At 65.3% G+C, this 57,496-nt stretch carries 48 protein-coding genes (2 of these 48 cut by a window edge); 28 read left to right on the top strand and 20 right to left on the bottom strand.

Going from position 1 to position 57,496, the window contains the following annotated elements:
* The 3 genes from secD to HMP09_RS10235 form a co-directional block, all read left to right on the top strand.
* Nucleotides 1–1,253 carry the 3' portion of a protein translocase subunit SecD gene (gene secD / locus HMP09_RS10225; protein ID WP_176500283.1) on the top strand. It extends 352 nt beyond the left edge of the window, so only the last 1,253 of its 1,605 coding nucleotides appear in the window; the start codon falls outside the window, past its left edge; it ends in the stop codon at nt 1,251–1,253.
* A gap of 133 nt (nt 1,254–1,386) precedes the next feature.
* On the top strand, nt 1,387–2,352 hold the full coding sequence (gene secF / locus HMP09_RS10230; RefSeq protein WP_176500284.1) for a protein translocase subunit SecF: 966 nt from the start codon (nt 1,387–1,389) through the stop codon (nt 2,350–2,352).
* On the top strand, nt 2,353–2,727 hold the full coding sequence (locus HMP09_RS10235) for an MTH938/NDUFAF3 family protein (protein ID WP_443026413.1): 375 nt from the start codon (nt 2,353–2,355) through the stop codon (nt 2,725–2,727).
* Between the two features lie 150 nt (nt 2,728–2,877).
* Here HMP09_RS10235 and HMP09_RS10240 read toward each other — a convergent pair whose 3' ends face one another.
* Both HMP09_RS10240 and HMP09_RS10245 read right to left on the bottom strand, forming a co-directional pair.
* The gene (locus HMP09_RS10240; protein WP_176500286.1) at nt 2,878–4,050 is read right to left on the bottom strand and encodes a glycosyltransferase; all 1,173 of its coding nucleotides are present in this window, start codon (nt 4,048–4,050) and stop codon (nt 2,878–2,880) included.
* A gap of 334 nt (nt 4,051–4,384) precedes the next feature.
* Nucleotides 4,385–5,209 carry a class I mannose-6-phosphate isomerase gene (locus HMP09_RS10245; protein WP_176500287.1) on the bottom strand — a complete coding sequence of 275 codons (825 nt, stop codon included), beginning with the start codon at nt 5,207–5,209 and terminating at the stop codon, nt 4,385–4,387.
* A 146-nt stretch (nt 5,210–5,355) separates the two neighbouring features.
* Between HMP09_RS10245 and HMP09_RS10250 the strand changes: the two genes are divergently transcribed.
* Both HMP09_RS10250 and recN read left to right on the top strand, forming a co-directional pair.
* Complete coding sequence (locus HMP09_RS10250) at nt 5,356–6,318, top strand: outer membrane protein assembly factor BamD (RefSeq protein WP_176500288.1); 963 nt, start codon at nt 5,356–5,358, stop codon at nt 6,316–6,318.
* A gap of 62 nt (nt 6,319–6,380) precedes the next feature.
* A complete protein-coding gene (recN, locus tag HMP09_RS10255) occupies nt 6,381–8,045 on the top strand; it encodes a DNA repair protein RecN (RefSeq protein ID WP_176500289.1) in 1,665 nt (554 codons plus the stop codon).
* A gap of 130 nt (nt 8,046–8,175) precedes the next feature.
* Here recN and HMP09_RS10260 read toward each other — a convergent pair whose 3' ends face one another.
* Nucleotides 8,176–8,526, bottom strand: coding sequence for a hypothetical protein (locus tag HMP09_RS10260; protein WP_176500290.1), 351 nt, complete (start codon nt 8,524–8,526; stop codon nt 8,176–8,178).
* 137 nt (nt 8,527–8,663) lie between these two features.
* Nucleotides 8,664–9,635 carry an SDR family oxidoreductase gene (locus HMP09_RS10265; protein WP_176500291.1) on the bottom strand — a complete coding sequence of 324 codons (972 nt, stop codon included), beginning with the start codon at nt 9,633–9,635 and terminating at the stop codon, nt 8,664–8,666.
* Between the two features lie 116 nt (nt 9,636–9,751).
* Here HMP09_RS10265 and ligA point away from each other — a divergent pair, with 116 nt between their 5' ends.
* From ligA to HMP09_RS10295, 6 genes are all read left to right on the top strand, one after another.
* Nucleotides 9,752–11,932 (top strand): NAD-dependent DNA ligase LigA, encoded by a 2,181-nt coding sequence (ligA, locus tag HMP09_RS10270; RefSeq protein WP_176500292.1) that lies wholly within the window; start codon nt 9,752–9,754, stop codon nt 11,930–11,932.
* 211 nt (nt 11,933–12,143) lie between these two features.
* Nucleotides 12,144–14,693, top strand: coding sequence for a TonB-dependent receptor (locus HMP09_RS10275; RefSeq protein ID WP_176500293.1), 2,550 nt, complete (start codon nt 12,144–12,146; stop codon nt 14,691–14,693).
* Nucleotides 14,694–14,887: 194 nt separating this feature from the next.
* Nucleotides 14,888–16,033, top strand: a complete 1,146-nt coding sequence (locus HMP09_RS10280) for a sensor histidine kinase (protein WP_176500294.1) — start codon at nt 14,888–14,890, stop codon at nt 16,031–16,033.
* Nucleotides 16,030–16,827, top strand: coding sequence for a LytR/AlgR family response regulator transcription factor (locus HMP09_RS10285; RefSeq protein ID WP_031393111.1), 798 nt, complete (start codon nt 16,030–16,032; stop codon nt 16,825–16,827). The genes HMP09_RS10280 and HMP09_RS10285 overlap by 4 nt, the downstream gene beginning before the upstream one ends.
* A gap of 283 nt (nt 16,828–17,110) precedes the next feature.
* Nucleotides 17,111–18,139, top strand: coding sequence for a cell wall hydrolase (locus HMP09_RS10290; protein WP_176500295.1), 1,029 nt, complete (start codon nt 17,111–17,113; stop codon nt 18,137–18,139).
* Nucleotides 18,140–18,605: 466 nt separating this feature from the next.
* Nucleotides 18,606–20,474 (top strand): ABC-F family ATP-binding cassette domain-containing protein, encoded by a 1,869-nt coding sequence (locus HMP09_RS10295; protein WP_176500296.1) that lies wholly within the window; start codon nt 18,606–18,608, stop codon nt 20,472–20,474.
* 319 nt (nt 20,475–20,793) lie between these two features.
* Here the strand turns inward: HMP09_RS10295 and HMP09_RS10300 are convergent, their stop codons facing one another.
* Together HMP09_RS10300 and HMP09_RS10305 are read right to left on the bottom strand one after the other, a co-directional pair.
* Nucleotides 20,794–21,111: a DUF3297 family protein gene (locus HMP09_RS10300; RefSeq protein WP_176500297.1), complete on the bottom strand. Its 318-nt coding sequence runs from the start codon at nt 21,109–21,111 to the stop codon at nt 20,794–20,796.
* Nucleotides 21,112–21,236: 125 nt separating this feature from the next.
* A complete protein-coding gene (locus tag HMP09_RS10305) occupies nt 21,237–21,641 on the bottom strand; it encodes a hypothetical protein (protein WP_176500298.1) in 405 nt (134 codons plus the stop codon).
* Nucleotides 21,642–21,853: 212 nt separating this feature from the next.
* On the opposite strand from HMP09_RS10305, the gene HMP09_RS10310 reads away from it, so the two are divergent.
* Complete coding sequence (locus tag HMP09_RS10310) at nt 21,854–22,519, top strand: L,D-transpeptidase family protein (protein WP_176500299.1); 666 nt, start codon at nt 21,854–21,856, stop codon at nt 22,517–22,519.
* A 449-nt stretch (nt 22,520–22,968) separates the two neighbouring features.
* Here the strand turns inward: HMP09_RS10310 and typA are convergent, their stop codons facing one another.
* The 3 genes from typA to HMP09_RS10325 all read right to left on the bottom strand — a co-directional run bounded on the left by typA (nt 22,969) and on the right by HMP09_RS10325 (nt 27,308).
* Entirely contained in the window at nt 22,969–24,813 is a 1,845-nt protein-coding gene (gene typA / locus HMP09_RS10315; RefSeq protein WP_176500300.1) for a translational GTPase TypA, read from the bottom strand.
* A gap of 195 nt (nt 24,814–25,008) precedes the next feature.
* Entirely contained in the window at nt 25,009–26,016 is a 1,008-nt protein-coding gene (locus HMP09_RS10320) for a hypothetical protein (protein ID WP_176500301.1), read from the bottom strand.
* 278 nt (nt 26,017–26,294) lie between these two features.
* The gene (locus tag HMP09_RS10325; RefSeq protein WP_176500302.1) at nt 26,295–27,308 is read right to left on the bottom strand and encodes a zinc-binding alcohol dehydrogenase family protein; all 1,014 of its coding nucleotides are present in this window, start codon (nt 27,306–27,308) and stop codon (nt 26,295–26,297) included.
* A 160-nt stretch (nt 27,309–27,468) separates the two neighbouring features.
* Here HMP09_RS10325 and HMP09_RS10330 point away from each other — a divergent pair, with 160 nt between their 5' ends.
* The 5 genes from HMP09_RS10330 (at nt 27,469) to HMP09_RS10350 (ending at nt 31,957) form a co-directional block, all read left to right on the top strand.
* The gene (locus HMP09_RS10330) at nt 27,469–28,692 is read left to right on the top strand and encodes a toxic anion resistance protein (RefSeq protein WP_176500303.1); all 1,224 of its coding nucleotides are present in this window, start codon (nt 27,469–27,471) and stop codon (nt 28,690–28,692) included.
* A gap of 5 nt (nt 28,693–28,697) precedes the next feature.
* Nucleotides 28,698–29,405, top strand: a complete 708-nt coding sequence (locus HMP09_RS10335; protein ID WP_176500304.1) for a hypothetical protein — start codon at nt 28,698–28,700, stop codon at nt 29,403–29,405.
* A 397-nt stretch (nt 29,406–29,802) separates the two neighbouring features.
* A complete protein-coding gene (locus HMP09_RS10340; RefSeq protein WP_176500305.1) occupies nt 29,803–30,174 on the top strand; it encodes a VOC family protein in 372 nt (123 codons plus the stop codon).
* The gene (locus tag HMP09_RS10345; RefSeq protein ID WP_197942428.1) at nt 30,174–30,581 is read left to right on the top strand and encodes a helix-turn-helix transcriptional regulator; all 408 of its coding nucleotides are present in this window, start codon (nt 30,174–30,176) and stop codon (nt 30,579–30,581) included. The genes HMP09_RS10340 and HMP09_RS10345 overlap by 1 nt, the downstream gene beginning before the upstream one ends.
* Nucleotides 30,582–30,613: 32 nt before the next feature.
* Nucleotides 30,614–31,957: a transposase gene (locus HMP09_RS10350; RefSeq protein WP_176500306.1), complete on the top strand. Its 1,344-nt coding sequence runs from the start codon at nt 30,614–30,616 to the stop codon at nt 31,955–31,957.
* Between the two features lie 154 nt (nt 31,958–32,111).
* On the opposite strand, the gene istB is transcribed toward HMP09_RS10350, so the two are convergent.
* Nucleotides 32,112–32,852: an IS21-like element helper ATPase IstB gene (istB, locus tag HMP09_RS10355; protein WP_176495471.1), complete on the bottom strand. Its 741-nt coding sequence runs from the start codon at nt 32,850–32,852 to the stop codon at nt 32,112–32,114.
* 13 nt (nt 32,853–32,865) lie between these two features.
* Entirely contained in the window at nt 32,866–34,392 is a 1,527-nt protein-coding gene (gene istA, locus HMP09_RS10360; RefSeq protein WP_176495470.1) for an IS21 family transposase, read from the bottom strand.
* 276 nt (nt 34,393–34,668) lie between these two features.
* On the opposite strand from istA, the gene HMP09_RS10365 reads away from it, so the two are divergent.
* On the top strand, nt 34,669–34,980 hold the full coding sequence (locus HMP09_RS10365) for a helix-turn-helix transcriptional regulator (RefSeq protein ID WP_232090173.1): 312 nt from the start codon (nt 34,669–34,671) through the stop codon (nt 34,978–34,980).
* Nucleotides 34,981–35,096: 116 nt separating this feature from the next.
* Here the strand turns inward: HMP09_RS10365 and HMP09_RS10370 are convergent, their stop codons facing one another.
* Genes HMP09_RS10370 through ubiA form a run of 3 tightly spaced genes read right to left on the bottom strand, consistent with a single transcriptional unit; the run spans nt 35,097 to nt 38,202 of the window.
* Nucleotides 35,097–35,861 (bottom strand): 3'(2'),5'-bisphosphate nucleotidase CysQ, encoded by a 765-nt coding sequence (locus HMP09_RS10370; RefSeq protein ID WP_176501706.1) that lies wholly within the window; start codon nt 35,859–35,861, stop codon nt 35,097–35,099.
* A gap of 43 nt (nt 35,862–35,904) precedes the next feature.
* Entirely contained in the window at nt 35,905–37,251 is a 1,347-nt protein-coding gene (locus HMP09_RS10375) for a TldD/PmbA family protein (RefSeq protein ID WP_176500307.1), read from the bottom strand.
* A 9-nt stretch (nt 37,252–37,260) separates the two neighbouring features.
* Nucleotides 37,261–38,202: a 4-hydroxybenzoate octaprenyltransferase gene (gene ubiA, locus HMP09_RS10380; RefSeq protein WP_176500308.1), complete on the bottom strand. Its 942-nt coding sequence runs from the start codon at nt 38,200–38,202 to the stop codon at nt 37,261–37,263.
* 83 nt (nt 38,203–38,285) lie between these two features.
* Here ubiA and HMP09_RS10385 point away from each other — a divergent pair, with 83 nt between their 5' ends.
* The 3 genes from HMP09_RS10385 (at nt 38,286) to HMP09_RS10395 (ending at nt 41,193) form a co-directional block, all read left to right on the top strand.
* Complete coding sequence (locus HMP09_RS10385; RefSeq protein WP_176500309.1) at nt 38,286–38,447, top strand: hypothetical protein; 162 nt, start codon at nt 38,286–38,288, stop codon at nt 38,445–38,447.
* 531 nt (nt 38,448–38,978) lie between these two features.
* Entirely contained in the window at nt 38,979–39,722 is a 744-nt protein-coding gene (locus HMP09_RS10390) for a 16S rRNA (uracil(1498)-N(3))-methyltransferase (protein ID WP_176500310.1), read from the top strand.
* Nucleotides 39,723–39,804: 82 nt separating this feature from the next.
* A complete protein-coding gene (locus tag HMP09_RS10395) occupies nt 39,805–41,193 on the top strand; it encodes a glutamate--cysteine ligase (RefSeq protein WP_176500311.1) in 1,389 nt (462 codons plus the stop codon).
* Nucleotides 41,194–41,290: 97 nt separating this feature from the next.
* On the opposite strand, the gene HMP09_RS10400 is transcribed toward HMP09_RS10395, so the two are convergent.
* A complete protein-coding gene (locus tag HMP09_RS10400; RefSeq protein ID WP_176500312.1) occupies nt 41,291–42,601 on the bottom strand; it encodes a methyltransferase family protein in 1,311 nt (436 codons plus the stop codon).
* 1,338 nt (nt 42,602–43,939) lie between these two features.
* On the opposite strand from HMP09_RS10400, the gene HMP09_RS10405 reads away from it, so the two are divergent.
* Entirely contained in the window at nt 43,940–45,376 is a 1,437-nt protein-coding gene (locus HMP09_RS10405) for an ATP-binding protein (RefSeq protein WP_176500313.1), read from the top strand.
* Entirely contained in the window at nt 45,369–46,019 is a 651-nt protein-coding gene (locus HMP09_RS10410; RefSeq protein ID WP_176500314.1) for a response regulator transcription factor, read from the top strand. The genes HMP09_RS10405 and HMP09_RS10410 overlap by 8 nt, the downstream gene beginning before the upstream one ends.
* Here the strand turns inward: HMP09_RS10410 and HMP09_RS10415 are convergent.
* The gene (locus HMP09_RS10415; protein WP_176500315.1) at nt 45,957–46,781 is read right to left on the bottom strand and encodes a sensor histidine kinase; all 825 of its coding nucleotides are present in this window, start codon (nt 46,779–46,781) and stop codon (nt 45,957–45,959) included. The two genes, HMP09_RS10410 and HMP09_RS10415, sit on opposite strands and share 63 nt — an antisense overlap.
* 608 nt (nt 46,782–47,389) lie before the next feature.
* Here HMP09_RS10415 and HMP09_RS10420 point away from each other — a divergent pair.
* The gene (locus HMP09_RS10420; protein ID WP_176500316.1) at nt 47,390–47,965 is read left to right on the top strand and encodes a hypothetical protein; all 576 of its coding nucleotides are present in this window, start codon (nt 47,390–47,392) and stop codon (nt 47,963–47,965) included.
* A 60-nt stretch (nt 47,966–48,025) separates the two neighbouring features.
* Nucleotides 48,026–48,703, top strand: coding sequence for a hypothetical protein (locus HMP09_RS10425; RefSeq protein WP_232090174.1), 678 nt, complete (start codon nt 48,026–48,028; stop codon nt 48,701–48,703).
* A 120-nt stretch (nt 48,704–48,823) separates the two neighbouring features.
* Here the strand turns inward: HMP09_RS10425 and HMP09_RS10430 are convergent, their stop codons facing one another.
* From HMP09_RS10430 to HMP09_RS10440, 3 genes are all read right to left on the bottom strand, one after another.
* Nucleotides 48,824–50,203, bottom strand: a complete 1,380-nt coding sequence (locus HMP09_RS10430; RefSeq protein WP_232090175.1) for a GGDEF domain-containing protein — start codon at nt 50,201–50,203, stop codon at nt 48,824–48,826.
* Between the two features lie 617 nt (nt 50,204–50,820).
* Nucleotides 50,821–52,251, bottom strand: coding sequence for a sigma-54-dependent transcriptional regulator (locus HMP09_RS10435; protein WP_176500318.1), 1,431 nt, complete (start codon nt 52,249–52,251; stop codon nt 50,821–50,823).
* Nucleotides 52,248–52,856 (bottom strand): heme NO-binding domain-containing protein, encoded by a 609-nt coding sequence (locus HMP09_RS10440; RefSeq protein WP_176500319.1) that lies wholly within the window; start codon nt 52,854–52,856, stop codon nt 52,248–52,250. The genes HMP09_RS10435 and HMP09_RS10440 overlap by 4 nt, the downstream gene beginning before the upstream one ends.
* Before the next feature lie 117 nt (nt 52,857–52,973).
* Between HMP09_RS10440 and HMP09_RS10445 the strand changes: the two genes are divergently transcribed.
* Genes HMP09_RS10445 through HMP09_RS10455 form a run of 3 tightly spaced genes read left to right on the top strand, consistent with a single transcriptional unit; the run spans nt 52,974 to nt 56,802 of the window.
* Entirely contained in the window at nt 52,974–54,158 is a 1,185-nt protein-coding gene (locus HMP09_RS10445; protein WP_232090176.1) for a polysaccharide biosynthesis/export family protein, read from the top strand.
* Entirely contained in the window at nt 54,155–55,567 is a 1,413-nt protein-coding gene (locus HMP09_RS10450) for a GumC family protein (protein ID WP_176500321.1), read from the top strand. The genes HMP09_RS10445 and HMP09_RS10450 overlap by 4 nt, the downstream gene beginning before the upstream one ends.
* Complete coding sequence (locus HMP09_RS10455; protein ID WP_176500322.1) at nt 55,522–56,802, top strand: O-antigen ligase domain-containing protein; 1,281 nt, start codon at nt 55,522–55,524, stop codon at nt 56,800–56,802. Before HMP09_RS10450 ends, HMP09_RS10455 begins: the two co-directional genes overlap by 46 nt.
* Here HMP09_RS10455 and HMP09_RS10460 read toward each other — a convergent pair.
* On the bottom strand, nt 56,727–57,496 hold the 3' portion of the coding sequence (locus tag HMP09_RS10460) for a glycosyltransferase (protein WP_176500323.1). 289 nt of this gene lie beyond the right edge of the window; 770 of the gene's 1,059 nt are visible here — the last part of the coding sequence; its start codon lies beyond the right edge, outside the window; its stop codon occupies nt 56,727–56,729. The genes HMP09_RS10455 and HMP09_RS10460 overlap by 76 nt on opposite strands.

Below are 57,496 nucleotides of genomic sequence, written 5' to 3' on the forward strand. Positions count from 1 at the left end.
TGGCGATCACGGGTGGTGGCGCGGGCATGAGCGGCCAGCGCGAGTGGGACATCACCGTCGTCGACACGAGCCGATTCGTGCTCAAGCCCACCCAGGCTGGCCTGACCCAGGCGATCGACACGGCGATGAAGGACGCGACCGAAGTCGTCCGCCGCCGCATCGATGCGCTCGGCACCAAGGAGCCGACGATCGTCCGCCAGGGCGCGACGCGGATCGTGGTGCAGGTGCCGGGCCTCAAGAACCCGCAGGCGCTGAAGGAACTGATCGGCAAGACCGCCAAGCTCGAGTTCAAGCTGGTCGACGAGACCGCGAACCTTGCCGATCTGGTCAAGGGGATCGCGCCGATCGGTAGCCAGGTGCTGCCGTATCCGGGCAATCCGCGCGGCGTACCGTTCATCGCGGTCAAGCGCTCGGTGATCATCTCGGGCGACCAGCTCGCCGATGCGCGCCAGGAGTACGAACAGCAGTCCAACGCGCCACAGGTTGCGATCACCTTCGACGCGGTCGGCGGGCGTCGCTTCGCCAAGGTCACGACCGAGAACACCAACAAGCCGTTCGCGATCATCCTCGACAATTCGGTGATCTCCGCGCCGAACATCAACGAGCCGATCCTTGGCGGTCGCGCGTCGATCTCGGGCAACTTCACCGTGGAGTCGGCGAACGCGCTGGCGATCTCGTTGCGGTCGGGCAAGCTGCCGGTCAATTTGAAGACGATCGCCGAGAGCACCGTCAGCCCCGATCTCGGCAAGGATTCGATCCGCGCCGGCGTGCTGGCGTCGATCGTCGCCGCCCTACTCGTGATCGTGTTCATGTTCGTGACCTATGGCCGGTTCGGCCTGTATGCGAACCTCGCAGTGGTCATCAACATCCTGGTCATCGTCGCCGTCATGGCGATGCTGAACGCGACGCTGACGTTGCCGGGTATCGCCGGCTTCGTGTTGACGATCGGTACCGCGGTGGATGCCAACGTGCTGATCAACGAGCGTATTCGCGAAGAGCGGCGACGCGGGCGCAGCGTCGTCCAGTCGGTCGAGCTGGGCTACAAGGAAGCTAGCCGCACGATCTTCGAGGCGAACGTGACGCACGCCATCACCGGCGTGATCATGCTGCTGCTCGGCTCGGGTCCGGTGAAGGGCTTCGCGGTCGTGCTGCTGATCGGGATCTGCACGTCGGTGTTCACCGCCGTCACGTTCACGCGGATGATGGTCGCGCTGTGGTTGCGGAAGAACCGCCCCACCACGATCAATATTTGATGCCTCGCCGCACCGCGCCTTCCCTCCGTCATCCTGACGAACGTCAGGATCCAGGATTACGGCCGGTGCGCTTGGGGCTCTGGATCCTGACGTTCGTCAGGATGACGACTATGCACAAGATGGCTGAACCGACATGCGCCTGCTGAAACTCGTTCCCGACAACACGAACCTGAAGTTCGTTTCGCTCCGTAAATGGGCGTTCGGGCTGACCCTGCTGCTGTCGTTGCTGGCGATCGGACTCGTCTTCACCAGGGGCTTGAACATGGGTGTCGACTTTGTCGGCGGCGTCCTGATCGAAGAGAAGTTCGCGACCCCGCCGTCGATCGACGCGGTCCGGACCGAAGTCGACCGGCTCGGCGTCGGCGAAGCGTCGATCCAGTCGTTCAGCGATCCCAAGACGCTGTCGATCCGCCTTCCCGTCCCGGCAGGTGATGAGGGTGCGACCAACCGCCTCGTCAAGAAGGTGTCGGACGACCTCGCGGTGAAGTTCCCCGGCGCGACCTTCTCGAAATACGACACGATCTCGGGCAAGGTTTCGGACGAGCTGATCAGCAAGGGGCTGCTCGCGGTCGGCCTCGCGATCCTCGGCATCGCGTTGTTCGCGGTGGTGCGGTTCGAGTGGCAGTTCGGCGTGTCGACCGTCGTCGCGATCGTCCACGACCTGTTGATGACGCTCGGCTTCTTTGCGCTGACTCAGTTCGAGTTCGACCTGAACATCGTCGCGGCGGTGCTGACGATCATCTCCTATTCGATCAACGACAAGATCGTGATCGACGACCGTATCCGCGAGAATATGCGCCGGTACCGCAAGATGGACATGCGCGAGATCATCGACCTGTCGGTGAACGAGACGCTGCCTCGGACTGTGATGACGTCGGTGACGATCCTGCTGGCGCTGGTCGCGATGCTGCTGCTCGGCGGCCATGTGCTGCGCGGGTTCACCGCCGCAATGATCCTGGGTATCGTCGTGGGGACGTATTCGTCGATCTACGTGTCGTCGTCGCTGCTGATCACGCTGGGGCTTCGTGCCGATCCTGCGCCGCGCAAGGGCGGCGTGCAGGACGGCGCCGAGCGAGTGGGCCCGAAGGTCGAGCGTTAAGTGAGGATGGACCGCGAGAAGACCGATGGGCCGATGATCTCGGCGATCGGTCGGGCTGGGTTCAAGGTCGACGACGGCTATTATACCGCCCTGTCGATCAGTCCCGAACGCGCGGATGGCTGGGAGCCGCCGGCGTTCGAGTCGCTCGGCGAAGCGGATGTTGCGGCATTGCTGGTGCTGGATCCGGCGCCGGAGTTCCTGTTGCTCGGCACCGGTTCCGCGCTGCGCCAGCCGCCGCTTGCGTTCAAGCGCGCGGTCGAGGCGCGGGGGTTCGGGATCGAGGCGATGGACAGCCGGGCTGCCGCGCGGGCGTGGGCGGTGTTGCGTGGCGAGGGTCGCTGGATCGTGGCGGCGCTCTACCCGCTCGAGGGCTAGTCGGCAGTTGCCTCAATCTCTTATCCTCCCCCGCAAGGGGGAGGTGTCAGGCGCTTGCCTGACGGAGGGGGAGGTTGGCAGTCACCTCCGCTCCGTGTCCTCCCCCTCCGTCACCTTCGGTGCCACCTCCCCCTGGCGGGGGAGGATTCGTCAGCGGTGATCTGCGGCTAGCGTCGCGAGGTGCTCGTAGAGCGCGGCGGTGTTGGCTTCCCAGGTGAAACTGGCCACCGTGGCGCGTGTCGCCCGGGGCGATGGCGGGTCGGCCAGGAGCGCGCCGATCGCCGCGGCGAATGCCAGCGGGTCGGCGATCGTGATGCGCCCCGCCGCGGGGCTGGTGACCACGTCGTGCGCGCCGCCCGCGTCGGTGATGACGACCGGCGTGCCGCAGGCGAGCGATTCGACCCAGGCATTGGCGAGCCCTTCCGAACGCGACGCGAGCGCGGTGACGTCAGCGGTTGCGATCAGGCTCGGGATGTCGGCGTGCGGCACGGCGCCGAGCAGGCGGACGCGATCGGCGATGCCCAGTTGTGCGATCCGTGCTTCCAGTTTCGACCGCGCGGGGCCCTCCCCTGCGATGAGCAGCGTGACGCCGGGAAGCGCCGCAACCGCGTCGATGACGATATCGTGGCCCTTGCGGGGAATCAGTGCACCGACCGAGACGACCAGCGGGCCTGCGACGCCAAGGGCTGCCTTGGCGGCGGCGCGGTCGACGGGGTGGAAGCGATCCTGGTCGACGCCGGTGTGATGGACGCGGATGCGCTCGGCGGGCAAGCCCATCGCGACCATGTCCGCCTTCATAGCGGCGCTGACCGCGAGCATACCCGCGGCGTTGCGGCCTGCGTTGCGGACCTGACCTGCGGTGCCGGGCGCGTTGCCCCAATGGTGGATGTCGGAGCCGCGCGCCTTGATCGCGACGGGGACGTCGTAGCGTTTGCCGAGCGCGACCGCGGCTGGGCCGTCGGGGAAGAAGAACGATGCGTCGATCACATCGAACGCGAAGCTCTCGCGGATCGTGTCGAGCAGCGGGACGAGTGCGCGCTCCAAGGCGGCGGCGTGGTGGCGGCCCTGGAGGAACGGTCGGACGGTGAAGCGCGGGCGGTGGACTTCGATGCCCTTCCACCGTTCATGCGTCGGGAGCTTGGCGAGGGTTGCGTAATGGCCGAGCCGGCGGAGCGGCCCTGGGGGGAGGCCGATCGGGGCTACCGCTTGCAAGGCTATTTTCGGGTGTCCGGCGAGGCCGAGCGTCTGCCGCTCGACGAAGACGCCGAAATTCGGGCGGGTCGCATCCGGGAACAGCGTGGAGAGGGTTAAGATGCGGAGCATGATGGTTGGGTTACAGGGGGCGGGTTAATTCGGGGTGAGTGGGGGGGTATGCATCATCCTCAATGACCACCCCGGCAGAGGCCGGGGCCCAGTTGGAAAGGTCGCAGTAACGAAGCGCTGCACTCAGTTAGCGACGTCCCCCAACTGGACCCCGGCCTTCGCCGGGGTGGTGGTCGTGTGAGGGAGCGCTTGCCCTCGGTCATGATGTTTCTCCGCGAAGGCGGGGACCCAGACTGGGCTCCCGCCTTCGCGGAGAACAAAGCTTTAGCGGGAGAACGAAGCTTCCGCGGGAGGACAAGGAGGTGTGGGAGACGGACGGTGAAGCGTCGTCCGCTCAGATCCGCTTTGCCAGGGGATAGGCGAACAGCACGTCCGCGTCAGGGCTTGTCGAGACCGTCTCGCTGCCCGTCATCGTCGCGCACTCGCCGGCCTTGAACGCGACGCCGGCGACGTCACCCGAGCCGGTGATCGGGATCACCCAGCCCGTCGTGCCTTCGGGCAGGTTGACGACGTGGTCGCCGCCCTTCCAGCGTTCGAGCACGAATTTAGGGCCCTCGACCATGATCGTGCGGCCAGTCTCGATTTCGATCGGCGGCGCGACGGGGACGTAGGGCGTCGGATCGGCGACGTCGATGCCGTCCTTCAGGTGAAGCTCGCGGTCGCTGCCATAGTCGTAGAGGCGGTAGGTGGTTTCCGAGTTCTGCTGGACCTCGATCACCGTCACGCCGCCGCCGATCGCGTGGATCGTGTCCGACGCGCAATACATGAAGTCGCCTGCCTTGACCGGCTTCCAGTCGAGCTTGTCCTCGATCGTGCCATCGGTCGCCGATGCGCGCAGGTCGTCCTTCGAGATCGGCTGCTTCGTGCCCACGGCGATCGTCGAGGTCGGCTCGGCAGCGAGGATCGTCCAGCACTCGTCCTTGCCGCGCGGCAGGCCGCGGGCATGCGCCTGCTCATCGTTCGGGTGGACCTGGACCGAGAGCTTCTCGTTGGTGAACAGATATTTGATCAGCAGGTCGGGCGTGGTGTTGCCGGGCTCCTGGAACCAGACTTCGCCGATCGGTGGCGTGCCGGCGGCGGGATCCTCGAAACCGGGCCAGAGCGTGTCGCGACCCCAGGGCTTTTCGACGCGGTGGGTGTGCAGCAGGGTGGCGGGCATGACATTATCCTCGACGTGACGGGTATTGCGACTGGCTGGTACCAACGCGCGACTATTGCCCTGCGATCCGGCCGACGGGAAGGGGCTAGACCCGGTCGGCGAAAAGGATTGTTCGCGGCTATCCGCTTACGCTAAGGATCGCGCCAATGCGTATCACCCAGTCTCGTGCCCTCGCGGTCACGCTCATCGCCGCGCTTGCGCTCCCCATGGCCGGTTGTGCGGGTGGCCGCGCCGCCAAGGGCGACCTCCCCTATGTCGCGCGCGACGTGGGGACGCTGTACTCGACCGCCAAGCAGCGGCTCGACCAGGGACGGTACAAGGAAGCAGCCCAGCTGTTCGACGAGGTCGAGCGCCAGCATCCCTATTCGATCTGGGCGCGTCGTGCGCAGATCATGTCGGCCTTCAGCTATTACCTCGCCAAGGATTACACCGCGTCGATCAGCTCGGCGCAGCGCTTCCTGGCGGTGCATCCGGGCAACCGTGACGCGCCGTATGCCTATTACCTGATCGCGCTCGGCTATTACGAGCAGATCACCGACGTGACGCGCGACCAGAAGATCACCAAGCAGGCGCTCGATTCGCTCGGCGAACTGATGCGGCGCTATCCGAACACGCGCTATGCGTCGGACGCGCGGCTGAAGATCGATCTGGTCAACGACCATCTCGCGGGCAAGGAAATGGAGATCGGCCGCTTCTACGAGACGCGCGGCCAGTGGCTCGCGGCGAACGGCCGGTTCCGCACCGTGATCGACAAGTTCCAGCAGACCACGCACACGCCCGAGGCGCTGATGCGGCTGACCGAGACGTATCTGCAGCTCGGCGTGCCGATCGAGGCCGAAAAGGCCGCGGCGGTGCTGGGGCGCAACTATCCCGGCACCGACTGGTACGACCATGCCTACAAGCTGATGCAGGAGCATCCGGTGAAGCCGCTTGCGCCGCTGGCACCGGGCGAGGTTCCGGTACCGACCGGCACCGCAGGAGCGCCGGCGACCGGCCCGATCGAAATTCCCAAGGTCAAGGGCGACTCCGGCGGCACGGGCTCGGGTAGCGTCGCGACGCCAGCGCCGGTCGGTCCGGGCAGCGCGACGCGGACGACGCCTGGGACCTGAGTCCACGAATACGAGAACAATTGGGGATCAACATCGCATGCGAATGGTTTAGGACGCGCGTGATGTTGACAGACCTTTCCATTCGCGACGTGGTGCTGATCGAGGCGCTGGATCTGGGATTCGGCGAGGGATTGGGCGTGCTGACCGGCGAGACCGGGGCGGGCAAGTCGATCCTGCTCGATGCGCTGGGGCTGGCGCTGGGCGGGCGCGGTGACAGCGGTCTGGTGCGGCATGGTGCCGCGCAGGCGGTGGTGACCGCGACGTTTGACGCCCCTGCCCCCGAATCACCGCTCGCGCTGTTGTTCGACGAGAACGGGCTCGAGATCGAGCGCGGCGAGCCGCTGATCGTGCGGCGGATCGTCAAGGCGGATGGCGGCAGCCGCGGCTTCGTCAACGACCAGCCGGCGTCGGCGGGGCTGCTGCGCGAGATGGCGCCGCATCTGGTCGAGATCCACGGCCAGCATGACGAGCGCGGGCTGCTCAACGCGCGTGGTCATAGGGCCTTGCTCGACATCTTCGGACGGACCGAGCCGGGGGCTACGGGGAAGGCCTATGCCGGGTTTCGGGCGGCCGAGGCGGAACTCGCGGCGGCGCGGGCGGATATCGAGACGGCGGCGCGCGATCGCGAGTGGCTGGAGCATACGGTCGCCGAGCTGACGGCGCTGGCGCCAGTTGCCGGTGAGGAAGAGACGCTGGCGGATACGCGGCGGTCGATGCAGCGCGCGGAGAAGATCGCCGACGATCTGGCCGCGATCGACGATTTTCTCGAGGGCAAGGACGGCGGCATGGCGAAGCTGCGCCAGGCCGCGCGCGTGCTGGAGCGGATCGCGGAGGATCATGTCGCGCTGGGCAATGCGCTCGCCGCGGTCGATCGCGCGGTGATCGAGGCATCGGTGGCCGAGGAGAGCCTGCGCGATGCGCGCGCCGACATGGCCTATGATCCGCGCGCGCTGGAGGATGACGAGGCGCGGCTGTTCGAGCTGCGGGCGATGGCGCGCAAGCACCGTGTGCAGCCGGACGACCTCGCCGCGCTGGCGGACGAGATGCGCGCGCGGCTCGAGCGGCTCGATGCAGGCGAAGGCGGGATTGCAAAGATTGAGGCGCGCGTGGCCTCTGCTCGGAAGGCGTTTGATACCGCGTCCGATGCGTTGACGAAGCGGCGGTTGGCAGCGGCAAAGCGGCTCGATGTCGCGGTGGCGGGCGAGCTGGCGCCGTTGAAGCTGGATGCGGCGCGGTTCCAGACGGTGGTGGCGCCGCTTGGCGAAGAGGGCTGGTCGGCGGCGGGCAAGGACCGAGTCGAGTTCGAGATCTCGACCAATCCCGGTGCGCCGTTCGCCGCGCTCACCAAGATCGCGTCGGGCGGCGAGTTGTCGCGCTTCATCCTCGCGTTGAAAGTGGCGCTAGCCGAGGAGGGCGGCGCGTCGACGATGGTGTTCGACGAGATCGACCGCGGCGTCGGCGGCGCGGTGGCCAGCGCGATCGGCGAGCGACTCGCGCGGCTGGCGCTCAGCACGCAGCTGCTGGTAGTGACGCACAGCCCGCAGGTTGCGGCGCGCGGCGCGAAGCACCTGCTGATCGCCAAGAGCAGCGACGGGACGGTCACGCGGACGGGCGTGCGGGCCTTGTCGGAGGATGAGCGGCGCGAGGAGATCGCCCGGATGCTGTCGGGCGCGACGATTACCGACGAGGCCAGGGCGCAGGCGGAGCGGTTGTTGGAGCGGGCTTAGCGCTCGTGTTCGGATCGGTTTGCCACCGATGCGGTTCCCCTGCGCAGGCGGGGATCCAGGATACCAACCACAGCATCCGTGACCCTGGACTCCCGCCTTCGCGGGAGAACGGAGGCGCGAAGGGATAGCCTCAGGGCATCGCCTGTCGCGGGTGGCCTAGATGGATCTTCAGCACGGGCACGACGATGTAGTCGCCGCCGACTTTCCGCAAGCCGTGGAGCGCGCGACTGCCGAACGCGCCGTCTTCGTGGATTGCGGTCCGGACCGGCGCCTGTTCGGTGTGGATCATGTCGTCGAGCCCGGCGGCGCTGGCGTCGGAGCGTGGCCATAGTGACTGTTGTACGCGGTCGTCCGCGGACGAATCGTCGTTCCAGTCATAGCCGATCGCCGGCGCTGGCACGGGGGCGCTATAGGTTTGCTGCGTCGAGGCGGGAGCGGCGAGGCACATGGCGGCCAAAACGAGCGACGTCGTTCCCATCATACTCTTCCTCATACCGGCGAAGGCCGGGGCCCAGTTGGGAAACGATAGTTGGTAACCGTAGCGCCTGGCTACAACGACCTTGCCAACTGGGCCCCGGCCTTCGCCGGGGTGGGGTGCGTGGTGCGGTGTTAGCGGAGTTATAGAACGCCGCTGCCGCCGGTCGCCGCGAACGCGCTGCCGCTGGTGAAGCTCGTGCCCGTCTCGGCCAGTGTGACGAACAGCGACGCGAGTTCGGCGGGCTGGCCGGCGCGGCCGAGCGGCGTATCTTGGCCGAACTCGGCCATCTTGCCCGGCAGCTGGCCGCCCGCGACCTGGAGCGGCGTCCAGACCGGGCCTGGCGCGATCATGTTGACGCGGATGCCCTTCTTGCCGAGCTGCTTGGCGAGCCCCTTGGTGAAGATCAGGATCGCCCCCTTCGTGGTCGCGTAATCGAGCAGTTCCTCGCCCGGATCGACCGAGTTGACCGACCCCGTGTTGATGATCGACGCGCCCGGCTTCATCAGCGGGATCGCCGCCTTGCACAGGTGGAACATCGCATAGACGTTGGTCTTCATCGTCCGGTCGAACTGCTCGAAGCTGATCTCGGCGATCGACGCTTTCGACTGCTGATACGCGGCGTTGTTGACCAGGATGTCTAGCCCGCCGAGTTCGCGGTTGGCGCGCGCGATCAGGTCGGTGCAGAATTTCGCGTCGGTCAGGTCGCCGGGGATGAGCACGACTTTCCGTCCCTCGGCGCGGAGCAGCTTGGCGACGTCCTGCGCGTCGGGTTCCTCGGTCGGGTAGTAATTGATCGCGACGTCGGCGCCTTCGCGCGCGAACGCGATGACCGCGGCGCGACCGATCCCCGAATCGCCCCCGGTGACGAGCGCCTTGCGGCCCGCAAGCCGCCCCGAGCCGCGATAGCTCGCCTCGCCGCAATCGGGGACGGGGCGCATGTCGCGCTGGAGTGCGGGCCATTTCTGGCGCTGCTCGGGGAAGGGCGTCGAGACGAAGCGCGTTTGCGGATCGGCGAGCGGCGCCTGGCCTTGCGCGAACGCGGGTGCGGCAGCGGCGGCGAGGCCGGTGACGGCGGCGCCCTTGAAGAGGTCGCGACGATTGGTGTCGGTCATGATGGCGGATCCTGCGAAAAATTGTCTTGGGATGTCAGCGCGCAAGTCGCGCGAATGTTCACGCCATGTTGATCGAGGTCTTGTCGAAAGGTGGCCCCCTCCCCTAACCCGGCGCGATGCCTGACCTTCCCGCGACCGAGACCGAAGCCGCCACCGAACTGGGGGCGCTCGCCGCGCAGATCGCGTATCACAACGCGCGCTATCACACCGACGACGCGCCCGAGATCAGCGACGCCGAGTATGACGCGCTGGTGCGGCGCAATGCGGCGATCGAGGCGGCATTTCCGGCGGCGGTGCGAAGCGATTCGCCGAGCCGGACGGTAGGGGCGGCGCCTGCCGGGCATCTGGCGAAGGTCGCGCATGCCAAGGCGATGATGAGCCTCGACAATGCGTTTGCGGACGAGGAGGTCGAGGAGTTCGTCGCGCGCGTGCGCCGGTTCCTGAAGCTGGCGGACGACGCGCCGGTGGCGTTGACCGCGGAGCCGAAGATCGACGGGCTGTCGTGTTCGCTGCGGTATGAAGAGGGGCGGCTGGTGCAGGCGCTTACGCGGGGTGACGGGCAGGTCGGCGAGGACGTGACGGCGAATGTCCGCACCATCAGCGACATCCCTGAAACCTTGTTCTCCCGCGAAGGCGGGAGCCCAGACTGGGCTCCCGCCTTCGCGGGAGAACATAGTAAGGGAGGAATCCCCGCGATCTTCGAGGTTCGCGGCGAGGTTTACATGGCGAAGGACGACTTCGCGGCGCTCAACGCGCGTCTGCTCGCCGAGGCCGAAGAAACGGGCAAGGAGGCGCGGCAATTCGCGAACCCGCGCAATGCCGCGGCCGGATCGTTGCGCCAGAAGGATGCGAGCGTCACCGCGAGCCGGACGCTCCGGTTCCTCGCGCATGGATGGGGCGAGGCGAGCGTGGTGCCGGGCGAGACCCAGGCGGCGGTGGTCGACACGCTGCGCGGCTGGGGCTTTCCGATCGCCGACGGGTTTGCGCGGGTCGAAGGGACGGCGGCGGCGCTCGACGTGTACCGCCGGATCGAGGCCCAGCGCGCCGACCTGCCCTTCGACATCGACGGCGTGGTCTACAAGGTCGATCGGCTCGACTGGCAGGCGCGGCTGGGTCAGGTGGCCAAGGCGCCGCGCTGGGCGATCGCGCACAAGTTTCCCGCCGAGCGCGCGCAGACTTTGCTCGAACGGATCGACATCCAGGTCGGGCGGACCGGCGCGATGACTCCGGTCGCGCGGCTGTCGCCCGTCACCGTCGGCGGCGTCGTGGTGACCAACGCGACGCTGCACAATGCCGACGAGATCGAGCGACTCGGCGTGCGACCGGGCGACCGGGTGCTGGTGCAGCGCGCCGGCGACGTGATCCCGCAGATCGTCGAAAATCTGACGCCGAACGCGGAGCGCGCTGCGTATGTCTTCCCGCATAGCTGCCCCGAATGCGGATCCGCCGCCGAGCGCGAGGAGGGCGAGGTCGTCTATCGCTGCACCGGCGGGCTGATCTGCCCGGCGCAGCGGGTCGAGCGGCTGATCCACTTCGCGTCGCGCCATGCGTTCGACATTGGCGGGCTCGGCCAGACGCTGATCGAGGCGTTCTTCCGCGACGGGCTGATCGAGTCACCCGCCGATATCTTCCGCCTGACCGAGGAGCAGCTCGCCGCGCGCAAGAAGGACGGGCGCGTGTGGGCGGCAAAGGTGATCGCGGCGATCGCGACCAAGCGGACGATCCCGCTCGACCGGTTCCTGTTCTCGCTCGGCATCCGCCACGTCGGCGAGATTACCGCGCGTGACCTTGCGCGACGCTATGTGTCGGCCCGTGCGCTCGGCACCGTGCTGCGTCACGCAGTGTTCCTGCGCGGGCAGATCGAGCCGGTGATCGGCGAACCCGAGCGGAAATTCGTGCTCCGCCGCGACAAGCTGCTGGTTGGCGCGATCGAGACTGCGGGGATCGGGCCCGAGGTGGCGAGTGCGCTCGTCGGCTTCTGCGCCGAGCCGCACAACCGCCGAGTCGTGTTCGACCTGTTGCGCGAAGTGGAGCCGGCGGACGTCGTGCACGAGACTCGCGAGTCGCCGGTGACGGGGCAGATCCTGGTCTTTACCGGCAGTCTCGAGACGCTGAGTCGCGACGAGGCGAAGGCGCAGGCGGAAGCGCTGGGCGCACGCGTCGCTGCGTCGGTGTCGAGCAAGACCGGCCTCGTCATCGCCGGCCCCGGCGCAGGGTCGAAGCTCAAGAAAGCCACCGATCTCGGTATCCGCGTGATTACCGAAGCCGAATGGGCCGAGATCGTCGCGAGCAGCTAGGCCTCTACACACCCCCGACAGGCATAGGTTCCAGCGGACCCGAACCGGTTCCAATGCGTGGCTTTTTTGCAACGCAACATCACCGAGTTGGTCTGTGACACGTCGCGACTCGCCAATGTCACAGAACCGAAATATCCCGCGTGCAGGGGCACGAATGTACGGTGGGAAAGCCGATATTCAGAGCCAGGGGCTCTAAGGGGACATTATTCAAATGCGTACCATGCTTGCTTGCGGCGTCGCGTTCGCCGCGCTCATCACTCCGGCAGCGGCTTTCGCCCAGTCGACCGGTTCGCAGGCGTTCGACGAGTCGACCGAGATCGTCGTCAACGGCACGAAGGAAAAGGCCGTAGGCGGTGTCGAGATTCCCGACTCGCCAAAGGCGAAGGTCCTGATCACCAGCGAGCTGATCCAGCGGCAGCGTATCGGACAGTCGATCAACGAAGTCCTCAACCTCGTCCCCGGTGTCAGCTTCACGAACAACGATCCCTGGGGTTCGTCGGGTGGCTCGTTCACGATCCGCGGCTTCAACTCGGATCGCATCTCGCAGACGTTCGACGGCATTCCGCTGAACGATTCGGGCAACTATGCGGTTTACACGAACCAGCAGCTCGACAGCGAGTTGATCGAGAACGTCAACGTCAACCTCGGTTCCACCGACGTCGACAGCCCGACCGCCTCGGCTGTCGGCGGCACCGTCAACATCAACTCGCTGAAGCCCAGCGACACGATGGGCGGGCTGGCGACCGCCTCGTACGGCAACATCATCGCACCGGGTTCGGGTGACCGCCCGTATACGCGCGTGTTCGGCATGATCCAGACCGGCGACATCACCGGCCACGGGACGAAGGCCTGGTTTGCCGCATCAAACCTGCATAACGAGCCCGCGTTCGCCAACTATGGTGGCGTTCAGAAGTCGCAGTTCAACGCCAAGCTCTGGCAGGACATCGGCAGCAACGGCGACTTCGTCTCGATCGCCGGTCACTACAACGTCAACCGTAACAACTATAACGGTTCACCACTGACCGCCGCTGGCTTCGTCGATGCGAACGGCAACATCAATGTCGACAAGAGTCGTCGTTTCTACAACATCGGTTATGGTACTGGTGCAGCCGCAGCCACTGGCGGCGCGCCGTGCAACACCGCCGCGGCCCGCCCGGGCCTTGCCGATCTGCCGAACGCCTGCGGCACGTCATTCGAGCGTCGCTACAACCCATCGAACACGGGCAACGCACGGTTCAACTCGCGCTTCACGCTGGCCGAAGGCCTGATCTTCTCGGCTGACGCCGCATACCAGATCAGCAAGGCCAATGGCGGCGGTGTCACGACCAGCGTCAACGGGACGACGGGTGCCATCACCGGCAATGCACGCGAAGGTGCGTATGTGCTGAACGGCCAGTCGCTCTACGGCTTCTACGGCGGCGGCTATTATTTCGGCCGCGACCTGAACGGCGATGGTGATATCCTCGACCGCGTCACCCTGGCAAATCCAAGCCAGACCAAGACGAAGCGCTACACCGCCGTTGCCAACCTGAGCTATGAACTGAACGACCAGAACCGTGTCCGCCTGTCGTACACGTTCGATCGCGCGAGGCATCGCCAGACGGGTGAACTGGACTTCATCGATGCCGGTGGCGAGCCGTTCGACGTGTTCCCGGTCAACGAGCCGATCTTCGACGTGAACGGCAACGTCGTACAAAAGCGCGACCGTAAGTCCTTTGCGACACTCAATCAGGTCGCAGGCGAATATCGCGGCCAGTTCCTCGAAGAGAAGCTGACCGTGCTGTTGGGCGTACGGGCGCCGTTCTTCAAACGCGAGCTGAACCAGAACTGCTTCACCACGGCGTCCAACGGCAACGTTGACTGCCCGTCGAGCGGGGCCTTGGCAGCGTACCAGGCGGCGAACCCGTATGTCGTCAATGCCACGACTGGCGTCATCACCGGCGCCGCCGCGCCGCAGCAGCGCAACTACAAGTACGACAAGCTGCTGCCGAACATCGGTGCGACCTTCCACCTGACGTCGACGACGAGCGTCGCCGCCAACTATGCCAAGAACATCTCGGTCCCGAGCACCGATACGCTGTACAACGCAGTGTATGTGCCCTTGAGCAGCGATGCCTCGCAGCCTGCGGCGGAAACGTCGGACAGCTACGACCTGAGCCTGCGGTACCAGCGCAGCATCGTACAGGCGGGCATCACCGGCTGGTATTCGAAGTACGTGAACCGCATCGTGTCGGCCTTCAACGACGATTGCCAGTGCAGCGTCGATACGAACCTGGGTGCCGTCAAGAAGTACGGCATCGACGGCAGCGTATCGGTCCGTCCAATCCCACAGGTCCTGGCCTATGTCTTTGGCTCGTACATTCACTCGGAAATCGAGGATAACGTTGCTGGCGCCGGCGGGACGCTGGTCGCTACGGCCGGCAAGCGCGAACGCAATACGCCGAAGTTCATGTACGGCGGACGCCTGCAGGGCTCGCTCGGCAACCTGGATGTCGGCGGTCAGGTCAAGTACACCGGTTCGCGCTTCCTGAACGACATCAACACCCAAAAGTTCGGCGGCTACACGGTCGTCGATCTGGACGTTCGCTACTCGCTGGCGTCGTTCGGCATGCCGAAGACCGCGATCCAGCTGAACCTGACGAACCTGTTCGACAAGTTCTACATCGGATCGTTCAGCGGTGGACTGACCACGGCGAACTCGACCAACGTGAACTTCGGTTCGCCGCGGGCGATCAGCGGGTCGCTCATCGTCGGGTTCTGATACCGTATCGTTCCAGCCGATCCATTCGGCTGGAACATCTTTTGGAAAGGCCATCGCTCCCCGGGGCGATGGCCTTTTTTTCTGTCCGGGCCCCCGAGTACGCCGCGATGCCTGGCGGATGACGTCAAGCGGCGGATGATGTCGACCCTTCGGCTTTTGCGTGTCTTCGTCGCGGCGTGTAAGACCGCGGGCCAATGGCTAACTCCCCTGTCCCGTCCCCCGGCCCCTCCGCTCTTCATTCGGCCCGGCGCCTGCCCTTTACCGCGCGGCCGTTCTTCGAGAACAAGGCGCGGGCGTTCTGGATCCTGCAGGCGGTCGGCTGGAGCGGCTATCTGTTGCTGCGCGGGGTGGTGTCGATCTCGAACGGGCTGTCGCTCGACGGGGTGATCCCGGTGATCGTCGAGGCGATCGTCGGCTATTGCATCACGCTGCTGCTCTCGACGATGTACGGCCAGTATCGGCGGATGAACCGGCTGGTCGGCATCTTCCTGACGATCGCGACGCTGGCCGCGGCCACGTTCCTGTACGCGGTGCTCGACGCGTTCACCTTCTCGTTCATCGCGACGTCGACGCCGGGGGTGACGCTCACCCGGCTGCTGGGGTCGGTGTACGTGACCTTCACCGTGCTGTTCGGCTGGTCGGCGCTGTATTTCGGGATCAACTTCTACCTGATCGTCGAGCAGCAGATCGACCAGATGGAGCATCTCGAGAACCAGGCGTCGTCGGCGCAGCTGGCGATGCTGCGCTACCAGCTTAACCCGCATTTCCTGTTCAACACGCTGAACTCGATCTCGACGCTGGTGCTGCTCAAACAGACCGAGCGGGCGAACGCGATGCTCAGCCGGTTGTCGTCGTTCCTGCGCTATACGCTGGCGAACGAGCCGACTGCGCACGTCACGGTCGCGCAGGAGGTCGACCAGCTGAAGCTGTATCTGGAAATCGAGAAGATGCGCTTCGAGGACCGGATGCGCCCCAAGTTCGACATCGACCCGCGCGCCGAACGCGCCCGCCTGCCCTCGCTGCTGCTGCAGCCGCTGGTCGAGAACGCGATCAAATATGCCGTCACGCCGCAGGAGGAAGGCGCCGAAATCTGCGTCGAAGTGCGGCTCGCCGGGGAACGCGTGCAGATCGCCGTATCCGATACCGGTCCGGGCTTGATCGAGGGCAGGATCGCGTCAAGCCATTCCACAGGCGTCGGGCTCGCTAATATTAGAGACAGGTTGGCTCAGGCATATGGGCCCGACCACCGTTTCGAAACCCGCTCCACGCCCGCTGGCGGCTTCTCGGTCGAGATCGAGATCCCGTATCAGCTTGAAGACGTGAACAGAGAGGCCGCATGACCATCCGTACCATTCTCGTCGACGACGAACCGCTGGCTATCCAGGGGCTCGAGCTCCGTCTCCAGGCGCATGAAGACGTCGAGATCATCGAAAAATGCTCGAACGGCCGCGAGGCCATCCGGGCGATCAAGACGCACAAGCCCGATCTCGTCTTCCTCGATATCCAGATGCCAGGCTTTGACGGCTTCTCCGTCGTGCAGGGGTTGATGGAGGTCGAGCCGCCTTTGTTCGTCTTCGTCACCGCCTATTCCGACCACGCACTGCGGGCTTTCGAGGCGCAGGCGGTCGATTACCTGATGAAGCCGGTCGAGGAATCGCGGCTGGCCGACACGATCGAACGCGTCCGCCAGCGGTTGAGCGAGAAGCGCGGTGTCGAGGAAGTCGACCGGTTGCGCGAAGTGCTGGCCGATGTTGCGCCCGACGCGGCGGCGGACATGCCCGACGGCGATGCGGTCTCGGCCAACCGGTTCGAGAAGCTCATCAACATCAAGGATCGCGGCCAGATCTTCCGCGTCGACGTCGACACGATCGAGCGGATCGATGCGGCGGGCGATTACATGTGCATCTATACCGGCGACAACACGCTGATCCTGCGCGAGACGATGAAGGACCTGGAGAAGCGGCTCGACCCGCGCCGGTTCCAGCGCGTGCATCGCTCGACGATCGTGAACCTCGACCTGGTGAAGCAGGTTAAGCCGCATACCAATGGCGAATGCTTCCTGGTGCTGAATTCGGGTGCCAGCGTGAAGGTGTCGCGGTCGTATCGCGACGTGGTGGCGCGCTTCGTTCACTGAGTTGACGCTGGGCGCATGACCTAGCGCCCCCCACGTCCCGTCATCCTGACGAAAGTCAGGATCCAGAGCCATTGAGGACGCCGCGTGTTACTCTGGATCCTGACTTTCGTCAGGATGACGGGCGCGGGCGGGGTGTGGTCGGGGCAAGCTTTCGGGAGCTCCCCTTTCCCAGTCCGCCCCTGCCGATCGAGGTCCCGACTTTCGTCGGGATGACGGGGGTGCGCCCCCTTCCGAGCGCGCCTTGTTAACCGGTCCCTAAACCCCTCCGCCTAAAAGCGGGCGAATGAAGATTTCGGGTTTCGGCCTTTATCCGCATGCGCTGATCAGCCTGCCCGCGTTGGTGATGGCGACGTCGTGCGTGCCGGCGGATCCGCCTGCAGCGATCGCGCGTGTCCAGCCCGAGCGCAACGCGCGCGCGCTGTTGGGCCGGATGGCGTTGCATGTGCCAGATGACATCTCGGCGAAGATCGCGACCACCGCGCCCGATGCGCCCCTGGCCGCAGCAGACCCGTTCGTCGCCCCGCCCTTTCTCGCCGCGCGGTCCGGCGACGATGCGAGCCGGGCGGCCGACTGTTTGACCGCGGCGGTCTATTACGAAGCGCGGTCGCAGTCGGAGGACGGCCAGCGCGCCGTCGCGCAGGTCGTGCTCAACCGCGTGCGCGACCGCGCCTTTCCGAACAGCGTGTGCGGCGTCGTCTACCAGGGCGCGGAGCGGCGGACGGGGTGCCAGTTCAGCTTCACCTGCGACGGGTCGATGGCGCGGGCGCGCGAACCGGGCGCCTGGGAGCGCGCGCGCTCAGTCGCGGCGGCGGCGCTGGGCGGCAGCGTCTACGCGCCGGTCGGGGCGGCGACGTCGTTTCATACCACGAGCATCCTGCCGTGGTGGGCCTCCAGCCTCGCGCGGATCACGACGGTCGGGGCGCATGTCTTCTATCGCTGGCAGGGGGCGCTGGAGCGGGCGCTGACCTTTCGGCAGGCCTATGCCGGGGTGGAGCCGGCGTGGCGGGGTGGCGCGAGCTTGGCCGGCAGCGGCGTGACGGCGGTTGCGGCGCAGGTTTCAGGCGTTTCGGTGCATTATGGCAATCGGGACGACGTTGCGGATGTGAGCGCAACGCCTGGCGCGACGGCGGCGGATGCGGTGCATGGCGTGACGGTTCACCGGGGGGTGGTCCGCTCGGTGTCGACGGTGGCGAGCGTAGGGGTCGTGCAGACTCGGTTGGTGTCGGGCGTTCGGGTTCATGTCGGTGGGCGGGCTTCTCCGACTCTGGGCGGTGGCGGGGTTTTGGACGCGGTCGTCTCGGACGAAAGCTGAGGCTCCCTCCCTTTCAGGGGAGGGCTGGGGAAGGGGCGTTTCCACCAACGTGGCATTCGGGGGAAGCTCACACTCCGACCCTCCCCTGAAGGGGAGGGAGCGTTAGTGCTTTGCTGTCGTGCTACCGCCACCACCCCGGCGGAGGCCGGGGGTCAATTGGGAAACGTCGCTGACGGCGGACGGCGCTCCGTTACGACGACTTCTCCACTTGGGCCCCGGCCTTCGCCGGGGTGGTGCTTTGGAGGGGGCTCGGTCAGTGACCTGATCCTCCCCCGCCAGGGGGAGGTGGCTGGCACTTGCCAGACGGAGGGGGAGGTTAGGGAGAACCGCTGTTGCGCTGCCCTCCCCCTCCGTCGCCTTCGGCGCCACCTCCCCCTGGCGGGGGAGGATTGGGACGGAATCGCGCGCGAAGGCGACGACTCCCCTCCCCTCGCAAAACCATGCTGCATCTGCTAACGGCACGCGCATGCTGAACCTGAACAATATCACGGTGCGCCTGGGCGGACGCGTTATCCTCGATGGCGCCACGGCCGCGTTGCCGCCGGGCAGCCGCGTCGGGCTGATCGGGCGCAACGGCGCGGGCAAGTCGACGATGGTGCGCGTGATCGCAGGGCAGCTCGAACCCGATGACGGATCGGCCGACATGCCCAAGGGCGCGCGCATCGGGTATCTCGCGCAGGAGGCCCCGCATGGCGTGAAGACGCCGTTCGAGACCGTGCTCGAAGCCGATCTGGAGCGCGCCGCGCTGATGATCGAGAGCGAGACCAGCGAAGATCCCGACCGACTTGGCGACGTGTACGAGCGGCTGATCGCGATCGACGCCTATACCGCGCCCGCCCGCGCCGCGCAGATCCTGCTGGGCCTCGGTTTCGACGAGGACATGCAGGCGCGCACGCTCGATAGCTTCTCGGGTGGCTGGAAGATGCGCGTTGCGCTTGCCGCGTTGCTGTTCTCGCAGCCCGACCTGCTGCTGCTCGACGAGCCCTCGAACCATCTCGATCTCGAAGCGGTGATGTGGCTCGAAGACTTCCTCAAGGGCTACAAGGCGACGATCGTCGTCGTCAGTCACGAGCGCGATTTCCTCAACAACGTGGTCGATCATATCCTGCATCTGCAAGGCGGCAAGATCACGCTGTATCCGGGCGGCTACGACGCGTTCGAGCGGCAGCGGGCCGAGCGCCTCGCGCAGATCGAGGCGGCGCGGGCCAACCAGGCGGTCCAGCGCGAGAAGCTGCAGGAATATATCGCCAAGAATTCCGCGCGGGCTTCCACGGCGAAACAGGCGCAGTCACGGCAGAAGATGCTGTCGAAGATGCAGCCGATCGCCGAGAGCTATAACGATCCGACGCTGTCGTTCGGCTTCCCCAACCCGACCGAGTTGCGTCCGCCGCTGATCACGCTCGACATGGCGACGGTCGGCTATGCCGATGTGCCGATCCTGAAGCGGCTCAACATGCGGCTCGATCCCGACGACCGGGTCGCGCTGCTCGGGCGCAACGGCAACGGCAAGACCACGCTCGCGCGGCTGCTGGCAGCACAGCTGACGCCGATGGACGGCGAGATGTCGTCGTCGGGCAAGATGAAGGTCGGGTATTTCACCCAGTATCAGGTCGAGGAACTCGATCCGACCGACTCGCCGATCGAGCATATGTCGCATCTGATGAAGGGTGCGACGCCGGCGGCGGTGCGCGCGCAGCTCGGGCGGTTCGGATTCTCGGGCGACAAGGCGACGACGCGAGTCGGCAAGCTGTCCGGCGGCGAGCGCGCACGGCTGGCGCTCGCGCTGATCACGCGCGATGCGCCGCATCTGCTGATCCTCGATGAGCCGACCAACCATCTCGACGTCGATGCGCGTGAGGCGCTGGTGCAGGCGCTCAACGCCTATACCGGCGCGGTGGTGCTGGTCAGCCATGACCGGCACATGCTCGAGCTCACCGCCGACCGGCTGGTGCTGGTCGACGACGGCACCGCGAAGGAGTTCGACGGCAGCCTCGACGACTATATCGCGTTCGTCCTGAAGGGCGATGGCGGCAAGGGCGATGCGGCGTCGAAGGCCGACAAGAAGGCGGGCAAGAAGGCCGCGGCGGAGGCCAAGAGCAACGATGCGGCGCTGCGCAAGGCCCTGCGCGAGGTCGAGGAGCAGACCGCCAAGTTCACCAAGGAGCGCAATGCTCTGGACCGCGCGATGGTCGATCCTGCGACTGCCGAGCCAAGGTTCTCGCGGATGTCGATGGGGGACCTGAGCAAGCGTCGCGCCGAGGTGCATGCCAAGCTGGAAGCCAGCGAGGCCAAGTGGCTCGAGGCGAGCGAGGCGCTGGAAGGCGTGGCGGCTTAAGCCACGCCCCTTCCCCGTCATCCTGACGAAAGTCAGGATCCAGAGTTACGTACGGCGACGTCCGTAACTCTGGATCCTGGGTCAAGCCCAGGATGACGAAAGTATCACTCGTCCTCCTGACGAAAGTCAGGATCCAGAGTCATGAACTGTAGCGTCCGTAACTCTGGGTCCTGGGTCGAGCCCAGGATGACGAAAGTATCACCCCGTCATCCTGACGAAAGCCAGGATCCAGAGTTATGAACGGTAGCGTCCGTAACTCTGGATCCTGGGTCGAGCCCAGAATGACGAGGGCAGGTGTGAGGATGCGTGTAAGAGAGGCTCAGCCCGCGTCGGCGTCGTTCGACGCGGGGCGCTCGAACCAGGCCTCGACCGGGCCGACCAGCTTCAGCGTCAGCGGGTTGCCGTTGCGATCGACCTTCTTTCCGAGCGCGACGCGGATCCAGCCTTCCGAGATGCAATATTCCTCGACGTCGTGGCGCACCTTGTCCTTGAAGCGGATGCCGATGCCGCGTTCGAGCAGCTCTTGCTGGAAGAACGGGCTGCGCTGGTTGATCGACAGGCGATCGGGGGGCGTGTCGCCGGTTGCGGCCGGGGTGGCGGCGGCTTCGGTCTCGGGGGTGTTGGGCGTGTCGGTCATGCTCGCGCGTCTAGCGGCAAGCGCCCGCACCACGCCAGAAAAAAGGCACGTGACGCAAAAGAGGCGCCGGGACTGCCCCCGACGCCTCCATGCTATCGAAGGACTGGATCAGCCTTCGAACGGGATCAGCTGCACACCTGCACAGATACCCGGTCGCCATAATAGGGATCGACACGCCACTCGTTCCAGCACCGCGGCCGATAATCCTCGCGGTAATAGGTCCGCACGGGAGGGTTATAATAGGCGACCGGTGGCTGCGCATAATAGCCACCATTGTAATAGCCGCGGTCATAGTATCGATTGCGGTTGTTGCTGCTGGCGATCGCCGCGCCGACCCCGAGGCCGAGAATGCCGCCGAGCACTGCTGCACCGGCCGCGTTGCCGCCACCACGATGGCCGTGCCAGCCGCCGCCATAGCCGCGCCCATAGCCGCCACGTCCCCAGCGCTGGGCGTCGGCCGGTACTGCCGCCGTCAGCGCCGTTGCAGCGAGTGCCACGCCGAGGCCTGCCTTCTTGAAAAATCCGTTCATCTCTTCCGAACTCCGTTACTAGTTACGCCCGGTCCGCTTGGGACAAACGCATAAGTGTCCGACCGTGTTTCAGGGTTTAGGCGATTCGGCCTGAACTGGTTCGGAACGGCTTGTTAACCCACGGTATAGCTGGCGGCGGTGGTCCCGTGCGGGGACACGTGGCGACGTCGCCCGACTGGGCATTGTTTACGAATATCGGATAGGGTGCCGCGATGCGCAGGATGATGACGACGCGAGCGATCGCCTTTGCCGTGCTTGGCGGGAGTGCGGTGCTGATCGGGGGCTTGGCCTTGTCCGGGTCGCCGGTGACGGTGCGCGCGGTCGAAGCGCCTGTGCGGGTCGCGCGAGTCGCTGCACCGGTCGCGAAGGTCGCGCCGAAGCCCGTTGTGGTTGCTGCCGAGCAACCGGCCGACGCGTATGTCGTGAAGCGGGTCCTGAACGTTCCCGAGCCCCTGCGGCACGGCGCCTATTATTGGGATACACAAGGCGTGCCCGAGGGGCCGATCGTGATCACCGTCGACCTTGTCGCGCAGACGCTGTCGATCTTTCGGGCGGGGTATGAGATCGGGACGGCGGCGGTGATTTACGGCGCGGACGAGAAGCCGACGCCGCTGGGCGTGTTCACGATCACGCAGAAGGACGCGCATCACGTGTCGAACCTGTACGGCGCGCCGATGCCGTACATGCTGCGGCTGACCAACGACGGCGTCTCGATCCATGGCAGCGCGTTGATGGACGGGAAATATGCGACGCATGGCTGCGTCGGCGTGCCGACCGCGTTTGCCAAGCTGATCTTCGGGCAGGTGAAGCTTGGTGACCGAGTGATCGTGACGAGTGGTGAGATGTTGGAACGTGGCGGGCGGATTACTGCGGCCTGAGGGCGGGGGCTCGGGCGGCTGATCGCTGCGGATCTGATCAGCCAACGCTGTCGCTATAACCCCCGTCATCCTGACGAAAGTCAGGATCCAGAGTAACGGCCGGCGACCTTCGTGGCTCTGGATCCTGACTTTCGTCAGGATGACGGGGACGGCGGGTTCGTGACGGCAGCTCGCGTATCTTGCTACCCGCGCCTGTCCCGCCACTCTTGTTCCCCCGCGGAGGCGGGGGTCCAGGGTTTCGGGGGGTGTCGTTTGTGATCCTGGGCCCCCGCCTTCGCGGGGGAACGGGTTTACTCGGGACTTTTGTCACACAACGAAAAAGGCCGGAGGTTTCCCCCCGGCCTCGTTCTCATTTCACGTCGCGCGACCCGGCAAAGCCGTGTCGTCGGACCTCGCTTAAGCGAGGCCGGCCGAGCGCGTGAGGCTCAGCCGGCTTCGCCGTGCTGGCCTCACGCGCTCTGCTTAGCCCGGCTCGCGCGCTTGCGCTCGTTCGCGTCGAGGAAACGCTTGCGCAGACGGATCGACTTCGGCGTGACTTCGACCATCTCGTCGTCGTCGATGTAGGCGATCGCCTGCTCCAACGTCGCACGCTTCGGCGGGGACAGGCGGACCTGATCGTCCTTGCCGCCGCTCGCGCGGAAGTTGGTCAGCGCCTTGGTCTTCATCGGGTTGACCTCGAGGTCGTCCGGCTTGGCGTTCTCGCCGACGATCATGCCCTCGTACAGAGCCTCGCCGTGACCCACGAACAGGATGCCGCGCTCTTCGAGCGGACCCAGTGCGTAGTTGTTCGCTTCGCCCGAGCCGTTCGAGATCAGCACGCCGTTCTTGCGACCCTCGATCGGACCCTTGTGCGGACCGTACTTCTCATACAGCCGGTTCATGATCCCGGTGCCGCGCGTGTCGGACAGGAACTCGCCATGATAGCCGATCATCCCGCGGCTCGGCGCCGAGAAGGTGATGCGGGTCTTGCCGCCGGTCGACGGACGCATGTCGGTCATCTCGGCCTTGCGGGTGTTCATCTTCTCGACGACGGTGCCCGAATGCTCCTCGTCGACGTCGATGATGACGGTCTCGTACGGCTCGGTCTTCTTGCCGTTCTCGTCCTCGCCGAACAGCACGCGCGGACGCGAGATGCCGAGCTCAAAGCCCTCGCGGCGCATCGTCTCGATCAGCACGCCCAGCTGAAGCTCGCCGCGGCCGGCGACTTCGAAGCTGTCCTTGTCGGCCGCCTCGGTCACCTTCACGGCGACGTTCGACTCGGCTTCGCGGAACAGGCGCTCGCGGATCATGCGCGACGTCACCTTGGTGCCCTCACGGCCCGCCATCGGCGAATCGTTCACGGCAAAGCGCATGGACAGCGTCGGGGGATCGATCGGCTGCGCGTGCAGCGGCTCGGTCACCGTGATGTCGGCGATCGTGTCCGCCACCGTGGCAACCGAAAGCCCTGCCAGCGAGATGATGTCGCCAGCCTTGGCTTCGTCGACCGGCACGCGGTCGAGACCGCGGAACGACATGATCTTCGAGGCGCGACCCGTCTCGATGATCTTGCCGTCGTTGTTCAGTGCGTGGATCGGCTGGTTGGTCTTCACAGTACCCGAATTGACGCGACCGGTGAGGACGCGGCCGAGGAACGGATCGCGATCGAGCAGCGTGACGAGGAAGGTGAACGGCACACCGGCGACTTCGACGGCCGGCGGCGAGACATACTTCACGATCGTCTCGAACATCGGGATCAGCGTGCCTTCGCGCGCGTCCATGTCGGTCGAGGCATAGCCGTTGCGACCCGATGCGTAGAGCACGGGGAAATCGAGCTGCTCGTCATTCGCGTCCAAGGACACGAACAGGTCGAACACTTCGTCGAGCACTTCCTGGATGCGCGCGTCGTTGCGATCGACCTTGTTGACGACGACGATCGGCTTGAGACCCAGCGCGAGCGCCTTGCCGGTGACGAACTTGGTCTGCGGCATCGCGCCTTCCGACGAATCGACCAGCAGGACGACGCCGTCGACCATCGACAGGATGCGCTCGACTTCGCCGCCGAAATCGGCGTGGCCGGGCGTGTCGACGATGTTGATGCGGATGCTCTCGGTCTCGCCGGGGGGAGTCCAGTCGACCGAGGTCGGCTTGGCGAGAATGGTGATCCCGCGCTCCTTTTCGAGGTCGTTCGAATCCATTGCGCGCTCTTCGATGCGCTGGTTGTCGCGGAAGGTGCCGGACTGGCGGAAGAGCTGGTCGACCAGCGTCGTCTTACCATGATCGACGTGCGCAATGATCGCCACGTTGCGGAGGCTCATGAATGTATTCTCTTGAAACGAGGAACGGGGTTGGCGCGCGCCATAGCGTAATTGTTGCGCCGCGGGAAGACCGGGCTTGGTTTGCGGACTCACGAGCCCTCCCGTCATCCTGACGAAAGTCAGGACCCAGGGTAACACACGCTGCCCTCCGTGGCTCTGGGTCCTGACTTTCGTCGGGATGACGGAGTGATGGATTCAGCGGCGCTTATAGGGTCCGGCGGCGAGAATTGCACGGGGATCGCGCACCGCCAGCATCGCCCTCAGCGCGGCGTGCTTGTCGGGCGCTGCGGCGTAATAACGCTGCCAGATCCGCAGCCCCATCCAATAGCCGAGCTCGGGCGGCCAGCCGGCGGGCGGCGTGTAGTAGTTGCCGATCCAGCGCGCATAGGCCTTGGCTTCGGGCGAGCCTTCCGCGGGGTCGTCCTTGTCGGTCAGGCTGCGGGTGAGTGTGATGTCGGCCTGCATCTGGCGCCAGAGCTCGGCTTCGCGGGGGGGCGCCCAGGCGGCACGCGCGGCGTCGGGTTCCTCGCCCGTGACGAGTTGGGCGATAAAGTCCGCGGCGCCTTCGACGAGGATCGCGGTGAGCAGGGGATCGCGGGCGAGCGTCATGCCGGCGTCCTCCTGAAACGTATGCACCGTCTCGTGCGCGAAGAAATGACGGAGCGTCTGGCGGAGTTTTTCGGGCGTCGGCGACATGCGGCAGAGGACTTCGAGGCCGAGCACCTGCGCGCCGGGTCCTGCCGTTCCGCCGGAATTGCCCGCACCGAAGACGATATAGACTTGCGGCAGTTTCGCATCGGGCAGCGCGCCGTGGAGGCCGAGATAGATCGACCGGAGATCCGCGGTGGCGGCCTTGGCGGCGGGGAGACAGGTCTTGATCGCCTGCGCGTAACGGCTGGGGTTGGCGGCGATCGCCCGCGCGAGCGTGTCCGCGTCACCGATCCGGCCGGGGGTGAAGACGCCGATCCCGACACTGCCCTTGTCGAGATAGTCGCGTTTGAGTTGCGCGGCGGTGGGCTTGCCCTTGGTCCTGGCGAAGAGGGCAGCGAAGCGGTCGGCGTCTTCGGTGTGGATCGTCGCGGTGAGTGGGTCGGCGGGTGGCGGGCGATTCGTGGCGGCCGCGGGGAGGAGAGCGAGCGCGAGGATCAGCGGGCGGAGCATGATGCGCAGCGTATATTGTGCTGGCGAGCGCGCCAGTCTCATTCGGCAAATGACTTGCCTCCCGCTGAACCAATGCCGCTCCCCCGCGAAGGCGGGGGTCCAGGGTCACGAGCGGCAACGTATCTGGCTCCTGGGGCCCCGCGTTCGCGGGGAACAGGAAAAGCAGATCGTCGCTTAGTCGCCCCACCCCGGCGCAGGCCGGGGCCCAGGTGGAAAGGTGGCAATGATGACGCGCTGCCAGCCGTTACTGCTGTTCCCCAATTGGGCCCCGGCCTTCGCCGGGGCGGTATGAAGCTCGAGAGATTGCTGCCGCGAAGATGTCAGAACCCCTCGAGCACGATCTTCCCCTTGGCGGTGTGGCTCTCGATCCGCTCGTGCGCGCGGCGCAGGTTCGCCGCGTCGATCCGCCCGAAATTCTCCGCCAGCGTCGTCCGCACCGTTCCCGCGTCGACCAGCCGCGCGACCTCGTCGAGGATCCGGCCCTGCTCGCCCATGTCGGCCGTCTGGAAGAGCGAGCGCGTGTACATCAGCTCCCAATGGACCGAGATCGACTTTTGCTTAAGCGGGCTGATATCGAGCGTCTCGGGATCGTCGATCAGCGCGAGACGGCCCTGCGGCGCGATCAGCGTTGCGATCTCGGCGATGTGCTCGTCGGTATGCGTCGTCGAGAACACATAGGCCGGCGCGCCGAGCCCGAGCGCCTCGACCTGCTCGGCGAGCGGCTTGCGGTGGTCGATCACATGATGCGCGCCGAGATCCTCGACCCAATCCCGAGTCTCGTCGCGCGAGGCGGTGGCGATCACGGTCAGGTCGGTGAGTTGCCGTGCCAGCTGGATCGTGATCGAGCCGACCCCGCCTGCGCCGCCGATGATCAGGATCGCGTTCGCGGCACCGACCACCGGCTTGCGCACGTCGAGCCGGTCGAAGAGCGTCTCCCACGCGGTGATCGACGTCAGCGGCAGCGCCGCCGCCTGCGCCCAGTCGAGCGACTGCGGCTTGTGGCCGACGATGCGGTCATCGACGAGATGGTATTCCGCGTTGGTGCCGGGCCGGTCGATCGCGCCCGCGTAGAATACGTCGTCACCGACCGCGAACCCGGTCACGTCGGGACCGATCGCAACGACGATGCCCGCCGCGTCCCAGCCCAGCACCTGCGGCTTGCCGTCGGGATCGACGCGACGCTGGCGGATCTTGGTGTCGACCGGATTCACCGATACCGCCTTCACTTCGACGAGTAGGTCGCGGCCGGTCGCATCGGGCTTGGGCAGGTCCAGGTCGACGAGCGACTGCGGATCGTCGATCGGAAGCGACTGGGTATAGCCGATGGCGCGCATGGGAAACTCCTGTGATGGCGGCCCCAAGCTGTCCATGCGACTCCCGCGTTTCAAGGCGCGGCTCAAGGATCCGGTTGGCAAGCCGGGTGTGTTATCTATATATGCCACTTGATCGCGGGGCGGGTTGCAGCCACGATGCCCCACCGAACGGAGATGACGCATGGCGACGACCCCTGAGACGCTGACGCCCGAGACACTGGCCGAGCCGAGCCTGGTGCTGACCCCGCCCGATCCCGTGCCGACGGTCGCCGCCGCCAAGGCGTCCGGGCTGGTGCCGGTCGACGCCGGCGTGAAGTCGCAGCTCGACGAGCGCGTGTCGGGGTTCGTCACCGATCTCGTCGCGCAGGACGTCAATTCGCCGGAGTTCGGCAAGCGAGTCGATGCGATCACCGCGATGGGCGCGAAGGAAATCCGCGAGGCGGCGGGGCAGTCGAACCGGTTCCTCGATCGCCCGGTCAAGGCGATGGATCAGGAGACCGGCGTCGGCAAGGATCTGGCCGAGCTGCGCCGCGTCGTCGAGGATCTCGATCCCGGCAAGAAGGGCAATCTGACCGCGCCGCAGAAGCTGTTCGGGATCATCCCGTTCGGTGGCAAGATGCGCAATTATTTCGACGGCTATAAATCGTCGCAGACGCACATCGCGCAGATCCTGAAGAGCCTCGGTTCGGGCAAGGACGAGCTGCTGATGGACAATGCCGCGATCGACACCGAGCGCGCGAATTTGTGGGCAGCAATGGGGCGGCTCGAACAGATGATCCATCTGTCGAAGACGATGGACGCCAAGCTGGAGGACGTCGCGAACGAGCTCGACCACAGCGATCCCGCCAAGGCGAAGGCGATCCGCGAGACGGCGCTGTTCTACACGCGCCAGCGGACGCAGGATCTGCTGACGCAGATGGCGGTGACCGTGCAGGGCTATCTCGCGCTCGATCTGGTCAAGAAGAACAATGTCGAGCTGGTGAAGGGCGTCGATCGCGCGTCGACCACGACCGTCTCCGCGCTGCGCACCGCGGTAACGGTGGCGCAGGCGCTCACCAACCAGAAGCTGGTGCTGGAACAGATCACCGCGCTCAACACGACGACCGCGAACATCATCGATTCGACCGGCAAGCTGCTCAAATCGCAGACTGCGCAGATCCATGAACAGGCCGCGTCGGCGACGATCCCGCTGGAGACGCTGCAACGCGCGTTCCAGAATATCTACGACACGATGGACGCGATCGACACGTTCAAGCTGAAGGCGCTCGACAGCATGAAGACGACGGTCGGCGCGCTGTCGAACGAGGTGGACAAGTCGCGCGGGTATATCGCCCGGGCCGAGGGTGCCACGCAGGGCCAACTTGGCGGACCTTCGCCGAGCGCGTTCAAGCTGGAGGCGATGTAACCGCCGTGAGCGAAGTCGACGACGCCATCGCCAGCGCCCGCGCCTCCTGGTCGCGCATTTCGGACGACCGCACCGGCACGGTGATCGGGCGCGTGCCGTCGCGGGGGCGGGCCAGGCAGACGCAGGCGATCGGCAAGCGGCTGACACGGATCGCGGTCGCCGACGTGGCGATCCTGATCGCGGCGATGGTGATCGGCTGGATCGTGCCGCTCGGGATCGGCGGCGCGATGCTGGTGATGGCGCTGCTGGTCGCCGCGACGGTGCTGTTCGCGGTGTGGCCGGCGGAGAGCGCGCCGACCCCCGAGCGGCTCGCGTCGGTCGATATCCGCGCGCTGCCGGCACAGACCGAGCGCTGGCTGGAGGCGCAACGCCCCGCCCTGCCCGCGCCGGCGATGACCTTGGTCGACAGAATCGGCCTGCGCCTCGAAACGCTGACGCCGCAACTCGCCACGCTCGACGCGAACACGCCCGAGGCGTTCGAGGTGCGCAAACTGGTCGGCGAGCAACTGCCGGCGTTCGTGAAGGATTACGAGAAGGTCCCCCCCTCGCTCCGCACCACGCCGCGCAACGGCCAGACGCCCGACGCCGAACTGGTCGCTGGCCTGAAACTGATCGAACAGGAGATCGGCGAGATGACCGCGCGCCTCGCGCAAAGCGACCTCGACAATCTGTCGACCCGCGGGCGTTTCCTGGAGATGAAGTACAAGGATTGAGCCGGTGAAGCGCACGCGACTTAGCGTCTGTCGCAGGAAAGCGCGGTTCGTGTCGGAGGCTGATGCGTTGGTGGTGGCGGAGACGGGACGCGTGCCGCTCCGGGCGTATCGGTGTGATCGGTGTTTGCAGTTTCATCTGACCAGCCGGACAAAGGGCAAGTGCGTCGGTTTAGGCGGTCGATAGATGCGCCGCAGCTTTGTCTTTCAGGCATTCGCGACGCGCTTTCTGACCCAGTCGTTCGTGCACCCTAAACAGCGTCGATGCAGCTTCGCCGTCAAGCAGCCCTTTTAAAGCGGCGTGATCGGCCGTGACCAACCGCGGACACCACTACTGACGGCACGCTGTCAGTAGTGGTGTGACAGAGAAGGCTTGTTCAACACCATAAGGAACAAGCCGATGACGACCGCGACCCAGATCGTATTCACGGAAATTCCAGCAACCGATCCCGCCCGAGCCAGCAACTTCTATGAGACAGTGTTGGAGGGCGCTCTTACGGAAAACAATGAGGGGCCCAACCCGGTGTGGATGTTTCCACACGCGGAAGGCAGTTCACCCGCTGGGCATATCTACCCCGGCAAACCAGCGAAAGACGGAGAAGGGATGACCGCTCATCTGGCTGTAACCGGCGAGCTGACTGACGCGATGGAGCGCGTGAGGCGCGGCGGTGGCGAGATCGTATCCGACGTCATCGTTATCTACGCCGGTTCGTTTTTCTACGCCAAAGATACCGAGGGCAATTCGCTCGGCATTTTCAAGTTCAAGACCTGATGCGCCGAGCCGACCGTCTTTTCCAGATTGTGCAATATCTCAGGGGCGGTCGACTGGTCACGGCGCGGACGCTGGCCGAGCGGCTGGAGGTTTCCGATCGAACGATTTACCGGGACATTGCCGACCTGCAATCGACGGGCGTCCCTATCGATGGAGAAGCCGGCGTTGGGTACGTCATGCGCAGCGGCTACTACCTGCCGCCGCTGATGTTCACGCGCGAGGAGATCGTTGCACTCGTCGCGGGGATCCGGATGGTCAGGGCGTGGGGCGGTATGGCGATGTCTCGCGCCGCCAATGAGGCTTTAGTAAAAATCGAGCTGGTTTTGCCCAAGGCCGAGCGGGATCAAGTCGTAAAGACAGCTGAGACTGTTGAAAAACCCGCGCTTGCGATAGCGGTGAGGGCGTGATTCACTGCGGGAGAGTGGCGAGGAGCGCGAGTATGATGGGTCGGCAGGTGGCGCAGGGCGCGCTGTTTTACGGGTTCCGGCTCGACGATCATGTGCCAGCCGACCACCTCCTACGTCGCATCGACGGGCTGCTCGACTTCAGCTTCGTTCGCGAGGCGCTGGCGACGAGTTATAGCGCGAACGGGCGACCCTCGATCGACCCGGAGCTGATGCTGCGGATGCTGCTGGTCGGCTACTTGTTCGGCATCCGCTCGGAACGGCGTCTGTGCGAGGAGGTGCATTTAAACCTCGCCTATCGTTGGTTCTGCCGGCTTGATCTGGCCGACCGGGTGCCCGACCACTCCACATTCTCCAAGAATAGGCATGGTCGCTTCCGTGCCTGCGACCTGCATCGCCTGCTGTTCGAGCAGGTGGTCGCACGGTGCGCTGCGGCCGGGCTGGTGGCGGGCCGCAATGTGGCGGTAGACGGCAGCACGATCATGGCCGATGCGAGCCGCGAGAAGAAGCTGAAGGGGGCCGATGCCGCGGACGAGCTTCGTGCCATGGAAAGCGTATCACGGCCCGTCGCCGAATATCTGGCGGCGCTCGATACCGCGTTGCCGCCAGATCCCGATGAACCGGCGCCTGTCGATCCAGCCAGCATCTCACCAACGGACCCGCAGGCGGCCCTTACCTGCAAGCACGGGCCGGCGCGCTACGCATACGCCATCAACCCGCTGCTGGACCTCGACACCGACTGCATCCTTGATGTGGAGGCCACGCCCGCACGCTTCTCGTCGGAGGTCGCAGCGACCCGCACGCTGGTTTCACGTGCCGGCACCAGGCTGGGCATCGCGCCCGAAAGTCTCGCGGCCGACAAGGCGTATGGCAGTGGCCCACTGCTCGGCTGGCTACTCAAGCGGAACATCACGCCGTACATCCCGGTCATCGACCGCAGCCGCCAGCGCGACGCCTTTTTAACCCGCGATGCTTTCCACTACGATCGCGAGGCCGACGCCTATCGCTGTCCGGCGGGCAAGCAGCTCAGCTACTGCGGCACCAGGCGCGCCAGTCAGGTCCGCGTCTACCGAAGCCATGTTGCCGATTGTGCTGGTTGCGAACTGAAATCCCAATGCACCACCGGTCGAAAGCGCAGCATCAGCCGCCTCGTCAGCGAGGATGCCCGCGACACCGTGCGCGCCCTTGCCGGCACCGACGCCTATGTGCACGCGCGGCGTCGAAGACAGCGGATCGAGCGCGTGTTTGGCCACCTGAAACGCAACCTGAAGCTACGAACACTTAAGCTGCGTGGCCTGTCAGGAGCTACTGAGGAGTTCACCATGGCGGCTGCGGCCTATAACCTCCAGCTGCTCGCCCGGCAGGTGGCGCCGGCCTGATACGAGCGCATCTTGCGGTGCCCGGCGTTGCTGATTCCGACGAAGTCGCCCCCCGTTTCCGAGATGATCGCGCCCCCTGATTCCGAGATGATGTCGCCCCCCGGAAGCGGGGCCTTGTCGGCAATGATCGTTGTTGTTTCGTTCGGTGCTTACGTCAAGCGATCTGGCTGGTTTTCGCACGCCGCATGCTATCGCCATCGAGGTCGAGCCGATGGGCGTTGTGGACGAGGCGATCGAGGATCGCGTCGGCATAGGTCGGATCCGCGATCACCTGATGCCAACTGGCGATGGGCAGCTGGCTGGTAACGATCGTCGAGCGCCGCCCGTAGCGTTCTTCGAGGATCTCGAGCAGATCGTGGCGCGCGAGTGCGTCGAGCGGCTCCAGGCCCCAGTCGTCGAGGATGAGTAGCTGCACGCCGCCGAGCTTTCGCAGCAAGCGTTCGTGACGACCATCCCCGCGGGCAAGCGCGAGGCTGGTGAACAGCTTGGGGACGCGCTGATAGAGCACCGAGCGATCGTCGCGGCAGGCCTTGTGACCAAGCGCGCAGGCAAGCCAGCTCTTACCGACCCCGGTGGGTCCGGTGATGACCAGATTGTCGTGTGCGGCGATCCAGTCGCCGACCACGAGCTTCACGACCAGCGCGCGGTCGAGCCCGCGGGGTTTGCGATAATCGATGTCCTCGGGCGAGGCCTGATGGCGCAGCTTGGCGAACCGCAGCCTGGCGGCAAGCTTGCGATCGTGGCGGACACCCCATTCGCGGTCGAGGAGGAGTGCCAGCCATTCGGGATGGGTAAGCCGATCCGCTTCGGCATTGGTGGCAAGTTCGTCAAACGCCCTGGCCATACCGGCCAGGCCCATTTCGTTCAGCCGATCAAGGGTCGGATGTGCGAGCATCGTCGTGTTCCTTTCAGTGATAATAGCGTGAGCCCCGGATGTTGGGATGATCGACCGGCGGGCTCTCAACCGGAGGCGATGACGGGATCTGGTCGAGGTTCTTGTCGAGGATCGATCTGACCGAGCCGTAGGTGAGCGCACCGATATCGAGCGCGCGCGAACAAGCCGCTTCGATCCGCTTGGCACCGAAGCTGCGCGTCATGCGCATGATGCCCATACAGGCCCGGAAGCCCTGCTCGGGATGGCGCCGTTCGACGAGGATCTTCTCGCACAGCAATGCCGTACATGGCCCGATCGCGGTCGCATCGCGCGCGATCCGCTCCACGGTCCAGTCGGCAAAGCGCCGGTGCGACGAGGGCATATGCTCCGGGATCGTGGTATGGCGGCCATTGCCCGAGCCGCGCATGTGCGCGGCGATCCGCTCGCCCTTGTGGAACAGCTCGATGGTCGCCGCGGTGATCCGCGCTTCGATCGGCTCGCGTGCGAAGCGGTATGGGACGGAGTAATAATGCCGCTCGATCTCGACGTGATAATCGAGTCCCGCGCGCCTGCGCCGCCATTCGGCGTAGACATAGGGCTCGGCTGGCAGCGGCTTCAGCGCGGGCCGGTCGATCTCTTCGAACAACTGACGACGCGTCTGCCCAACCCGGCGCAGCACGCGCCGATCGTTCAGCTCGGCAAGCAACCCGGCGATCGCGGCGTTCAGTTCGGCCAGGCTGTAGAAGATCCGACGCCGAAGGCGTCCGAACAGCCAGCGCTCGACGATCAGCACGGCAGCTTCTACCTTTGCCTTATCGCGCGGGCGGCGCGGCCGCGTCGGCAGCACCGTGCTGTCGTAATGCGCCGCCATCTCGGCATAGCTGCGGTTGACCTGCGGATCGTAAAGACAAGCCTTGATCACCGCGACCTTCGCATTGTCGGGCACGAACAGCGCCGGCGCACCGCCGAACATTGCGAGCGCGCGCGTGTGCGCCGCCAGCCAGTCGGGCAGCGTCTCGGTCCAGCTTCCCTCGGCATAGGTCAGGCTGGACGCCCCCAGCACCGCCACGAAGATATGCGCGTCACGCACTTCGCCCGTCAGTCGGTCGATCACCACCGCGATCTTGTCGCCCGCATAATCGACGAACAGCTTGTCACCCGGCGCATGGTTCTGCCGCATCGTAACCGGCAGCTTCATCGCCCAGCCGCGATACAGGTCGCAGAATCGGCTGTAGCGATAGCCGGTCGGATGCTCGGCGATATACTCGTCCCACAACACCTGCAGCGTGACATGTTTGCGCTTCAGCTCGCGATGAACTTGCGCCCAGTCGGGTTCGGGACAGCGGCGGTGGCCGGTCTTCTTGCCCGCATCGCGGTAAAGTGATGCCTCCAGCGCAGCATCGCCGAGCGTCTCGTCCAGCGGCCATCTCAGTCCCGCATCCGCGACACGCTTCAAGGTCGCCCGCACCGTCGAGGGCACCGCACCCACGCGCAGCGATATCGCCTTGTATCCCAGCTCCTGTTCGAACCGGTATCTCATCATCTCGCGGACACGTCGCATACTCACCCTTCCCGCCGGCATCATTCACTCCTTCGGACAGACCCAAAGGAGCGACGATAACCCTGCCGGCGATCCCGGTCCGACCCACCCCGCAAGGGGGCGACATCATCTCGGAATCCGGGGGCGACTATTTCTCGGAATCAGGGGGCGGCATTATTTCGGAATGAGGGGGCGGCTTGCCTCGGAATCAGCACCCGGCGTCGCCAGCCATCCGCTACGCCGTCACCACGCAAGCCTTTTTCAACAGTCTCAGCTGTTTTTGCGCCACCAATCGCTTTGACCGACGAGGTCAGAAAGCTGATCGATTTGGCAGAGCAAGCTGTAGAATCGCTTCACATCCTATCTTTTGACTATGAAGACCAGCATGGCGCAAAAACCCATCGCAGAGCGCATCCGCTTGGTCTGTGGTTTTGGGGCAAGGTTTGGACGCTGGTTGCGTGGTGTGAAACACGTGATGATTTTCGGATGTTTCGACTTGATCGCGCGACGGGAATGGCGATCACCGGAGACAGGTTCATCCCAGTCGCCGCTCGCTCTCTTACCGAGTGCTTGCGCCTCCATGGCGCAGAGTATGGAAGCCAAGACTGAGTCATGCGGCTCGATGGGCCGAGCGACTGTCGGTAAGCGGATCTTTTCCCGCAAAGCCGGAAGCGCCAAGCACCGATAGCGAGCTGGCAACCCACACGTGGCTGTCTGCAAGCTTCTCAGCCTAATACGGCGCGCGCACGATTAGCCAGTCGGTCGACCGCGGCGCTGTGAATACCCGCAGCGCAGGCCAGCACGCCGAAGTCCTGCGGCCGCGGCTTGTTGAACACAAGCGGCGCGCCCAGCGCATCGCTCACCGCCGCGCCCGCCTCGCTCGCGACCAACACCGCCGCGGCGATGTCCCATTCGTTGCCCCAGCGGAGGGTGGCGACGAGGTCGGCTTCGTCGGCGGCGACCATCGCTATGCGCAGCGCGATCGAGTTGGGTTTGTGGACCATGACGAGATCGCGGTCGGCCTTGGGGAGCGCGTCGACCGGCGTGCGGCTGCCGGCGAAGTCGGTGCGCGTGCCGGCCTTCAGCGGCACGCCGTTGCGGGTGGCGCCCTGCCCTGCCACGGCGCGCCAGTGTTCGCCGCGGGTGGGGGCGTCGAGGATGCCGATCACCGGGCGGCCGCGGTCGACCAGCCCGATCGACACGCACCAGCCGGGCCGCGCGCGAATATAGTCGCGCGTGCCGTCGATAGGGTCGACCACCCAGAGCAGGTCGTGCGCAAGGCGGTCGGCATTGTCGGCGGTTTCCTCGGACAGCCAACCGGCTTCGGGGAGCAGCGTCGAGAGGCGCGCCTTGAGCATCCGGTCGATCGCGATGTCGAGTTCGCAGACCGGGCTGCCGGGGGTCTTTTCCCAGCGCTGGAAATCGGTGTCGAAGCGGTCGTGCGCCATCGCGCCGGCCTCCGCGGCGATGCCCGATACGGCGTCGGCCATCGCGCTCAGCCAGTCGGGCGAGCGCGTGGGCTGGCGCAAGCGATCAGCCACTCGCCACCGTCATGCCCTCCACGCGAAGAGTCGGCACGTTGACGCCGTAGCGGAATTCGAGATCGTTGGCGGGGGTCATCGCGAGGAACATGTCCTTCACGTTGCCGGCGATCGTGAACTCGGCGACGGGCGTGGTGATCTGGCCGTTCTCGATGCGGAAGCCGGCCGCGCCGCGGCTGTAGTCGCCGGTCACGCCGTTCGCGCCGCCACCCATCAGTTCGGTGACGTAGACGCCCGATTCGATGTCGGCGATCAGCGTTTCGAGCGGAACGTGACCCGGCTCCATGAACACGTTGCTGGTCGACACGCCGGGCCCACCGCCGATGCCGCGCGCGGCGTGGCCGGTCGGCTCGAGCCCGAGCTGGCGGGCCGAGGCGGAGTCGAGCAGCCAGCGTTCGAGCATGCCGTCCTCGATGATCTCGCTCGGCGAGACAGGCAGGCCCTCGCCATCGAACGGGCGTGAGCGCAGGCCGTGCGGGCGGTGCGGATCGTCGCGGATCGTGATGCCGTGCGCGAACACCTGCGTGCCGAGCGAGTCAAGCAGGAAGCTGGTCTTCCGGGTGATCGCTTGGCCCGAGATCGCGCCGAGCATGTGGCCGACCAGCGACCCGCCTACGCGGCGGTCGTAGACGATCGTGGTACCGCCGCTGACGAGGCGACCGGGGTTGAGCCTCGCGACCGCTTGCTCGCCCGCGCGGCGACCGATCGCGTCGGGCGATTCGAGATGCGCGCGCAGGCGGGCGCTGCTGTGCGCGTAATCGCGTTGCATGCTGCTGCCTTCGCCGGCGAGCACGCTGGCCGACACGCCATAGCCGGTCGCGGCATAGGCGCCGGCGAACCCGTGGCTGGTGGCGAGCGCCCAGACGCTGCGCGACGCGCTCGCGCCGCCGCCTTCGCTGTTCGAGACGCCGAGGACCGCGCGGGCGGCGTCCTCGGCTTCGAACGCTGCGTCGCGGAGCTGCTCGGGGCTGACTTCGCCGCCGTCGTCGAGGCCGAGCATGGGGGTGATGCCGTGGAGGAGCCGGTCGGCCGGGGCGAGACCGGCCCAGGGATCTTCAGGGGCCTCGCGCGCCATCGCGACCGCGCGTTCGACGAGCGCGTCCATCGCCGCGGTCGACAGGTCGGAAGTCGAGACGCTGGCGGAGCGCTGGCCGACGAACACGCGCAGCCCGAGATCCTCGCTCTCGGAGCGGCCGATATCCTCGAGCTTGCCGAGGCGGATCGACACGTCGAGCGCGGCATCGGCGGCAAAGACCGCATCGGCGGCGTCGGCGCCCGCCGCCTTGGCGCGTTGGACGATGTCATGGGCGCGGTCGCAGGCTTGGTCTGGGGTCAGCATATCAGCGACTTAAGGATGCAGGCTCGTGCCGACAACCACGCAGGCGAGGAACATCAGCAGTCCGGCAAACCGGTTCGCGCGGAAACGCGCGAGTGCGGCGGTGCCGGCACCCTCCTGCGTGTCGGGTTTGAGCGTGACGACCTGCCAGCCGAGGTGGAGCGCGACGGGAACGAGCGCGGCGATCGCGAGGGGATCGGGGCGGACGTTCCAGAACGCTGCGGCCCAGAGCGCGATGGCGGCGATGTAGAAGATCCCGACGCCGGCCTTCACATGGGTGCCCATGCGGAGCGCCGACGAGCGAATGCCGATCATCGCGTCGTCCTCGCGGTCCTGCAGCGCGTAGATCGTGTCGTAACCGATCACCCACGCGATCGAGCCCGCATAGAGCAGCCACATCGGCGTATCGAGCGCACCGGCGATGTCGCTCCAGCCGACCAGCAACGCCCAGGAGAACACGATCCCGAGCCAGGCCTGCGGCCACCAGGTGATGCGCTTCATGAACGGGTAGGCGGCGACCGGGGCGAGGCTGGCCAGTGCGACGATCGCGGCGAAGAAGGTGAGTTGCAGCAGGACGGCGAACCCGATCAGGCACAGCACGACGAGCCAGACCCAGGCGAGCTTGATCGACACGAGTCCGCTGGGGATCGGCCGGGCACGCGTGCGCGCGACCTGCGCGTCGAGGTCGCGATCGACGATGTCGTTGAACACGCAGCCGGCGCCGCGCATCGCGATGCTGCCGAGAAGGAGCCAGAGGATCAGGTCCCAGCGCTGCACCGCACCGCCGGCAAGCGCGACGCCCCAGGCGCCGGGCCAGAACAGCAGCCACCAGCCGATCGGCCGATCGAAGCGCGCGAGCAGGGCCAGGCCGCGGAGCGTCGGCGGGAGGCGGCCGACCAGCCCCCGATGTTCGCTGTCGGGGACGATTTCCATGGGCGCGGGCTGGGTCTGCATGGCGGAGGCGTAGGAAGACGGGGTTTGGCGCGCAAGCCTTTGCCGGGTAGGGTCGAGCGAGTGGCGCGTTCGGACCCTCTCACATGATCGGCCTGTCGGTCGCGGTCGGCCGCTTCGTCGAGGCGTTGTTCTGGGGGATCTTCCGCGTCGCCGGGGCGGTTGCGGGGGTGCTGATCCTTGGCGTCGTCGCGGCGGTGCTGGCGTGGGTGGTGGCACGAAAGGTGTGGGCGCGCCGGAAGCGGTGAGTTGCCGCTCTCGGTGGATAAGGCCGCTGGGGCCGATCCCTGATGGCCGATCATTACGCGCCGCCCGCCAATTGGCTGATCTAAAGAACGATCTGCTCGAAACTCACTCGCCCGTCATCCTGACGAAAGTCAGGATCCAGAGTAACGGACGGCGCGCTCATGGCTCTGGATCCTGACTTTCGTCAGGATGACGGAGTTTGGGGGTGAACCGCGCTTGGCGGGAACCATGGGTTCGCGCGTTGGGCGGTGACGATCGACGCTGGCCCCCTACTCCATCTACGCTGCCCACGCCTCGCGCCCGGCAAATCCAGATAGCCGCCGTTCGTGATCCTCCCCCGCCAGGGGAGGTGGCGCCGGAGGCGACGGAGGGGGCGGATACGGAACAGCGGTTCTCCCTTTCCTCCCCCTCCGTCTGGCAAGGGCCAGCCACCTCCCCCTGGCGGGGGAGGATTGGGTGTCGCGCTTTTGCACCGCGAGCGTACTCATTTGCGGCCCCTCCCCGTGGCGGGGATCATTTGCTAGGGCACTCGCATGCCCGCAACCCCAGCCTGGCCGCCGCAGTCCACGCCGCGCCTGTTCGTCGATACGCCGCTCGCGGCCGGTCCGCTCCGCGTCGATGGCCCCGCCGCGCATTATCTCGTCGGGGTGATGCGGATGAAGGTCGGCGATCCGGTGAAGCTGTTCGACAATCGCACCGGCGAGTGGCTCGGCGTTGCGTCGAGCGTCGGCAAGCGCGATCTGGTGCTCGATATCACCGCGCTGCTGCGCCCACGCGAGGACGTGCCCGACCTGTGGCTGTGCGCCGCACCGCTCAAGAAGGGCCGCGTCGACTGGATGGCGGAGAAGGCGTGCGAGCTGGGCGTGGCGCGGCTGCAACCCGTCGTCACGCGGCGGACGATCGTCGACAAGCCCAACACCGAGCGGCTGCGGACGCAGATGATCGAGGCGGCCGAGCAATGCGGGCGCACCGCGCTGCCCGAGGTGACCGAGCCGGTGAAGCTTGCCGCGTTGCTGCGCGACTGGCCGGAGAACCGCGCGCTGTTCTTTGCCGACGAGACCGGCGGCGTGCCGGCGCTGGAGGCGATGCGCGCGCGACCGGGTCCGGCGGCGATCCTGATCGGGCCGGAGGGCGGCTTCGATACCGACGAACGCGAGGCGGTCCGCGCGCACCCGCAAGCAGTCGGAATCGGGCTGGGCCCACGCATCCTGAGGGCGGAAACCGCAGCGGGCGCGGCCGTCGCGCTGTGGATGGCGGCGGCGGGTGACTGGCGCTGATAACGAGGCCGGGGCGCAATACCCTACCGATTGGTCCGAATCCCCCCTAGCGGGCTCGTTCATCGCCGCGTAAGGCGCGGCAATGACGACGATACCCGCCCCGAAAAAGACCAGCCCGACGATCGAGTCGCGCGACCAGTTGATCGCCAGCTTCGCAGTGGGCGAAAAGCCCAAGGATGCATGGCGGATCGGCACCGAGCACGAGAAGTTCGTCTACGCGAACGGCGATCATCACGCGCCGTCCTATGACGAGGCGGGCGGCATCCGCGCGCTGCTCGGCGAGCTGGAGCAATATGGCTGGAAGCCGGTCATGGAGGGCGGCCCCGATGGTACGCAGAACGCCATCGCCATGTCGGGCGCGGATGGCAGCATCAGCCTCGAGCCCGCGGGTCAGTTCGAGCTGTCGGGCGCGCCGCTCGACAATCTGCACGAGACCTGCGCCGAAACCGGGCGTCATCTGGAACAGGTAAAGGCCGCGGGCGAGAAGCTCGGCATCGGCTTCCTCGGCCTCGGCATGTGGCCGGACAAGACGCGTGCCGAGCTGCCGACGATGCCCAAGGGGCGCTATGCGATCATGCTGCGGCACATGCCGCGCGTCGGCAGCATGGGCCTCGACATGATGCTGCGGACCTGCACGATCCAGGTGAACCTGGATTACGCGTCCGAGGCGGACATGGTGAAGAAATTCCGCGTCGGGCTCGCGCTCCAGCCGCTCGCGACCGCGCTGTTCGCGAACTCGCCGTTCACGGAGGGCAAGCCCAACGGCATGCTGTCGTATCGCAGCCATATCTGGTCCGACACCGATCCGCATCGCACCGGCATGCTGCCGTTCGTGTTCGAGGATGGCTTCGGCTATGAGCGCTATGCCGAGTACGCGCTCGATGTGCCGATGTACTTCGTCTACCGCGAGGGCAAGTATATCGACACCGCCGGGCTGTCGTTTCGCGATTTCCTGAAGGGCGAATTGTCGGTGCTGCCGGGTGAGAAGCCGACGCTCGACGACTGGACCGATCACCTCTCGACCGCATTCCCCGAGGTGCGGTTGAAGACGTTCCTCGAGATGCGTGGCGCGGACGGCGGGCCGTGGAACCGGATCTGCGCGCTGCCTGCCTTGTGGGTCGGGTTGCTGTACGATCAGGGTGCGCTCGATGCGGCGTGGGATCTGGTCAAGGACTGGACGATCGACGAGCGCCAGAGCCTGCGCGACGGCGTTCCGAAGCTCGGCCTGAACGCGCCGATCGCGGGCGGCGGCACGCTGCGCGACATCGCGGGACAGGTGCTCGACATCGCCGGCGCCGGGCTGTCGGCGCGCGCGCGGTTCAACCGGGCGGGCGACAACGAGACCGGCTTCCTCGATCCGCTGCGCGAGATCGTCCGCAGCGGCAAGGTGCCGGCGGAAGTGCTGCTCGATCGCTATCACGGCGTCTGGGGCGGCGACGTCTCGAAGGTGTACGACGAAGCCAGCTTCTAACACAAAGGGCGGATATAACGCCTTGCCGTCATCCTGACGAAAGCCAGGATCCAGAGTTACGGACGCCGACGCTCGTGGCTCTGGGCCCTGACTTTCGTCAGGGTGACGGGGTTATGCTTGGTCCGCTTACAGCTTCCCCCCGCAGCTTCGCGAACAACCGCGGCACCAGCCCGTGGCGCGTCATCCAGTCGAAATACGCGCGATAGTCGGGGTCGAGCTTCAGGTGCCGCTCCTCGGTCTTGGCGCGCCAGTAATAGACGCCGCTGACCGCTGCCATCAGCAGCGTCGCACGCGCCGCGTCGACGACGCTGCCCAGCGTCAGCACCGGAATCGTCGAGATCCACCAGAACAGGTTCTTCGAGAGATAAGCGGGGTGCCGTGAGACCGCATAGGGCCCATGCGTCAGGATGCCGCGGTTGGTCAGGTTCGAGAAACGGAAACCGAACGCCATCGTCGCCCACGCATAGATCGCGGTCAGCCCCACGAGGATCGCGCCGATCAGCGCGAGCAGCACGGGATGCCCCTGGAACCAGTTCGCCCAGTCCGACGTGCCCGGGTGATAATCGAGCGGACCGCCGGAGGTCATCAGGATGAACGGCGGATAGCACATCAGCGCGGGCATCCACGCGGCCGCGAACGGATTGGCGCTCCGGATGTGCGAATCGAGCGGGCGGAAGGTCAGCAGATAGCCGACCGTCGCGAAGGCCACGTCGATCAGGAACATCAGCGTCACCAGCCAACTCGCCAGCGCGACCGGATCGCGGAGAACGACCGTGACGTCACCGCGGACGAAATCGCCGAACCCTGGCGGTACGATCGCGAGCATGAACGCGAGGAAGAACGTCTTGACTCCCCATGCGCGCAGATGGCCGTAGATCGCCTCGCGGTCGACGCCCGCCTGCCCCGTCAGCCATGCGCCGAGATGCCACGCGCCGTCGCGCGGTTCGACAAGATAGCGGTCGATCCACAGCACATACGGGATCGAGGCGACGAACAGGATCGGCGCGGCGTTGGTGAAGCACCACATCGCGAACGCGAAATTCCCCTGCCAGTAGAAGCGCCCGGTGCCATAGATCACCGCGATCGCCGTCCAGGTCGCCCACAACCCGGCGAGCTTCATCAGGCTGACGTCCAGCGTCGCACGCCAGGGTCTTGCCGCGGACCAGTCGATCCCGGTGCTGGGACTGCGGTGGACCTTGTCGACCAGCACCGACCAGACGACCATCGGGAGCCCGCACGCGACGATATTGACCAGCGCCGAATACGGCCCGTCCATGCCGTAATGCCGGGCCAGTCCGATCCAGCCGAGTACGCCGACCAGTCCCGCTATGCCGGCGCCATGACTGACCGCGGACCGTGGACGAGGATCGGTCTCGGCCGGACCGGCAAGCTGAACGTCGTGATCCATGACGGCCGTCCTTAGCGCGGATTGGTAAGCAAGCCATGAAGCATGTTTCCACCGCTGTTCGAGGGGGCACCACGCAGGCGCCGATCAGTTCGGTGGCGGACGTCTCGCCGTACCAACGAGCTCGAAAAATGCGCTGACCAGAAGGTCGCATTTGTTCGATTTCGGGACGTGCACGACCCCGAATTCGCTCGCGAACCCCAGGCCCGTCGTTCCGGTCCGAACAAGGAGACCCGGATGTTACAAAGACTTATCGGACGTACCAAATGCTTCCTGGGCATACACCGACGGTCTCGCAGACACACGGTCTTCGAAGGCAGGGCGCGGACACCAGCATCTGCCGCTATTGCGGGGCGCCGATGCGAAGCACCCTGGCCGGCTGGATCGTCGAAAGACCGGACTGATAGTGTCGTCGGGACACGAACGTCGGAACCATCACTGTCGTCGTCTAGCAGGCGATGAATTTGGGCTGGAACCAACGCTTCCAAACGGTTCGTGGGTGACGGCATGCCGTGCAGGACACGTCGGGCGAGCAGTATCAACCTTGTAGCGGCACCGGAATAGTTTGCACGCCTGAGCGGATGAAGGCATCATTTCGATCGCGTTCCGAGTCGTCTGCAACTCCATTCATTTGCAAGCTTCCAAGGAGCTTCCTCGTGCGGTTGATGAAATGGTTGCGCTGCGTCCTGGCCGGCGGTCACCTGTTCACACCAAGCCACCGATATCCGGGGCGAAAAACCTGCGTCAGGTGTCATGCCCGACGATCCTTAGGGCACTCATGACCGGTGTTCGGTCCGTGAGGCGTCGTCGGTCTCGATCCGAACCGCTCTCGACCTGAGCGCGCCCTTCGGTTGCGTCCCATGCTGACACCGCCATGGTGTCCGCGGCCGCCTAAAAGGCATCCCGTGCTTCGGCAGGCGGGGTCGTGGCGATGGTCGTACACACGGGCCGGCCCCCGATCGCGCCAGCCAAGTCCATCTCGGGCATTAGCCGATCGACGGCGAAACGGGCGATCACAAGACCCTCCAGCATCATCTGCAGCCATATTCGCGTGCCATAGACGTCGCCGTGCCGGGTAAAGCAGTTTTCCAGTCGGTTGTCTGGTCTTCGTCATTGTCGATGACAGCAATCATCGCCGGAACAGGCAGTCGAGACACCCCTGAGCTAGGTGCCCGGCCGATGGTTACCTGCGTAACCATTGTGCATCGCGGTCCGAGCGGCCGGCGCCTAAATTCGGTTGCGATTGCGAGAGTCCCAAAACTGGAACCGTTCTGATCGAATTTATGAACATAATGATAACCATACGTCTATACAGGTCCAAACCGGACTAAGGCGGTGGCAATGCGGCGTTTTTGGGAGATGGTCGACAGCGAAGCGCCGGCGGTGGAGCAGGATAACGGTGTCGGTGTTGCGGTCGCAGTATCTGTCCTGGCGTTAGTCGTCACGTCGATGGCGCGGACCTTGCTCGGCATCAATCTGCCGTTCCTGTTCTGCCTTGCAGCGGTCTTGTTCAATGCCAGCCGGCGCGGTCTGAGCGCGGGGCTGGTAGCAACCTGTCTATCGCTTACGGGCACGATACTCATTTCTGGCACCGACGTGTCGATCGTCAACATACGGAATACCTCCACGGTATTGCTGTTCTGCATCGTGGTGTCTTTTGGCGGAGACAGACTCATCAAACTCCGATTTCGCGAGCGGCAATTGGCGGCAAACGCCAGCAGCCGGGAACACATACTTCAGGTCATGTTCAACAACACGCCTGCGGTCACGCTTATCGTGAATGGAAAAGGGGATATCCTGACTGCCAATGATGCGGCCTGTCGGCTGTTTGAATCGTGCCGAGACTGGTTATCCAACCAAAGCGTCGATACATTGTTTGGCAGACAGATCAGTTATTCGGATCCCATCAACAAGATATCACTTTCGTCCGAGAAAGAGATATATTTGCGGCTAACGTCCACGCCCTTAACGATAAATAACAATGACTTTAGTATATTATACGTCCGTGACGAGACCAGGACCATAGAGTCGGCTGAGGAACTGGCGGCGACGCAGCGGAAACTATACCGCATAGCCAGAGCCACATCGCTTGGACAACTCGGATCGTCGATTGCGCACGAGCTGAACCAACCGCTTTCCTTCATCGCCAATTATGCTGGGGCAGCGCAGGCGATCCTCTCTAAGGACAATCCCGACCTCCTGGCAGCACGGTCCGCGATTTACGATACCTTGTCGCAGGTGTTCCGGACCGCCGCGGTACTGAAACGCCTGCGCAATTTTGTCGGCCGGAAACCGCCCACTCTAATTCCGATCAACGCACGCGCGATGCTCGAAGACGCTGCCCGCATGGGCGCGCTCGCGGTGGACGATGCACGGGCAAAGCTCGACGTCGATTTTTCCGAAACGGATTTAACGATCTTCGCAGACGTCGTTCAACTTCAACAAGTCGTTCTCAATCTGATGATGAACGCCGCCGACTCCGTTCGCGATCGTGATGATCGGCGTATCCTACTGTGCGGAGCGCAGTGTGATTCAGGCGACGTGATGTTTGCGGTTGAAGACAGCGGCGACGGCATCGCACCAGAACTGCGACAGGATATCTTCACGCCCTTCCAATCGACCAAGATCGATGGCGTGGGTATCGGACTGGCGATCTGCCGCACGATCGTCGAGGGGCATGGCGGACGCATCTGGTGTGACGGCAATACGGCACTTGGCGGTGCGCGCTTCGTGTTCACGGTGCCCCGCCGCGACATAGGGGACAGGTCCAATGCCTGATCGCGAGATTTACATCATCGATGACGAACCCGAGATGTGCCGATCCCTTTCGCTTCTGCTGGCGACAGGGGGCGTTCCGGCGCGGTCATTTGGATGCGGCGAGATATTTCTCGACATGCTCGACCATTTGCCGCCGGGCATTCTGGTCTGCGACGTTATGATGCCGGGGCTGTCAGGCATAGAGCTTACCCGCGCGCTGGCGGAACGGGGTCGATCGGATCCGGTCATCATCATCGCCGGACATGCCGATATCCCGCTTGCGGTCGAAGCAATGCGGGCAGGAGCAATGGATTTCATCGAGAAACCATTCGCTGCATCAACGATCTTGAGCGCTATCGAGGCCGCGCGGTCCTGGTCGCGTGAACACGAAAACCATAATCTGGATTCGGTGCTGTCCAGACGCGAACGTCAGGTGCTGGAGCTGATCATGACCGGCGCAACGAGCAAGGAGACGGGACGTCAATTGGGGATCAGCCCGCGTACCGTGGAGACCTATCGGAACAAGTTGCTTGAGAAGACGGGCGCCCGTGGCACCGCGCAGTTGATCCGCCTCGGATTGGAAGCGGGCTTCGGGCACGGCTCAATAGCTGAGTTCGCCGTCACCAAGGGAGATGGACAGCTCGTAAACCAGGCCCGTGGGTAGCATCTTCAGAACGGCTTCGCAGCGCCGATTCGATTTGATCAGATCGCGTAGCACGCGCGTACCGAACCCGGTCCGCGTCTGCTTGGGAACCGGTGGGCCGTCCCGTTCCCGCCAGGAGAACAGCAGCGTGTCGAGCGGGTCGGACGCGTCGCGGACGATCGCCCACCGCATGTCGACGCGGCCTTGCGCGATACTCAGAGACCCGTGGCGCAACGCATTGACCGTCAATTCATGCAGCACGATCGCCAGCAAATGGGCCCAGCGCGCCGCGATCGCTACGTCCGGACCCGTTTTCACGATGCGGGGACGTAGCGGATCATCGAGCCGCTGCGTCACCTGATCAGCGATCCGCGCTACTGGGCAAAGATCACCTTCGACTTCACATCCGATCCTTGCCACCGCGTCGAGGCTACGCAGCCGCTCGACGAACGCATGCACCACTGGATCGTTCTCGATGCTGGCGAGGGACTGATGCGCCAGTGACACGACCAGGGAAACGAGGTTTCGGCTGCGGTGCTGAGCTTCGTGCAGCAACAGCAGATCGAGGGGTGCCGGTAGAGCGGACGGAATGTGCAGCACTACCGGGCTGTCCATATCGGTCGTTGCTGCGAGGGAAGTCCCGGACGCTTCGTAGTGACGTTGCTCGCCGTCGCCAAAGCGTCCTTCTTGCCAAACCGTCACCCCGTCGCACTGCGTGACGATGAAAGACGAGGGCAAGTTTCCCAGCTCGATAGTGATCGATTTCGGATCAGGATCGCTCAACACGCCGTATCTCTCCTCTGTGTAGTGGCCTGCGATCGATCGATCGCACGGCATCGCCTGGGCGCTCTCGTCTAGCCTTGCTGCGGCCTGCGTTCGCTGACCGCAACTCCTTAGAAACACGGAGTAACGGCCTGCTGTTTTTCCGTAATCACACGGATTTTCCCACGTCGCGTCCGTGCGTTACCAAGATGACAAGAGATGCAGGAATGACATGGGCAGCGGCGAGATCGAGCGGTGTGAACGCGAACTGTCGATCGGCTCGTTCTGGAGTTGCATCCCTTGGGACAGTGGGCGCGAACCCGCCCCCCGCAGCGCGTGGTCGACCTGACCTCCCCTGGCCAGGATCAAGCGACCAACGCGATCGGCCCGCCGTCCCGGCGGTGTCCACCCGAGGTCGTCGCGCTCAGCGACGATCACGGGTGGCGCTGTACCCTATGCGAAGCAGGCCGCGGACGCCTGCTCCCTCCGCGGCTTCGCACCTTGCGATCAGCGGTATTTACGTCCGCCACCACGGGGAAAGCCGACCCCGCGGCGAGACCAGGCCACCCGGCGGATTGTCTGTCGGGCGCAAGCTCCCGTCCAACGCGGCGGGCATAGGAGACAAGGCGATGAAGAAAGCAATCTATGGCGCGATCTCGGTCCTGGCGCTCGCAGCCGCGGTGCCGGCGCTTGCACAAACGTCGGGTACGGTCACCGGCGGTGCAGGCATCGGCGTGGGGCTTGGCGGCTTCAACAACGGCGCGATCGACACGTCGACCGTCAGCGGCACCAATGGCCAGACGCTCAGCATCGACATCAACCGCGAAATGTCGGCCGGATCGGGTAGCGGCTTCGGTGGCACGATGAACATCAGCTCGTTGCCTGCCGGATCGAGCTACGCGCTCGTCGGCGGTGTGGGCGCCTCGGGATCTGCGATCTCGGCCGGCGTCGACGCCGCCAATAACGGCACGATCACGACGAGCAGCTTCAACAGCGGGCTGTACGGCGGGCTTACCGGAGGCAGTGCCGCGCTGAGCATGCAGGTCATGAACTTCGGCCAAAGCAGCGCCGATTTCAAGCTGGCAACGTCGTTCGACGCCTCGCACTCCGATCAGTTCAATACGACGTCGCTCGACTGGACGGCGGCGGGTGCGGCCGGCGTGACGGCCTTCACCTTCGGCTCGCTTGGTTGGGACATCGACTGAGCACCACCTTCCGGGGTGGCTCAGGCCACCCCGGTTTTACCGTTTTGGGAAGGACCGATCATGAAACTGTCTGCCTGCGGTGCAATCGCCGCGCTTGTTCTCCTTCCCGCTGCTGCAACCGCGCAGCAAATGGAAGCTCAGTCCAGCAACACCGTGAACGTGATGGCGATCACCGGACCGCAGACATCGGTCCCGGTGCGTCAGGAGGTCAGCTACGACGGCCATACCTGGACGACTCCCAGCGCGCAGGGCAGCTATTTCGGCGGCGCAAACCCCTGCCTGATCGGCACGGGCGGTGGCGCTGCCGGAGGACCGATCGCGTTCAACATCAACATCGGGCGCAGCGATGAAGGTTGCCAACGGCGGTCCGATGCCGCCGCGTGGCACGCGATGGGCTTCGACAACGTCGCCGTGGCACGGATGTGTCAGGATCTGAAAAGCGCGGATGCGTTTTTTGCCGCGACGGGTCAGATGTGCCCGGGTTCGCTCCCGACCCGGTACAAGCTGGCAGATGGTTCGGCAGCCCCGCAGGCAGCCCTGGTCGCCAATAGCCGGGCGATCCCGAACAACCCGAATGCCGGCCCGGTCGATCTTTCGAATCCTCTGATCCAGGCGGCTATTCGTGCAGAGGCACAAAGGCTGGTGCGCAATGGCCCCGTGATCGGGACCGCCACCCCAACGCGCAGCCAAGAGATACCCGCCCCGTCGGTCACCGCATCGGTCAGTAGCGGCAGATAAGACGCCCCGCCTTCCCCATTGCGGCGCGCTACCGCGTCAGCAGATCCTACACGTTTGCCGAATGGTGCTTTGCCCGATTTCGCGCGCGATGCGGTGCGACAATAGAGGCCAAGACTGTTGCTAGGCTGTGGCCGCGCGGATCTGGTTTCGGCCAGCGTTCTTCGCGGCATACAGCGCCAGATCGGCACGTCCGTAGAGTCGTGTGCAATCCTCGCTCGGCAAGGACGATACGACGCCCATACTCAGGCTGACTGTCGTGGCGGTGCTGTGATCGACCATGAACGGCACGGTCCGTAAGCCAGCCTGGAAGCGTTCGGCGACGGCCATCGCCGCATCGATGTCGCTGTGCGGAAGCAGAACGACGAACTCATCGCCGCCAAGACGGCAGATGACGTCCCAAGGCCGGGTATGGGCTTTCAAGATGTGGGTCACGTGCTGGAGCGCCCGGTCGCCGATCTGATTACCCCAGCGATCGTTGATCGCCTTGAAATGATCGAAGTCGATGGCAATCAGGCTGACCAATCCTTCGGCCGCGTTCGGAAGCAATGCTCGCCCCGCGCTGTAGAACCCTGCACGATTTCGGACGCCGGTCAGGGCATCCGTCATCGCCTGGTTGGTCATTTCGCGATTATGCTCATCGAGGCGTTCGACCAGACGGACCCGGGCGGTCACCTCGGCCGCCACCGGCAAGCAGGTAAGCAGCATGACCGCCAGGAAGGCTTGCAGGATATGCACTTGATCCGACGGGATGGGCGTCAACATGACCACTGGTCCATAGCCCTGCATCGTCGCGATGGACCCGACGATGGCGACGAGCATGACGGCAGCTTTGGTGCCGATCCGGCCTGTGCGGAAGGTCACCAGCATCAACGGCGGGAATAGCAGGAAGAGCATCGGCTGGCGCACGACGAAGAAGACGTGATAGCTTACGGCGCCGGTCAATGCGAGCAGCGCAATGGCTTCGAGACGCTGTACCCAGGTCCTGCTGTTGAACCAGGTAATGAAATCACCCCTGAAGACCGCAAGGAAAAACGGGGTGAATACCAGCAAGCCGAGCGAATCGCTCGCAAGCCAGTTGACGAACGACTTCGCAAACGGTTCACCAAAGACCCAATGTGCCGTGAAGGCGCCGAGAACACCGCTGACGGACGGCGCCACGATGCCCGCGACCAGCAGAAACCGCAGCGTCGATCCGGTCGACTGCAGGATATTATCCTGACGCAGGTCGCAACGTAGAAGCGAGACCACCAGCGCGATTTCCATGGTGTTCGATACGCCATATAATATGGGCCCGATAAACGATCCGCGCATGACCAAATTGGCTGCAATATTGCCGACAAGACCGGCACTCAGCACGGTCTTCCAGCGCTGACGCCGGTCGGCGAGCAACATCGCGACGAGGATCGCATTGGCCGGCCACAGCGCGGCAATGTCTCGGCCGTTGCTGGTGAGATGGATCGTCAAGGCCGCCGCCAGGAAATAGAGCGAGGCCGCCGTCACCCATATTCTACGAAGGTTCATTGCCGACCTGGTCGCTCGCGTCGCGTTCGTTTTCGAAACGCCATGATCGCGCGAAGTGGATAATATCCTGCTTACATTTGGATAAATCGTCTGCATGGCTTTCGCCGATCTGAAGGGATGGTGAGCGTTGGAAAGGCGGAAAGATCGGACCAGGTCCGCTTTTCGCGTAGATCAGATCAAGACCGACGCGACCATGACCCACTGAAATGGGAGGGTGCAAATAGCATCGTTGCGCGGATCGAGCCGGATCACCGGCAGGGTCGCCGCGGGGACACAGGAACGGCGCGCAGCGCTACAGGACGCCCTATGACGAACGTGTTGGGGATATCGCGGTTCAAGTACATACCTGTCCTCCTTGACGGAGGAAGCAGAGCATCTTTCGTGCCGATCTTGTAAAACCGCTTTTTATCAAAGGCATGCGTTCCCGCTGGCCGTCTACGCACGACGGTGCGTCGCACGCTGCACCGGGCGAGCACTAAATTTTCGCAAATCGCAAACATGCGTGCCGTCGCTGCATGTCCTGCTCAAGAAATCCTGCGATCCAGCTGGCGCAAGCCTGCAAGGAACTCCTCTTCGTCAGCCTTGCCAACAGCCGCTCAATCGCTCGGCTGCTTGTCATCGATCTTCCAACGCTCTCTGAGCCGGTAGATCGTCGATGGGCTGACTGCCAGCATCTTGGCGGCACCGGGAATGCTGCCGTCGGCCACTATAATCGCCTGCTCGATCGCCATGCGTTCGATCTCGGCGAGCGTTCTCGACGGCGTTGCAGACCCTTCAAGATGCACATTATCGGTATCGGTATCGGTATCGGGCGGGGGCGCGCCCGCATCCTTCGGCCGAAGAGATGCTTCCGGCGCCAACGCGACATGCTCGGCGGCAAGGACCGGCCCGGGGTTCATGACCACCGCGCGGCGGATGACGTTCTGCAATTCCCGCACATTTCCAGGCCAGGTCCGCGCCTGTAGCGCGGCAATCGTCGCGCCGTTCAGCGGATCGAATACCTTGCCCTCCTCCGTGGCGAAACGCGCCAAGAAAGTCTGTGCAATGAGCGCGATGTCCTGCCCGCGATCCCGCAGCGGGGGCAGTTCTAGCGGGATGACCGACAAACGGTAGAACAGATCTTCGCGAAACCGTCCCGCGGCCACCTCGACCACCGGGTTACGGTTCGTCGCGCAGACGATCCGCACATCAACCGGCTCCGGCCGGCTGCTCCCGACGCGCTGGATCATGCCCGTCTGCAGGAAGCGCAACAGCTTTACCTGCAGCTTCAATTCCATCTCGCATATCTCATCGAGAAAAAGCGTGCCCCCATCGGCTTCGCGGGCCGCGCCCAGCCGGTGCTCCACCGCGCCGGTGAATGCCCCTTTCACGTGACCGAAGACTTCGGATTCGAGGAGGTTTTCGGGGATCGCGCCGCAGTTGATGGCGATGAAATTTCGCGGCGCGCGCTTGCCCGCCCGGTGGATGGCTTCCGCGGCCACTTCCTTCCCCGTGCCGCTTTCCCCAGTGATGAAGATCGTCGCCTTGGAATCGGCGACATTCTCGATCGCGCGATACACCGCCTGCATCACGTTCGACTTGCCGATGAATCCTTGAAAATGCTCACGCCCGGCAAGCGCCGAGACGACTTTCACCTCCTGCGCGAGCAGATGCCGTTCGACGGCATTGCGCGTGGTCGTCAGCAAGCGTTCGGGGGCGACCGGCTTCACGAGGAAATCATAGGCGCCGAGCCGCATGGCGCTGATCGCGCGGTTGATCGAGCCGTTTGCCGTGGCAACGATGACGCTGCTGTTCTGCGCCAGATCACCGCTCGCCCCCAGCCATTCCAGCCCATCGCAGTCGGGTAGTTGAAGGTCGAGCAATACCGCATCGTACGGTTCGAGGGCGCGCGCGATCCTGTCGTGCGCGGCGGCGCCGGTTGCTACCACATCTACCGTATGCCCGGCGTCTTCGAGCAGAGCGGCGTAGGTCTGCGCGAGCGACGCCGTGTCCTCGACGATCAGGATCCGGGCAGCGCGTTGGTTCATTGGGCGGCGGACAGGCGGAAGGTGGCGGTCTCGGCGCGTGGCGTGGAGGTCCAGCTCAGCGTCCGCGGATCGCCGTAAGCTGCCATGCTGCGGCGGATCAGTCCGTAGGCGATATGCGCCATCGGACGGTGCGAAGCGTAAGTGACGATCAGACTGGCGCCATCGCGTTCGGTGCTGATGCGCGGCGGCCGCGCGTCCGGATACAGAACACGGACCTCCTCATGAATGTGCGAGCCGACATGTTCGAGCAACGCATCGGCCGTGGCGTATCGCGCGAGGATGGCGGGGAAGAGCACGCCGAAGCGGTCGAACAGATGCTCGCCATAGTCGGTACAGACCGCATCGACTGACAGACCGGCGCGGTCAGCCGCCAAAACTATCAGTCGCAGCGCATGACTGCTCGGGTAGGTGCCGACCGTGGTGAACGCCCCGTCATTGGGCAGATCAGCCTCGCACAGCACTGCGTCCATGAAGATGATACCGAAGCGTTGCTCGATAAAGCCAATCAACTCGGTGAAAATCACGCCTTTCACGACACTCTCCTCACTTGACCGGCAGCATTTGTTTTCGACTCGGATTGCAATTTGCGCGGAAAAGGTTTGCATTTCGCAAATATCCCGCCCCTCTTTACATCACGCGCGTAAGAAAATGGCAAGCACGCGTGGTTAAACCGATTGGCACGAGACTTGATGAGGATCAACCATCTGAATCGGAGACTGTCCGTGGTGCCTCGTTTTGCTTTACTGGCGGGTAGCGTCGTCCTGCTGCTCGCAGGTTGCGTCGCGGGGCCACGCCCGGACAACCGCGCGGGAGGCGCGTGGATGCCGGAGCAACGCATCGCCACGGTGGCACCGCCATGCGCTGCCGGTCGCTCGGGGCTTCCGCTCTTGCCGCGTACCGCGATGCTGCGCGCCGAAACGATGCTCGGCCCGGGGGATCGGCTGCGCCTCAGGCTGATCGGCGACACAGACCGCGTGACCGGTACCTATGTCATCGGCGATGACGGCATGCTCGCGCTGCCCGGACTCGATCCGGTCGTTGCGACGGGGACGACGCTCGAGCGGCTCCAGGAGCGTCTCACCGTGAGACTGCGCGGCGCCGGTATCGCCGCGCCGCAGCTGCGTGCCCCGGTCGATCTTCGGCTCATCGAGACGGGCGGGGTTTCGATCCTGGTATCGGGCGCGGTGTTCGACCCCGGCACGGTACGCGCGGGCGACCGCCCCACCGAAAGCCGTGTCGGGCAGAAGGAAGGGGCTGCGAGTGGCGACACCAATCCCGGGCGTAGCGTCGCGAGCGCGCTTCGTGCCGCAGGCGGGATCCGCCCCGACGCCGACCTGGGCTCTATTGGGCTGATCCGCGCCGGAACCCTGACCGTGCTCGATCTGCGCGCGAGCATGGCAGGAGCCGCGACCGGCGACGTCTCGCTTGCGAGCGGCGACCGTATCGTCGTGCCCTCGACCGGCTGCTTCGATGCCATGCTGGTGCGCCCCTCGCTGGTCACCGCGCCGGGTATCCGCGTCTATATGTCGAACCTCTCGCGGCCGGCGTCGAACAATGCCAGCGCCGCAATCGGCAAGGACACGACGAGCCTGCCCTACGGAACGCGCCTGCTGCAGGGGCTTGTGGCGATGAACTGCGTCGGCGGTTCGGCGATGAACGCGGGCAGACGCGCTGTGCTGATCTCGCGGAACCCTATGACCGGCGTCAGCGTCGTCATCGAACGCCGGATCGAGCTGCTGGTGCGCGGCGCCGATCGCGATGCGGCCGACCCCTATCTCATGCCCGGCGACGCGATCGCCTGTTACGACAGCCGCTGGACCAACCTGCAGGAGGCGATCTCGCTCGTCAGCAATGTCGCCAACACGGTCACGCCGGCGATCCTGCTGAACACAGCGGTGAACAAGTGAGGCACACCCCCGTCGAGCGACCGCGCCGGCTGATCAAGGCATGGCATGTCGTGCGCAAGGGATTGCCATCCGCCGGGCGCTATCGCCGGTACCTTCTGATGGCCGCCCCCGCGCTGGTCGCGGTCTGGGCGGTCACCGCCGCCTATCTGATGTTCGCCCCGGTGCGCTACGCCAGCGAAATGACGCTGATCCTGCCGGGATCCGGCGTCGGCGGATCGATGAACGTCGATTCGATCGGCCAGGCATCGTCGGTCACCGCGTCCGCCTTCTCCAGTGCGACGCTCAGCCCGACCGAGAATTACAAGCGTCTGCTGATGTCGGACGTCACCCTGCGCCGCGCCGCGCGCGTCGCGGGTGAAAGCGAGGACTCCTATCCGGCCCCCGCGATCAAGCTGGTCGACCAGACCAACCTGATCGAGATCACCATCGCCGGTCCATCGCCGCGCCAGGCACAAGCCAATGGCGCTGCGCTGCGCACCGCGTTTCTCGCCGGGCTCGATCGGCTGCGCGACGATGAATCGATCAAGCGGGAGAGCGCCGATCGTGCGCGGATCGGCCAATTGCAGGACAAGGTGCGCGCGGCCCAGCGACGCTTGCTGGCGTTTCAGGGTGAGACCGGACTCGTCTCGCTCGAACAGTTCAACAGCCGCGTCGGCGCACTCGATACGTTGCACCTGCGCGAACGCGAGGCGCGGACCGCACTGGCACAACAGGCCGCGCAGCGCAGCCGGCTCGGCGTGGCGCTGCGCATTTCGACAGACGGCGCGCGCAGGGCGATGTTGCTCAAGGCCGATCCGCTGTTCCAGTCGCAGCTGGCGCGCTACGCGACGATCGCGACCTCTGACACCGAGGCGGCAGCGACGCTCGGGGCCAATCACGGAACGCGGCAGCAACTCGATGCCGAACGCGGTGCGTTGCGCGACGCGATGGTCGCGCGCGGTGCTGCGCTGACCGGGCTTGCCCGTGCCACCCTGCTCTCGTTCGCGGATCTATCGGTGACCGAGGGACGCGCACGCATGTTCGAGACGCTGGTGAGCAGCGACAGCCAGGCCGCCGGCGCCGCCGCCGCCGTGGCCGAGATCCGCCGCCAGATCGACAACCAGACCGCGACTTCGGACGCGCTGGTAAAGCAGGCCTCGCTGCTGGCGGATCTGGTGCGCGATCAGCGTGTCGCAGAGGCGGTCTTTTCCTCGGCGTTGGCGCGGCTCGACACCAACAAGTCCGATCCGTTCGCCTCCTACCCGCTCGTGCAGACACTGGAGGAACCCTCCTTACCGAAGACTCAGGCCTCGCCGTCCAAGAAGATCGCGATCGCCGGCGCGCTGGGCGCTTCCCTCCTGATTGTAATCGGCTTTGGACTGGCATGGCTGCGGCAACCGATCCTCAACAGACTCCTGCCGAACGCCTGATCGCACGAACGATCGGCGCGACCTGGCTGCTCTATGCGGTCGGCGGGCTGTATATCGCGGGTCCGGTGCTCGGCTGGACGCTGGCGGGCATGGCGTGTTGGCGCTTGTATGCCGGTCCGGCGCTCGCCCCCGAACTGCGCGCGCCGCCGCTCGGCGGGATCGTCTGGGTATGGATCCTCGCCATGACAGCGATGTTGCTGGCGTTGTGGTTCGGTCATGCCGCCAACGACCTGAGTGCAGGCCAGACGATCAAATCCTCGATCGGCTGGGCCAAGGGCTGGGCGCTGCTCGCGGTGTTCCCGTTCGGGGCGGCGGTGCTCGATGTGCGACCCGAGATCGTGTACCGCGCGGTGTGCCGGCTGGGTCGCCAGACGCTGATCCTCATCCCCTTCTTCCTGATCGCGCCGCTCGCCCACTTGCCCGAGTTGCTCTACGTCTCGCCGCTCAAGGTGCTGGGCGGGTCGAGCGACGAGTTCTTCACCGTGATGCTCTACACGACCGAGCCCGGCGTCGGCACCGCGCGCTGGCAATTCTTCGCGCCATGGTCGCCGGCGGCGGGCATGGTCGCGGTGGTGTACATCCTGTGCGCGATCGAGGAGCGCGACCGGCGGTGGAAGATCGTCGGCATCGTCGCCGGGGTGCTGATCGCGTTGCTGTCGGCGTCGCGGCTCGCGCTAGTGGCGATCGCGGTGGTGTGGCCGCTGGCGCATATCGTCGCGCGGCTGTCGCGACCCGCGACGTGGTGGATCGCCGCACCCGGCGTGCTGGCCACCGGGCTGTTCGCGCCGACGGTGTTGACGTTCGTCACGCAGGCGCAAGCCGATTTCAGCGGCGCGCGCGCCGACAGCAGCCGCGTCCGTGCCGCGCTGGGGCGGATCGCGGTCACCCGCTGGCGGACCGAGGCGCCGTGGTTCGGCCACGGCATCGTCGAGCGCGGTCCGCACATGGTGGAATATATGCCGATCGGCAGCCACCATAGCTGGTACGGGCTGTTGTTCGTGAAGGGCGCGATGGGGGCGGTCGCGCTGGGCGTGCCGCTCGCCTACAGCCTGATCGTCACCGGCCGGCTGGCCCTACGCGATCCGATCGGCCGCGTCGGCCTGTCGATGCTGATCGTGCTGTTCCTCTACAGCTTCGGCGAGAATCTCGAAGTGCTCGGCTATCTGTTCTGGCCGGCGCTGGTGCTGATCGGCGCCGCCGCGCGACGCGGCAGCGAACGCAGACACGAGGCCTGACGGGCAAAGAGCGCGCGCCACGCATGGAGCCGCGACGTCTCGGCATCGCGCATCGATGCACGCGCCGCCTGCGCCATCGCGCCGAGATCACGCGCCGGCAAAGTCGCCAAGGTCGCCGCGAGCCGCGTCGCATCGGTGCAATCCGCCGCGATCCCGGCGTCGCCCGCCTGCTCGGCCAGCCCGTCGATATCGGCGACCACGACCGGCCTACCCGCCATCCGCGCCTCTGCCGCAACCTGCCCGAACGCCTCCCAGCGTGACGGCACTACCACCACGTCGGCTGCGGCTAGAAACCCCGCGACGTCGCCGATCAACCCGGCGAAGCGAATGTTGCGGCAATTGGCGGCACGCTGCCACAGTGCGGCCTCGTCCTCGCCCGCACCGCCAAGAACGAGTTCGAACCGGGCGGGATCGAGGCGCTTGACCGCGTCGATCAGGACGTCGAACCCCTTGGCCTCGGCGAAACGGCCATAAGCGGCAAGCCGCAGCGGACGGTCTGCCCGGATCGATGCAATCGGAACATCGAGCAGTCCCTGCGCGCCGCTCCATGGGTGCAGGACATGCAGCTTCGCGGCCGGGATGGACCCCGCCTCGGCAAGCCATGCCGCCTGGCCGTGCGACACCGCGACGACGTCGTGGCACAGCGCGTAGGCCGCGCGCAGCATCCACCGGAACCGCCTGCGTGCCGAAACCT

Origin of the sequence: Sphingomonas sp. HMP9 (assembly GCF_013374115.1) — a bacterium.
Taxonomy (GTDB): Bacteria; Pseudomonadota; Alphaproteobacteria; order Sphingomonadales; family Sphingomonadaceae; genus Sphingomonas.

What these genes read in the sequence shown, in the direction of transcription:
- secF (WP_176500284.1), top strand. Translation starts at nt 1,387, where the DNA reads ATGCGCCTGCTGAAACTCGTTCCCGACAACACGAACCTGAAGTTCGTT.
- HMP09_RS10240 (WP_176500286.1), bottom strand. Translation starts at nt 4,050, where the DNA reads ATGCTCCGCATCTTAACCCTCTCCACGCTGTTCCCGGATGCGACCCGC.
- HMP09_RS10245 (WP_176500287.1), bottom strand. Translation starts at nt 5,209, where the DNA reads ATGCCCGCCACCCTGCTGCACACCCACCGCGTCGAAAAGCCCTGGGGT.
- HMP09_RS10250 (WP_176500288.1), top strand. Translation starts at nt 5,356, where the DNA reads ATGCGTATCACCCAGTCTCGTGCCCTCGCGGTCACGCTCATCGCCGCG.
- recN (WP_176500289.1), top strand. Translation starts at nt 6,381, where the DNA reads ATGTTGACAGACCTTTCCATTCGCGACGTGGTGCTGATCGAGGCGCTG.
- HMP09_RS10260 (WP_176500290.1), bottom strand. Translation starts at nt 8,526, where the DNA reads ATGATGGGAACGACGTCGCTCGTTTTGGCCGCCATGTGCCTCGCCGCT.
- HMP09_RS10265 (WP_176500291.1), bottom strand. Translation starts at nt 9,635, where the DNA reads ATGACCGACACCAATCGTCGCGACCTCTTCAAGGGCGCCGCCGTCACC.
- ligA (WP_176500292.1), top strand. Translation starts at nt 9,752, where the DNA reads ATGCCTGACCTTCCCGCGACCGAGACCGAAGCCGCCACCGAACTGGGG.
- HMP09_RS10275 (WP_176500293.1), top strand. Translation starts at nt 12,144, where the DNA reads ATGCGTACCATGCTTGCTTGCGGCGTCGCGTTCGCCGCGCTCATCACT.
- HMP09_RS10280 (WP_176500294.1), top strand. Translation starts at nt 14,888, where the DNA reads ATGGCTAACTCCCCTGTCCCGTCCCCCGGCCCCTCCGCTCTTCATTCG.
- HMP09_RS10285 (WP_031393111.1), top strand. Translation starts at nt 16,030, where the DNA reads ATGACCATCCGTACCATTCTCGTCGACGACGAACCGCTGGCTATCCAG.
- HMP09_RS10290 (WP_176500295.1), top strand. Translation starts at nt 17,111, where the DNA reads ATGAAGATTTCGGGTTTCGGCCTTTATCCGCATGCGCTGATCAGCCTG.
- HMP09_RS10295 (WP_176500296.1), top strand. Translation starts at nt 18,606, where the DNA reads ATGCTGAACCTGAACAATATCACGGTGCGCCTGGGCGGACGCGTTATC.
- HMP09_RS10300 (WP_176500297.1), bottom strand. Translation starts at nt 21,111, where the DNA reads ATGACCGACACGCCCAACACCCCCGAGACCGAAGCCGCCGCCACCCCG.
- HMP09_RS10305 (WP_176500298.1), bottom strand. Translation starts at nt 21,641, where the DNA reads ATGAACGGATTTTTCAAGAAGGCAGGCCTCGGCGTGGCACTCGCTGCA.
- HMP09_RS10310 (WP_176500299.1), top strand. Translation starts at nt 21,854, where the DNA reads ATGCGCAGGATGATGACGACGCGAGCGATCGCCTTTGCCGTGCTTGGC.
- typA (WP_176500300.1), bottom strand. Translation starts at nt 24,813, where the DNA reads ATGAGCCTCCGCAACGTGGCGATCATTGCGCACGTCGATCATGGTAAG.
- HMP09_RS10320 (WP_176500301.1), bottom strand. Translation starts at nt 26,016, where the DNA reads ATGAGACTGGCGCGCTCGCCAGCACAATATACGCTGCGCATCATGCTC.
- HMP09_RS10325 (WP_176500302.1), bottom strand. Translation starts at nt 27,308, where the DNA reads ATGCGCGCCATCGGCTATACCCAGTCGCTTCCGATCGACGATCCGCAG.
- HMP09_RS10330 (WP_176500303.1), top strand. Translation starts at nt 27,469, where the DNA reads ATGGCGACGACCCCTGAGACGCTGACGCCCGAGACACTGGCCGAGCCG.
- HMP09_RS10340 (WP_176500305.1), top strand. Translation starts at nt 29,803, where the DNA reads ATGACGACCGCGACCCAGATCGTATTCACGGAAATTCCAGCAACCGAT.
- HMP09_RS10345 (WP_197942428.1), top strand. Translation starts at nt 30,174, where the DNA reads ATGCGCCGAGCCGACCGTCTTTTCCAGATTGTGCAATATCTCAGGGGC.
- HMP09_RS10350 (WP_176500306.1), top strand. Translation starts at nt 30,614, where the DNA reads ATGATGGGTCGGCAGGTGGCGCAGGGCGCGCTGTTTTACGGGTTCCGG.
- istB (WP_176495471.1), bottom strand. Translation starts at nt 32,852, where the DNA reads ATGCTCGCACATCCGACCCTTGATCGGCTGAACGAAATGGGCCTGGCC.
- istA (WP_176495470.1), bottom strand. Translation starts at nt 34,392, where the DNA reads ATGCGACGTGTCCGCGAGATGATGAGATACCGGTTCGAACAGGAGCTG.
- HMP09_RS10370 (WP_176501706.1), bottom strand. Translation starts at nt 35,861, where the DNA reads ATGGCCGACGCCGTATCGGGCATCGCCGCGGAGGCCGGCGCGATGGCG.
- HMP09_RS10375 (WP_176500307.1), bottom strand. Translation starts at nt 37,251, where the DNA reads ATGCTGACCCCAGACCAAGCCTGCGACCGCGCCCATGACATCGTCCAA.
- ubiA (WP_176500308.1), bottom strand. Translation starts at nt 38,202, where the DNA reads ATGCAGACCCAGCCCGCGCCCATGGAAATCGTCCCCGACAGCGAACAT.
- HMP09_RS10385 (WP_176500309.1), top strand. Translation starts at nt 38,286, where the DNA reads ATGATCGGCCTGTCGGTCGCGGTCGGCCGCTTCGTCGAGGCGTTGTTC.
- HMP09_RS10390 (WP_176500310.1), top strand. Translation starts at nt 38,979, where the DNA reads ATGCCCGCAACCCCAGCCTGGCCGCCGCAGTCCACGCCGCGCCTGTTC.
- HMP09_RS10395 (WP_176500311.1), top strand. Translation starts at nt 39,805, where the DNA reads ATGACGACGATACCCGCCCCGAAAAAGACCAGCCCGACGATCGAGTCG.
- HMP09_RS10400 (WP_176500312.1), bottom strand. Translation starts at nt 42,601, where the DNA reads ATGGATCACGACGTTCAGCTTGCCGGTCCGGCCGAGACCGATCCTCGT.
- HMP09_RS10405 (WP_176500313.1), top strand. Translation starts at nt 43,940, where the DNA reads ATGCGGCGTTTTTGGGAGATGGTCGACAGCGAAGCGCCGGCGGTGGAG.
- HMP09_RS10410 (WP_176500314.1), top strand. Translation starts at nt 45,369, where the DNA reads ATGCCTGATCGCGAGATTTACATCATCGATGACGAACCCGAGATGTGC.
- HMP09_RS10420 (WP_176500316.1), top strand. Translation starts at nt 47,390, where the DNA reads ATGAAGAAAGCAATCTATGGCGCGATCTCGGTCCTGGCGCTCGCAGCC.
- HMP09_RS10425 (WP_232090174.1), top strand. Translation starts at nt 48,026, where the DNA reads ATGAAACTGTCTGCCTGCGGTGCAATCGCCGCGCTTGTTCTCCTTCCC.
- HMP09_RS10435 (WP_176500318.1), bottom strand. Translation starts at nt 52,251, where the DNA reads ATGAACCAACGCGCTGCCCGGATCCTGATCGTCGAGGACACGGCGTCG.
- HMP09_RS10440 (WP_176500319.1), bottom strand. Translation starts at nt 52,856, where the DNA reads ATGCAAACCTTTTCCGCGCAAATTGCAATCCGAGTCGAAAACAAATGC.
- HMP09_RS10455 (WP_176500322.1), top strand. Translation starts at nt 55,522, where the DNA reads ATGGCTGCGGCAACCGATCCTCAACAGACTCCTGCCGAACGCCTGATC.